Origin of the sequence: Candidatus Amarolinea dominans, assembly GCF_016704685.1 — a bacterium.
Lineage (GTDB): Bacteria > Chloroflexota > Anaerolineae > SSC4 > Amarolineaceae > Amarolinea > Amarolinea dominans.
The window spans coordinates 1-57,368 of the sequence record NZ_JADIZS010000028.1 but is presented as its reverse complement, the minus strand read 5'-3'; the positions used below and the strand labels follow the sequence as shown (position 1 = coordinate 57,368).

General features: G+C 62.6%; 52 protein-coding genes and 3 pseudogenes (1 of these 55 running past the window's edge). 36 read left to right on the top strand and 19 right to left on the bottom strand.

The window, feature by feature from the left end; translation table 11 throughout:
- The 8 genes and pseudogenes from IPF85_RS18395 to IPF85_RS18360 all read left to right on the top strand — a co-directional run.
- Positions 1-57, top strand: partial view of a hypothetical protein gene (locus IPF85_RS18395; RefSeq protein ID WP_343409513.1) — the end only. The gene continues 306 nt to the left of window position 1, outside the view; only the last 57 of its 363 coding nucleotides appear in the window; its start codon lies off the left edge, out of view; it ends in the stop codon at positions 55-57.
- A 223-nt stretch (positions 58-280) separates the two neighbouring features.
- A pseudogene (locus tag IPF85_RS18390) lies at positions 281-766 on the top strand (site-specific DNA-methyltransferase); the annotation flags it as partial.
- Between the two features lie 693 nt (positions 767-1,459).
- Positions 1,460-2,347, top strand: a complete 888-nt coding sequence (locus tag IPF85_RS18385) for a hypothetical protein (RefSeq protein ID WP_343409512.1) — start codon at positions 1,460-1,462, stop codon at positions 2,345-2,347.
- Between the two features lie 164 nt (positions 2,348-2,511).
- A complete protein-coding gene (locus IPF85_RS18380; RefSeq protein ID WP_343409511.1) occupies positions 2,512-3,579 on the top strand; it encodes a hypothetical protein in 1,068 nt (355 codons plus the stop codon).
- A gap of 53 nt (positions 3,580-3,632) precedes the next feature.
- Positions 3,633-4,580 (top strand): hypothetical protein, encoded by a 948-nt coding sequence (locus IPF85_RS18375; protein ID WP_343409510.1) that lies wholly within the window; start codon positions 3,633-3,635, stop codon positions 4,578-4,580.
- Between the two features lie 327 nt (positions 4,581-4,907).
- Positions 4,908-5,111: a type II toxin-antitoxin system Phd/YefM family antitoxin gene (locus tag IPF85_RS18370; RefSeq protein WP_343409509.1), complete on the top strand. Its 204-nt coding sequence runs from the start codon at positions 4,908-4,910 to the stop codon at positions 5,109-5,111.
- On the top strand, positions 5,068-5,865 hold the full coding sequence (locus tag IPF85_RS18365) for a hypothetical protein (RefSeq protein WP_343409508.1): 798 nt from the start codon (positions 5,068-5,070) through the stop codon (positions 5,863-5,865). Before IPF85_RS18370 ends, IPF85_RS18365 begins: the two co-directional genes overlap by 44 nt.
- Before the next feature lie 8 nt (positions 5,866-5,873).
- Positions 5,874-6,122, top strand: a pseudogene (locus tag IPF85_RS18360) (helix-turn-helix transcriptional regulator); the annotation flags it as partial.
- Here the strand turns inward: IPF85_RS18360 and IPF85_RS18355 are convergent.
- The 7 genes from IPF85_RS18355 to IPF85_RS18325 all read right to left on the bottom strand — a co-directional run bounded on the left by IPF85_RS18355 (position 6,072) and on the right by IPF85_RS18325 (position 10,885).
- Positions 6,072-6,476: an ACP S-malonyltransferase gene (locus tag IPF85_RS18355; RefSeq protein ID WP_343409507.1), complete on the bottom strand. Its 405-nt coding sequence runs from the start codon at positions 6,474-6,476 to the stop codon at positions 6,072-6,074. The pseudogene IPF85_RS18360 and the gene IPF85_RS18355 overlap by 51 nt on opposite strands.
- The gene (locus IPF85_RS18350) at positions 6,451-6,870 is read right to left on the bottom strand and encodes a hypothetical protein (RefSeq protein WP_343409506.1); all 420 of its coding nucleotides are present in this window, start codon (positions 6,868-6,870) and stop codon (positions 6,451-6,453) included. Before IPF85_RS18350 ends, IPF85_RS18355 begins: the two co-directional genes overlap by 26 nt.
- A 287-nt stretch (positions 6,871-7,157) precedes the next feature.
- On the bottom strand, positions 7,158-7,655 hold the full coding sequence (locus tag IPF85_RS18345; RefSeq protein WP_343409505.1) for a GNAT family N-acetyltransferase: 498 nt from the start codon (positions 7,653-7,655) through the stop codon (positions 7,158-7,160).
- Between the two features lie 104 nt (positions 7,656-7,759).
- Positions 7,760-8,029, bottom strand: a complete 270-nt coding sequence (locus tag IPF85_RS18340; protein WP_343409517.1) for a DUF2277 domain-containing protein — start codon at positions 8,027-8,029, stop codon at positions 7,760-7,762.
- A gap of 21 nt (positions 8,030-8,050) precedes the next feature.
- The gene (locus tag IPF85_RS18335; RefSeq protein WP_343409504.1) at positions 8,051-8,629 is read right to left on the bottom strand and encodes a hypothetical protein; all 579 of its coding nucleotides are present in this window, start codon (positions 8,627-8,629) and stop codon (positions 8,051-8,053) included.
- A 109-nt stretch (positions 8,630-8,738) separates the two neighbouring features.
- Complete coding sequence (locus tag IPF85_RS18330; RefSeq protein WP_343409503.1) at positions 8,739-10,472, bottom strand: long-chain fatty acid--CoA ligase; 1,734 nt, start codon at positions 10,470-10,472, stop codon at positions 8,739-8,741.
- Positions 10,469-10,885 carry a DUF1801 domain-containing protein gene (locus IPF85_RS18325; protein ID WP_343409502.1) on the bottom strand — a complete coding sequence of 139 codons (417 nt, stop codon included), beginning with the start codon at positions 10,883-10,885 and terminating at the stop codon, positions 10,469-10,471. Before IPF85_RS18325 ends, IPF85_RS18330 begins: the two co-directional genes overlap by 4 nt.
- A 467-nt stretch (positions 10,886-11,352) precedes the next feature.
- On the opposite strand from IPF85_RS18325, the gene IPF85_RS18320 reads away from it, so the two are divergent.
- From IPF85_RS18320 to IPF85_RS18305, 4 genes are all read left to right on the top strand, one after another.
- On the top strand, positions 11,353-13,959 hold the full coding sequence (locus IPF85_RS18320) for a hypothetical protein (protein ID WP_343409501.1): 2,607 nt from the start codon (positions 11,353-11,355) through the stop codon (positions 13,957-13,959).
- A gap of 142 nt (positions 13,960-14,101) precedes the next feature.
- Positions 14,102-14,722 (top strand): IPT/TIG domain-containing protein, encoded by a 621-nt coding sequence (locus IPF85_RS18315; protein WP_343409500.1) that lies wholly within the window; start codon positions 14,102-14,104, stop codon positions 14,720-14,722.
- 60 nt (positions 14,723-14,782) lie between these two features.
- Positions 14,783-18,154 (top strand): carboxypeptidase regulatory-like domain-containing protein, encoded by a 3,372-nt coding sequence (locus IPF85_RS18310; RefSeq protein ID WP_343409499.1) that lies wholly within the window; start codon positions 14,783-14,785, stop codon positions 18,152-18,154.
- Positions 18,155-18,307: 153 nt separating this feature from the next.
- On the top strand, positions 18,308-18,481 hold the full coding sequence (locus IPF85_RS18305; RefSeq protein WP_343409498.1) for a hypothetical protein: 174 nt from the start codon (positions 18,308-18,310) through the stop codon (positions 18,479-18,481).
- A gap of 117 nt (positions 18,482-18,598) precedes the next feature.
- Here the strand turns inward: IPF85_RS18305 and IPF85_RS18300 are convergent, their stop codons facing one another.
- Complete coding sequence (locus tag IPF85_RS18300; protein WP_343409497.1) at positions 18,599-19,399, bottom strand: VOC family protein; 801 nt, start codon at positions 19,397-19,399, stop codon at positions 18,599-18,601.
- Positions 19,400-19,812: 413 nt separating this feature from the next.
- On the opposite strand from IPF85_RS18300, the gene pulA reads away from it, so the two are divergent.
- From pulA to IPF85_RS18285, 3 genes are all read left to right on the top strand, one after another.
- Positions 19,813-24,177 carry a pullulanase-type alpha-1,6-glucosidase gene (gene pulA, locus IPF85_RS18295; RefSeq protein WP_343409496.1) on the top strand — a complete coding sequence of 1,455 codons (4,365 nt, stop codon included), beginning with the start codon at positions 19,813-19,815 and terminating at the stop codon, positions 24,175-24,177.
- A gap of 123 nt (positions 24,178-24,300) precedes the next feature.
- Positions 24,301-25,194, top strand: a complete 894-nt coding sequence (locus IPF85_RS18290) for a fused MFS/spermidine synthase (protein WP_343409495.1) — start codon at positions 24,301-24,303, stop codon at positions 25,192-25,194.
- Positions 25,139-25,864, top strand: a complete 726-nt coding sequence (locus IPF85_RS18285; RefSeq protein WP_343409494.1) for a fused MFS/spermidine synthase — start codon at positions 25,139-25,141, stop codon at positions 25,862-25,864. The genes IPF85_RS18290 and IPF85_RS18285 overlap by 56 nt, the downstream gene beginning before the upstream one ends.
- A gap of 57 nt (positions 25,865-25,921) precedes the next feature.
- Here the strand turns inward: IPF85_RS18285 and IPF85_RS18280 are convergent, their stop codons facing one another.
- On the bottom strand, positions 25,922-26,614 hold the full coding sequence (locus tag IPF85_RS18280; protein ID WP_343409493.1) for an N-acetylmuramoyl-L-alanine amidase: 693 nt from the start codon (positions 26,612-26,614) through the stop codon (positions 25,922-25,924).
- A gap of 174 nt (positions 26,615-26,788) precedes the next feature.
- On the opposite strand from IPF85_RS18280, the gene IPF85_RS18275 reads away from it, so the two are divergent.
- Both IPF85_RS18275 and rimO read left to right on the top strand, forming a co-directional pair.
- The gene (locus tag IPF85_RS18275) at positions 26,789-27,898 is read left to right on the top strand and encodes a RodZ domain-containing protein (RefSeq protein ID WP_343409492.1); all 1,110 of its coding nucleotides are present in this window, start codon (positions 26,789-26,791) and stop codon (positions 27,896-27,898) included.
- Complete coding sequence (gene rimO / locus IPF85_RS18270) at positions 27,892-29,241, top strand: 30S ribosomal protein S12 methylthiotransferase RimO (protein ID WP_343409491.1); 1,350 nt, start codon at positions 27,892-27,894, stop codon at positions 29,239-29,241. The genes IPF85_RS18275 and rimO overlap by 7 nt, the downstream gene beginning before the upstream one ends.
- A gap of 12 nt (positions 29,242-29,253) precedes the next feature.
- On the opposite strand, the gene IPF85_RS18265 is transcribed toward rimO, so the two are convergent.
- Positions 29,254-29,721, bottom strand: coding sequence for a hypothetical protein (locus IPF85_RS18265; RefSeq protein ID WP_343409490.1), 468 nt, complete (start codon positions 29,719-29,721; stop codon positions 29,254-29,256).
- A gap of 1 nt (position 29,722) precedes the next feature.
- Positions 29,723-30,106, bottom strand: a complete 384-nt coding sequence (locus tag IPF85_RS18260) for a DUF1232 domain-containing protein (RefSeq protein ID WP_343409489.1) — start codon at positions 30,104-30,106, stop codon at positions 29,723-29,725.
- A gap of 170 nt (positions 30,107-30,276) precedes the next feature.
- Between IPF85_RS18260 and IPF85_RS18255 the strand changes: the two genes are divergently transcribed.
- From IPF85_RS18255 to IPF85_RS18230, 6 genes are all read left to right on the top strand, one after another.
- Positions 30,277-31,515: a hypothetical protein gene (locus IPF85_RS18255; RefSeq protein ID WP_343409488.1), complete on the top strand. Its 1,239-nt coding sequence runs from the start codon at positions 30,277-30,279 to the stop codon at positions 31,513-31,515.
- On the top strand, positions 31,512-31,832 hold the full coding sequence (locus IPF85_RS18250) for a helicase-associated domain-containing protein (RefSeq protein WP_343409487.1): 321 nt from the start codon (positions 31,512-31,514) through the stop codon (positions 31,830-31,832). The genes IPF85_RS18255 and IPF85_RS18250 overlap by 4 nt, the downstream gene beginning before the upstream one ends.
- Positions 31,833-31,942: 110 nt before the next feature.
- A complete protein-coding gene (locus IPF85_RS18245) occupies positions 31,943-32,644 on the top strand; it encodes a hypothetical protein (protein ID WP_343409486.1) in 702 nt (233 codons plus the stop codon).
- On the top strand, positions 32,554-32,976 hold the full coding sequence (locus IPF85_RS18240; RefSeq protein ID WP_343409516.1) for a CPBP family intramembrane glutamic endopeptidase: 423 nt from the start codon (positions 32,554-32,556) through the stop codon (positions 32,974-32,976). The genes IPF85_RS18245 and IPF85_RS18240 overlap by 91 nt, the downstream gene beginning before the upstream one ends.
- The gene (locus tag IPF85_RS18235; protein WP_343409485.1) at positions 32,936-34,150 is read left to right on the top strand and encodes a ribonuclease H-like domain-containing protein; all 1,215 of its coding nucleotides are present in this window, start codon (positions 32,936-32,938) and stop codon (positions 34,148-34,150) included. The genes IPF85_RS18240 and IPF85_RS18235 overlap by 41 nt, the downstream gene beginning before the upstream one ends.
- Positions 34,150-34,281: a hypothetical protein gene (locus IPF85_RS18230; protein WP_343409484.1), complete on the top strand. Its 132-nt coding sequence runs from the start codon at positions 34,150-34,152 to the stop codon at positions 34,279-34,281. The genes IPF85_RS18235 and IPF85_RS18230 overlap by 1 nt, the downstream gene beginning before the upstream one ends.
- Before the next feature lie 102 nt (positions 34,282-34,383).
- Here the strand turns inward: IPF85_RS18230 and IPF85_RS18225 are convergent, their stop codons facing one another.
- Positions 34,384-34,719, bottom strand: a complete 336-nt coding sequence (locus IPF85_RS18225) for a hypothetical protein (protein WP_343409515.1) — start codon at positions 34,717-34,719, stop codon at positions 34,384-34,386.
- 682 nt (positions 34,720-35,401) lie between these two features.
- Here IPF85_RS18225 and fabF point away from each other — a divergent pair.
- From fabF to IPF85_RS18205, 4 genes are all read left to right on the top strand, one after another.
- Complete coding sequence (fabF, locus tag IPF85_RS18220; protein WP_343409483.1) at positions 35,402-36,679, top strand: beta-ketoacyl-ACP synthase II; 1,278 nt, start codon at positions 35,402-35,404, stop codon at positions 36,677-36,679.
- A 30-nt stretch (positions 36,680-36,709) separates the two neighbouring features.
- Positions 36,710-37,921, top strand: a complete 1,212-nt coding sequence (locus IPF85_RS18215; protein ID WP_343409482.1) for a beta-ketoacyl-ACP synthase III — start codon at positions 36,710-36,712, stop codon at positions 37,919-37,921.
- A 4-nt stretch (positions 37,922-37,925) separates the two neighbouring features.
- Entirely contained in the window at positions 37,926-38,294 is a 369-nt protein-coding gene (locus IPF85_RS18210) for a metallopeptidase family protein (RefSeq protein WP_343409481.1), read from the top strand.
- A 92-nt stretch (positions 38,295-38,386) separates the two neighbouring features.
- Complete coding sequence (locus IPF85_RS18205) at positions 38,387-39,433, top strand: Uma2 family endonuclease (protein WP_343409480.1); 1,047 nt, start codon at positions 38,387-38,389, stop codon at positions 39,431-39,433.
- Between the two features lie 179 nt (positions 39,434-39,612).
- Here IPF85_RS18205 and IPF85_RS18200 read toward each other — a convergent pair whose 3' ends face one another.
- Positions 39,613-39,834 (bottom strand): hypothetical protein, encoded by a 222-nt coding sequence (locus tag IPF85_RS18200; RefSeq protein WP_343409479.1) that lies wholly within the window; start codon positions 39,832-39,834, stop codon positions 39,613-39,615.
- A gap of 358 nt (positions 39,835-40,192) precedes the next feature.
- Here IPF85_RS18200 and htpG point away from each other — a divergent pair, with 358 nt between their 5' ends.
- From htpG to IPF85_RS18175, 5 genes are all read left to right on the top strand, one after another.
- Entirely contained in the window at positions 40,193-42,088 is a 1,896-nt protein-coding gene (htpG, locus tag IPF85_RS18195) for a molecular chaperone HtpG (protein WP_343409478.1), read from the top strand.
- 43 nt (positions 42,089-42,131) lie between these two features.
- Entirely contained in the window at positions 42,132-42,899 is a 768-nt protein-coding gene (locus IPF85_RS18190; protein WP_343409477.1) for a sulfite exporter TauE/SafE family protein, read from the top strand.
- Positions 42,900-42,913: 14 nt separating this feature from the next.
- Entirely contained in the window at positions 42,914-43,786 is an 873-nt protein-coding gene (locus IPF85_RS18185) for an ABC transporter ATP-binding protein (RefSeq protein ID WP_343409476.1), read from the top strand.
- Positions 43,783-44,496: a hypothetical protein gene (locus IPF85_RS18180; protein WP_343409475.1), complete on the top strand. Its 714-nt coding sequence runs from the start codon at positions 43,783-43,785 to the stop codon at positions 44,494-44,496. The genes IPF85_RS18185 and IPF85_RS18180 overlap by 4 nt, the downstream gene beginning before the upstream one ends.
- 202 nt (positions 44,497-44,698) lie before the next feature.
- Positions 44,699-45,142: an NUDIX domain-containing protein gene (locus IPF85_RS18175; protein ID WP_343409474.1), complete on the top strand. Its 444-nt coding sequence runs from the start codon at positions 44,699-44,701 to the stop codon at positions 45,140-45,142.
- 60 nt (positions 45,143-45,202) lie between these two features.
- Here IPF85_RS18175 and IPF85_RS18170 read toward each other — a convergent pair whose 3' ends face one another.
- From IPF85_RS18170 to IPF85_RS18145, 6 genes are all read right to left on the bottom strand, one after another.
- Entirely contained in the window at positions 45,203-47,500 is a 2,298-nt protein-coding gene (locus IPF85_RS18170) for a heparinase II/III family protein (protein WP_343409473.1), read from the bottom strand.
- Positions 47,497-48,729: a DNRLRE domain-containing protein gene (locus IPF85_RS18165; RefSeq protein ID WP_343409472.1), complete on the bottom strand. Its 1,233-nt coding sequence runs from the start codon at positions 48,727-48,729 to the stop codon at positions 47,497-47,499. Before IPF85_RS18165 ends, IPF85_RS18170 begins: the two co-directional genes overlap by 4 nt.
- Before the next feature lie 175 nt (positions 48,730-48,904).
- Positions 48,905-49,306, bottom strand: coding sequence for a hypothetical protein (locus IPF85_RS18160; RefSeq protein WP_343409471.1), 402 nt, complete (start codon positions 49,304-49,306; stop codon positions 48,905-48,907).
- A 116-nt stretch (positions 49,307-49,422) separates the two neighbouring features.
- Positions 49,423-49,758 (bottom strand): XisI protein, encoded by a 336-nt coding sequence (locus IPF85_RS18155; protein WP_343409470.1) that lies wholly within the window; start codon positions 49,756-49,758, stop codon positions 49,423-49,425.
- 175 nt (positions 49,759-49,933) lie between these two features.
- Positions 49,934-50,590, bottom strand: coding sequence for a ribulose-phosphate 3-epimerase (rpe, locus tag IPF85_RS18150; protein WP_343409469.1), 657 nt, complete (start codon positions 50,588-50,590; stop codon positions 49,934-49,936).
- 318 nt (positions 50,591-50,908) lie between these two features.
- A complete protein-coding gene (locus IPF85_RS18145) occupies positions 50,909-51,832 on the bottom strand; it encodes a class I fructose-bisphosphate aldolase (RefSeq protein WP_343409468.1) in 924 nt (307 codons plus the stop codon).
- A 512-nt stretch (positions 51,833-52,344) separates the two neighbouring features.
- On the opposite strand from IPF85_RS18145, the gene IPF85_RS18140 reads away from it, so the two are divergent.
- The 4 genes and pseudogenes from IPF85_RS18140 to IPF85_RS18125 form a co-directional block, all read left to right on the top strand.
- On the top strand, positions 52,345-54,690 hold the full coding sequence (locus tag IPF85_RS18140) for an NACHT domain-containing protein (RefSeq protein ID WP_343409467.1): 2,346 nt from the start codon (positions 52,345-52,347) through the stop codon (positions 54,688-54,690).
- On the top strand, positions 54,662-55,594 hold the full coding sequence (locus tag IPF85_RS18135; RefSeq protein ID WP_343409466.1) for an SUMF1/EgtB/PvdO family nonheme iron enzyme: 933 nt from the start codon (positions 54,662-54,664) through the stop codon (positions 55,592-55,594). The genes IPF85_RS18140 and IPF85_RS18135 overlap by 29 nt, the downstream gene beginning before the upstream one ends.
- 214 nt (positions 55,595-55,808) lie before the next feature.
- A complete protein-coding gene (gene avd / locus IPF85_RS18130; RefSeq protein WP_343409465.1) occupies positions 55,809-56,159 on the top strand; it encodes a diversity-generating retroelement protein Avd in 351 nt (116 codons plus the stop codon).
- Positions 56,160-56,739: 580 nt separating this feature from the next.
- A pseudogene (locus IPF85_RS18125) lies at positions 56,740-57,368 on the top strand (RNA-dependent DNA polymerase); the annotation flags it as partial.

The following is a 57,368-nucleotide window of genomic DNA, read 5'->3' as shown; positions in this document are numbered from 1 at the left end:
TGTGCGGAAGTGCTGCAGCTGCCGCGGGAGACAGGGCGGCCGCCAGCGGACTGGTGAACGAAACCCGCACCCGCTTCCCCCGGCACCGCGCCTTCCTGACCGAGCTGACCACTGCAGTTCAAGCCATGGAGCGCAGTCTGCGGTGAAGGAGGCGCGCGGGCGCACAGTTTGCCTCTGCCTGTGCCGTGTGCTAAACTTTTCGCGCAACAGTTGGTTTGGTAACGCAAAGACCAGGAGCCTGCCGGCTTCCCACCACCCCCAGAGACGGAACAACAAACCCATGCCCACCCTCAACTGGATCGGCAAGGACGCGGTGGTCAATCACCACCTGCAAGTCCCCCTTCCATCTGCTGGCTGACGTGCCTGAGCGTGGCCTGCGGCGCACGAGCCGCGGCAACCTCATCATGGAGGGCGACAACCTGGTCGCGCTCAAGGCGCTGCTGCCCTATTACGCCGGCCAGGTGAAGTGCATCTACATCGACCCACCGTACAACACCGGCAACGAAGGCTGGGTGTACAACGACAACGTCAACAGCCCGTTGATCCGCGATTGGCTGGGCAAGGTGGTGGGCAAGGAAGGCGAACCCTCGACCGGCACGACCGCTGGCTGTGCATGATGTATCCCCGGCTCGCGCTGCTGCGCAGTTCCTCCGGGAGGATGGGGCGATCTTCATCAGTATTGACGACAACGGAGTCCAGGCGCTCCGATACGTGATGGATGAATTTTTGGGCGCAGAATTTCATCGCACCGGTTATCTGGCAAAGATCTATTGCCCAAAAACTCGCTCCGACCCTTCTCCAGGACCATGACTATATCGTCGTTATGCGAGGAAGGCTGGAAGTGTGGCGTCCCAATCTGCTGCCGAAACCCTCGAGTGCGACGATTCCGCTACGAGAAGCCTGACGTCGACCCGCGAGGGCCTGTGGAAGAACCAGCGATCAGCTGCGCGAAATTGCTACGATGTCGGAACCTATCCCATCACTTGCCCATCGGGACTGGGTCATTCCCGGGCCTCCGGCCAGACGATGGAGGGATGTCAAAGGAGAAATTTCGAGGCTGATAGCGGAGATATCAAAGTGGAGCGGGGGCAGAGAGGTGAGAATCAACGACGCCGCGCCCAAACGGTTTGGATGAGCGTCAAACAAGGCGTCGTGCCCAGACCCTGACCGCACCCGAGGTCGGCACACTCAGGAAGCGGAGCAGGACAAGCTGAGGCCAGATCATGGAAGTTCGCTGACTCGGAATCGGTGTTCATCACCCCAGAAACCCGCAGTTGATCGGACGCATCTTGCAGATCGCAACCAATCCTGGCGATCTCGTGGCCAGCTCGTTCGCTGGCTCAGGCACCACTGGACACGCTTGAAACTCAACGCCGAACTCCCGGACAGGGCCACGCCGATTTATCCTCGTGGAGATGGAGCCAAAGATCTCCCGAGATCACGGCCAGGAGCGTGAAGCGTGTGGTCGAGGGGCTACACCAATGCCAAGGGCGAGGCGGTTGCAGGGCTGGGCGGCGGCTTCCGCTACTGCCGCCTCGGCGAGCCGCTGTTCGACGCGGACGGCCAGATCCGCGAGACCGTGACCTTCGCCGAGCTGGCCCGGCATGTTTATTTCACCGAGACCGGCGAGCCGCTCCCGCGTGGACGCGTGCTCGAACACGCCGTTGGTGGGCGCCTGCCGCGGGGTGGCGTCTACCTGCTCTACAACGGCATCCTCGGCGACAAGCCACGAACTGGCGGCAACGTCCTGACACGCGGCATCTTGGCGAGGCTGCCGAACTACGATGGCCAGAAGGTGATCTACTGCGCCGGCTGCCGGCTCGGCCACGACCGCCAAAACGCCGGAGCGCATCGGCATCCGCCAGACCCCCTACGAGATCAAAGTCGCATGATCCCACTCAAAGACTACCAAGATCGCGTGCTCGGACTCCCTGCGGACCTTCTTCCGCCAGTGCGCAGACAGGGCCGGCCCGATGCCTATTCGCCCCATCCAGCTGCGGAGCAGGACGGCGAGCCCGTACCCTATCTCCCGGTTTCGGCGGCGGGCCTGGCAGCGGGCATGCCCTGCGTCTGCCTGCGCGTGCCGACGGGCGGCGGCAAGACGCTGCTGGCCTGCCATGCCGCAGGCCTGGCCATGACCGACCTGCTGCGCGCCGAGCGGGCGGTGGTGCTCTGGCTGGTGCCCAGCAACACCATCCTGGACCAAACGGTGGACGCCCTGCGCGACCCGCGGCACCCCTATCGCCGCGCCTGGGACTGGCATGCGCCGGCGCCGGTGGAGGTGATGCGCATCGAGGAGGCGCTGCGCCTTTCGCCCGCGCCCCGGTGGACGGCCAGACCGTGGTGATCGTGGCCACCATTCAGGCCTTCCGCGCGGAGGACACCACCGGCCGCAAGGTCTATGACCAGCAGCAGCCCGTTTCAGCGAACACCTCCTGAACCTGCCCGCCGACACGCCTGGCGCGACTCTGCTGCAGGTGCGGATGGCAAGCCGAAGCCCAGCTGGTCAACATGCTGCGCCTGCGCCGGCCCATCGTGATCGTGGACGAAGCGCACAATGCACGCACGGACCTCTCGTTCGCCACGCTAGGCGCGGTGAAGCCCTCCTGCATCGTCGAGTTCACCGCCACTCCCGCGCGGGCCAGGCATCCGTCTAATGTGCTCCATCACGTCTCCGCGGCCGAGCTCAAGGCCGCGGACATGATCAAGCTGCCGCTGCGCGTCATCACCCGGCATCCCAGCCAGGCTGACCAACTGCTGGGCGAAGCGATCACCCTGCGTGCGGATCTGGAAAAGCTGGCCCGCGCCGAAGCGCAGCAGACCGGCGAATACCTGCGCCCCATCCTGCTACTGCAAGCCGAGCGCGTCGACGCGTGCGCGCCGCTGCGCGACCGGCTGGTGCGCGAGCACCCCAGCATCAGCGCGGACCAGGTGAAGATTTCCGTCGGCCGGCTCGACGAGCTGAAGGACGTGAAGGACATCGCGTCGCCGTCCTGCCCGGTGCGCTTTATCATCACGGTCGAAAAACTGCGCGAGGGATGGGACTGCCCGTTTGCCTACGTGTTGTGCAGCCTCAAAGCGACGCGCTCCGCCACGGCCATCGAGCAGATCGTCGGCCGCATCCTGCGCCTCCCGAACGCCCAGGCGAAGCGGCATCCCGATCTCAACTGCGCGTACGCGTTCTCCGTGTCCGAGTCGCTGCCTGAAGTGTTGAATGAGCTGCGCGAGGCGTTGGAAAACAACGGCTTCACCCGCGCCGAGGCAGACCGCATCGTCATCCCCGCAGCCCAGGGCATCCTGCCCTTCGGCCTGCAGCCGCAGACCGCGCACTTCGACCCCGTCCGGGAGATTGACGCCGCAGTGGCCCAGGTGCAGGTCGTCGCGCTGGGCGGTAAGGTTCAGATTGACGTTGCGCAGGGCGAGATCACCGTCCTGGCGCCGCTCGACAGCGACGAAACCGAGCTGCTCACCAGTTGCGTCAAGACCCCCGCGGCGAAGGCGCGTGGTGGATCGTCAACCTGGTGCGAGGCCGAGATGGCCTTGGGCGGCAGCGGCAAGCCCCGCGCCTTCTCGCCTTGAGCGCGGGCTTGATTTCCTCGTGCCGCGGCTGTGCGTGCAGGGAGAACGGCGAGATGTTCGAGTTCGAGAGCACCTTCCTGCTCGAACATCCGTGGAAGCTGAGCACCAAGGATGCCACGCTGGCCGACGACTACCATCCGCGGCACCGGCCAATAGGCAAGGCGGGCGTGCTCGACATCGGCGCCAGGGGTGAAGTGGTTGCCTCACCGCTGCAAGAGAAATACGCGGCCGATTTCATCGCCACGCTGCACCAACAGGTGCTCGACCTCGGCGGCGCCGGCGATTGGTCGTTGGAGAGCCTGGTGGCCTGGCTCGACCGCCATCTTGAGCACTACGATATTCCCCTGGGCGAATCGGCCGCGTACCTGCGCAAGGTGGTGCGCGGCCTTATGGCCCGCTACGAAATCACCGATGTCAGCACCCTCGCCCTGGACCGCTTCCGGCTGCGTGAGGAAGTGGAGAAGCGGATTGACGAGCATCGCCAGGCCGAGCGCCGGGCCGCGTTTCAGGCCTTTCTCCTGCCGCAGTCGGTGCTGGCGGTCAGCGATGAGGTCGCGATCAACTTCAGGACCATGGGTTATGAACCAAGCTGGCTCTACGAGGGCGCCTTTCAGTTTCCCAAGCACTACTTCGGCCCCAAGCCGGGCGAATTGCGCGAGCTAACCCCGAGCGGCAAGCTCACCGAGGAGTTCCGCTGCGCACAATTCATCGAGGATTTACCAGAAGTGACGTTTTGGGTGCGCAACCTCGCGCTCAAGGCGACATCCTTCCGGCTGCAAACCGCGACCGACTGGTTTTACCCCGATTTCATCTGCCAGCTCAAGGATGGACGTCTCCTTATCGTGGAATACAAAGGCAAGGATCGCTACACATCCGCCGACGCCGAAGAAAAGCGGGCCATCGGCGCGGTGTGGGAATCTCGCAGCCACGGTCGCTGCCTGTTCGTCATGCCCACGGCCGGCGATTTCTCGACCATCGTCCACAAGATCGCGCATGGGTGAATAGAAAAATTACCGTTTTTCAGGGTAATCTTGCAGATTACCATTCAGAGTGGTAATCTTTGAGCCAGGCTACTACTTCTTCACCCCCGCAGATATTCTGCAGGTAGGTGCAACCACCTGAGTAGAGCTGATTCCGCTGACGATTGGCTTTTCCATGCTGCGCTATCGGCTGATGAACTGGGCGGCGCATGCCGCATCGAGCGCCGGGCTGAGGGCGGCACCCGCGTCAGCGCACGGCTGCCGGTCACAGGGTTCACGGCGACGAATTGACAAAGTCTACGGAATCACGTACTCTTGCGGCAATTGTCATCATCGGAGGACCACTGCATGACCACCGTCACCGTGACAGAAGCGCGTGCTCAACTCTTTCGACTGCTAGATCGAGTGGCTGAATCACACGAATCGGTGCTTATTACTGGCAAGCGCGCCAACGCCATACTCGTCTCCGAGGAGGACTGGCGTGCCATCCAGGAAACTTCGAGGCTTTATGGCGGATTTGAGCCAACATCAACAGGGCTGGGCGGAGATTGAAGTCCTGGAAACTCAGTTGCTGCGCCAACTGACGATCGAACAGGGCATTCAACAGTTTCTGGCGTTGCAGCGCGAGTTTGAGCCGCAGTTACAAGCGACCGAGGAGACCTTCCGTCAGCCGCGCATCCAGGCCATGATTCAGTTACAGGCCAGACTGACAGCCCTCACTGGCAACCACCATATTGGAGCTAGCATGGAAAACCTCATTCGCTCAGTCGCCGATCTGCAACAGCGTCTGGAAGAGGCAGGTGTGCCCTCGGTCGTGATCGGTGGGCTGGCTGTGAGCGCCTGGGGTGAACCGCGTTTGACGCGCGATGCTGACCTCAAGGTGTTAGCTCGGCGCGATGAACGAGGCCGCATTCTGGAGTTGGTGTCAGACTTCACACCGTTGCACGCCGATCCCGACGAGGCCTTTCGGCGCCACGGCATCGCTTTCTTCCAAGATCCTGCGGGCACGCGCGTTGACGTGATGCTCGCTGAGACGACGTTCGACGAAACGGCCATCGGCCGCGCCCGCGTGATGGAATTGAAGCCTGGCCTGGTCGTGCGCGTGTGCAGCCCGGAGGACCTGATCGTCTACAAGATGGTGTCTCTGCGCACCAAAGATCGTGTGGATGTTGAGGGGATCATCAAGCGGCAAGGCAACCGCCTGGACGATCGTTATGTGGAAAACTGGCTGCACCTGTTCGAGCAAGCACTCGACGACAGCACGCTGGTCGCCGAGTACCGACGGCTGCGTCACCAATTGACCTGAATGAAGAGATCGCCCGCCACCTGGTGCTCAGCCCCGAAACCGTGCGCAACCATGCGAGCAACATCTTCAGCAAGCTGCAGGTGACCGACCGTGCCCAGGCCATTGTGCATGCGTGCGTGCGTGCGTGCGCGCGAGGCGGGAATCGGCGGGCTGCACCGTCTGGAGCGCTGACAAGCCCTGTCGCTCGACAGTCAATGTGTGCCGATTCAGCCTGGGAGATACAAGCGATGCACCCCTCGATAATTTTCGAGGTCTAGCACAACTTCAGCTAGTCTGAGAGCACAATCCTCGCAATATGCCGGATCTGCGAGAACGCGACGTAGATTGCTGATGGTCACGACTGGAAGACTGTTCGACGTGGTCAAGCGCCGTATCGTGCTTTCAAGCGACTGTTCACCATCGCTGGTGTTGCGGTTTCCGGTAAGCAAAAGAAAGCCGCAGTCCTGACAGTACTGCCACACTGTGGCATCTGCGGCGCTGACGGATAGGCCAGCATCAACAAACAAGCGCAATTCCATGGGAATCAGCTTGAGATAGCCACGAGTGTCCAGAGTTCGGAAGATCGCTCGCGCCTGGCCTTCGCAATTATGATCGCTCAGGACGATCTGCATGGGTATCTGCCTGGTACTTGTCTTCAGTACGTTCTCGCAGCGCGAGCAGGGCCTCTCGCTGGGGCGTCATGGGCAGGGCGGCAATACGCAGTGCGATCTCTGCCGCTTGGCGACGATAGAACGCTTCTCGGTCGGCCAACTGTCGCTTGACCTCCGCCAACTGCGGCTCTAACGCGGCTCGATGCTCCGCAATGTAGTCGAGTGCTGTTTCAACCTGCAAGGGCGAGAGGTTGAATGTCAGATCAATTTCATAGACAGAATCACCGGCATCGTAGGCATCCATCACATCAAACACACTGACACGACTTTCGCTGATGAGTGGCCCCAAGTCTGTCTCGATAATCGTATAGCGCGCCCCATTCTGCTGCGTAGCGTTCGCCGTAATCGTCATCATGCTTCTCTCCAAACCAAAGCCACTACTTGACTCGCAGGCAGTATACCTTATGCCACGGGGTCTGACAAGATAACGTCATCGCTCTGCGGCTTGGCGCCACCGATATCATCCCGCCATAGGATGCTCCTCACCACCGGCAGTTTCCGTAGGTGGCCGATCAGCGCAACGTCATTGCCCGCCGTCAGGAGTGCCTGCCTTTCACATTGGGCGCAGAATTCCGGACATCAGTGCAAGGTTGCGGCCAGCCCGGCCCTGAAGCCGTTCTCCACAGGCTCAGCATGTGCTGCTCAAGGCGCCAGGTGCTTGACCATGTTGACGTTGGTGATGGTGTATCCTAGCTTGAGGTAGAGTGCTTGCGCAGCGGAGTTATGTCCAAATACGTGCAGTCCAATGCGATCCATGCCCAACGCCTGCGCCTCGTGCTCCACGGCCAGCATGGCCTGCATGCCATAGCCCCGGCGCTGGAAGGCGTCGAAGATGCGCAGATCATAGATGAACGCGCTTGGCCGCCCAAAGTGCGGTATCACGGCCAGCCAGATCACACCCACGGCCCGCGCGCTGGCCGCATCCCGAATCGTGAACAGGTGTTGGTCGGGCGTGACAACACCCTGCGGCAACAGATCAGCGAAATCGCGCTGTGCATGTGACAAAGCCTCCGCCTCCGACCAATTGCCGGCGGCGATTTTGTCCGCCGCATACTCGGCAATCGCCGGCTGTAAATAGGCTTCAAACTCTGCGGGGGTCATCCGGTCCAAGACCACGTGACCTGCAGGTGCCGCTTTCATGGCTTATCATTCCTCCCTGGCAAATCATACAGCCGCTGTTGTCCCAATCAGAAGCAAGCAAGCCATTTCATGGTTTCGGGCCTCTCACGAATGGCAAGTACCCTTTACCTGGGAAACCTCTGCGTGGCGCGTGCGCGTGCCCTGGCAGCATCCTCCGCCCGGTTCTTCGGTGGCGCGTTCGTCTCGAGCGCGGCCAGAAGATTTCTGGAAACTGCTGCAATCTCTTCGACGGCGGCAAGGAATGCAGCTTCGTTGGTTTTCGATGGCTTGGCGAAGCCGCTCACTTTTCTCACAAATTGTACGGCGGCCGCACGAATCTCTGCGTCCGTCACAGGCGGTTCGAAGTTGAAGAGGGTCTTGATATTTCTACACACAAGCGTTACCTCATTCAGCATTCATGGACAGCTCGTGCCCCAAAGCGCCGCCACGATCTCGATGTCGGCAATCGTAACGAAGCCGTCTCCGTCGAGATCATAGTCCGCGGGAGCAGGCTGACCCCACAGGCTGGCGATCGCGCTTAAATCAGCAACGTCCACCACGCCGTTGTGATTGAAGTCAGGGCAGATACCGCCGGAGGTGATGATCGTGGCGATATTCGAATAGGAGGAATAACCGTCGAAGTTCCGCCCCCGATTCGCCTGGACAACAGCGCTGCCATTGCCATCAACGGCGATCCACACCCCGCTGAGTGCGTCTACGGCGTCATACGGGGTTTGCCACAGCAGGGTTCCGGCGCCATCGAATTTCTTGATGATCAGGTTCCTGGAGGTTGCGGTGTCGCCCACAACATACACGTTATCGCTCTGATCCGTGTCCATCATGCTTGAAGCGTAATTGAAGTCCGACGCGCGCCAGTCTTCGATCAGAGCCTGCGTCGGCTGGGCAGAAACAGGACCGAGTCCTGAAAAAGAGGCTATCAGGGCCATGATCATAGCCATGTATAGCACGTGTTTGGAAAAGCTGAGTTTGGACATGATATTCACTCCTACTAAACACCCACAAATCCCTTCGCCGGTCAATGGCTCTGCACCAGGCGTCCGACCATCGGCGCGACTTCATTGATATAGAGCTCGACCATTTCCATTAGTGAAGCGCCACCTTGCGCTTTTCCTCTTCCACCAAGATGCGCCTCAGCGTTTTGCCGACCTGGGACTTCGGCAACTCCGTGCGGAATTCGACCAGGGAAGGCACCTTGTAGGGGGCCAGGCGCTCTTTGCAGAAGTCGCGAATATCTTCGGCGGTGGCGCTCTGGCCTTCCTTGAGCACGACGAAGGCCTTGACCGTTTCCCCCCGTTTGGCGTCAGGTACGCCCACGACCGCAGCTTCCAGCACCTTCGGGTGCATGAACAGGATTTCTTCTACTTCGCGGGGCACGATGTTGTAGCCGCTGGCGATGATCAGGTCCTTCTTGCGGTCCACGATAAAGAAGTAGCCATCGGCGTCCATCGTGGCAATGTCGCCGGTGTGGAGCCAGCCGGCAGCGTCGATGGCAATTCGGGTTTCCGCCGGGTTGTTGTAGTACCCCTTCATGACCTGGGGCCCGCGTACCACCAGCTCACCCGCTTGCTCGACATCCAGAAACCTGGTCTCGCCGTGCTCGTCAGGCTCCAGGGCGATGAGGGCCAGTTCAGTGCTGGGAAACGGCATGCCGACCGAGCCGGTTTTGGTCTGGCCAAAGACGGGATTGCCGGCAGTGAGCGGCGAAGACTCGGACATGCCGTAGCCTTCCACCAGCTTGCCGCCCGTCACGGCCTCGAACTTCTGCGCCACTTCGGCCGGCAGCGAAGCGCCGCCGCTCAGACAGACCCGGATGCTGTGCAGGTCAAAATCGGCCACTTTGGGATGGTTGATGATGGCAATATACATGGCCGGCACACCCGGGTAGACAGTGATTTTCTCCCGCGCGATGATCTCCAAGAGATGCAGCGTATGGCGAGGGTCGGGCGCCAGCACCAGTTCGCCCCCCAGATTCAGGCATGTCAGCATGCCCACGGTCATGCCATAGACATGGAAGGCCGGCAGGGCCAAGAGGAACTTCTCGTCTCCCGGCTTCAGCGAGGGCACCCAGGCGTTGATCTGGGCGATGTTTGCCACCAGGTTGCGATGGGTCAGCTCGGCGGCCTTGGGCAGGCCCGAGGTGCCGCCTGTGAACTGGAAAACCGCCGTGTCGCTGGCCGGGTCAACGGGCACGCTGGGCGCTGTGGCCGGGACCGTGGCGAGGAGGTCCTGCATGAAATAGGTGCCCGCGCGGGGGGTCACGGCTTTCATCATGCCGCTCGCGCGCACCTGTTTGGCCACCGTGTTGCGGAAGAGCCGGCCGATCGTTTCGGGGATGTCGGTCAGGATGATGGTCTTGATGGCGGTGGTGGGCTGGATTTCGAGCACACGATCGTAGAGGCCGCTGAGCGTAACAATGGTTTCGGCCCCCGCGCTGCGCAGCAGCGGCGCCAACTCGTGCGCCGGATACGTGGGGTTGGTGTTGACGACGATTGCGCCGGCCTTCAGTGAACCAAAATAGGCGACCACCATCTGCGGGATGTTGGGCAGCATGAGGGAGACGCGACTGCCTTTGCTCACGCCCAGTTTAACCAAAGCCGCAGCAAAACGATCGCTCAGCCGGTTGAGCTCAGTGTAGCTCAGCGTGGCCTGCACTTTCAGTCCCAGGGGCAAATAGCGCAGCACCATGCGCACCGCAGTGTGGTCGGGAAACCTCACCGTTGAGTCCACAAGCAATTGGTGTACGGTGGTATCCGGGACAGCAACGCTGTGTGCAACGCCTGGCTCGTAGTGTGCAAACCAGCGAAAATCCATGGTCATGGCGATCGGCCTCCGAGCATCCGTAGCACGTAGTCGCGCCCTATTTTCGAGGCATTGCCGGTGTTCTGTTCGACCCTAAATTCGACGATCCGGTGAATCAGGTCCTTGGGCAATGGCTGGCCAAGGGGGAACTGCACCGAGCCCTTCCCGCTCTTGTAGGGCTTGAGGTCTTTCTTGAACGCCTCGAGCCCGCTCGGCGCCGGATAAAGCCCTACATGCCTCTCGTAGCCTGCGAAGTGTACAAGGTGTTTCCCGTTCAGGTCGAACGTGGGGATCGCGTAGCTGATCGTCTCTGTCGCGTCGGGCGCTGATGCCTTGATGAGCGCTCGTAACTCCTCCAGCACCTTCTGAGTCTCGGGGGGGAATCCCGCTATATACTCGTCAATGGAGTTGGCCGTTGACCTATTCGCCATCTTGTGCTATTTCACTCCTGTCGCGAACTGAAGCATCATTCTGTCACTTTTTTCAGTCTACACGCGGCCCTGTGAATTGTCAACTTGCCAACCGCCGGGGTGCATCTCAGGCTGGCGGTGAACCAGAGGCATTCACGTCACGGCAACAAGGTCGAAGTATGCCTGCGCGTTGACCGTTGGCCGCTGTGTCATCGAAAAAGCTCAAAGCCATCGCAACCTGAGCCAGATCATACTCAGCCGGCTTGTGCAGTGCTATCCTTCCTGCAATTCTCGGCCGCCAGGCGAGCCTGCTCGTCGGTGACAAAGATCGAACGCCTCAGCCCCCCGCCAGTTTCACGACACATCAAACCAAGTTCTTGCACCGTTTGCCTGTTGCACAAAATCAGGGAGGTAATATGCGTCACCCCAACGTGCTTTGCCGTGGCAGCCTGCTTGCAGGTTGCTGGCTGCCACCGATTCACCACGCCATGCGTGCCAGAGTTCTGGCGCCCCTACTCCTCATGCTCCTCATGTCGTTAGCGGGCGCAGCGTCGGCCGCTTCACGCGCCACGCCAACCCGCACCGCACCTGACCCACTGGGGAATCGCGCCCCTGGCATGTCCTGGCAGCAGCCAGACCCTGACTCGCCCGCGCACACAAGCGTGACCGCGGACGCGCCGGTCGAACCGGACAGCCTGGGGACGTGGACGCGCATCGCCTTTTCTTCCTATCGCGATGGGAACTGGGAAATCTACCTTACATACGGTGATGGCTGGCAGCCGACACGCTTGACCAATCACCCAGCCAACGACGTTGAGCCAATCCTGAATCGGGGCGCTACGAAGATCTTCTTCGTCTCCGATCGCAGCGGCCGTGATGAGATATTCGTGCTGAATCGAGACGGGAGCGGCTTGCGCCAGTTGACAACCGGCGCGGGCGCCAAACGCAGCCCCGATCTGTCGGTCACGGGACAAATGCTGGTTTATGTCGTCGCATCGGCCACGCAAACCGATATTTTCGTCAGCAATGCCGATGGCAGCCAGGCCAGGGCATTGACACAAGACGCTGCCGCGGACGAGAGTCCGACCTGGACGCCTGATGGCAAGATCGCCTGGATTCGCACAGAAGGCGGTCAGGCGCGGGTCTGGATCATGAATGCCGATGGCAGTCAACGTCAGCCGCTCACCGCCGTGCTGCCAGGACTACTGGACATCGTCTGGCTCTCGAGCGATAATCTCTTCGCAGTCACCTACAACATAGACAGCGATCCTGCGCTGGAAGTGGCGTACTTCTACCGCGATCGGGGCTATTGGTACGACTATCTAGACGCCGAGAATCCCCTGGTAGATTACCGGGTCAGCGGTCGGGCGCCCAATGAGGAATCTCTCCTGGTTGACCGGGTGGAATACGTCATGCAGGGCAACCAACGCGTACTCAATCACATCTACATCCAAGAGATGAGCACATTCACCTCATTGCGTTTGATCGCCTCTGGCATGGACAGGCAGGGGCATTGGCAAACGACCGATACCGAGCCGCCGGTGGTACACACCATATCGCGTTCAGGGTATACCCGCGCTGGTGGATCTTTCGTTCCGTTGGCCGGCTTCGATACAGGAGGAGCCGGTATCCGCTCTTACGATCTGCAGTATCGCCTGGGCGCTAACAGCGTTTGGACCAATCTACTCTCGAACGGGCCTGTACCATGGGCTGAATTCATCTTTGTCTCCCCGCAAACGGTTTTCTTTCGCGGCCGCGCACGCGACAACGCATTCAACGTGCAGGAATGGACAACGAATCCCAACGGGGATACCCACACAACGGCCTATCAGTGGGAAGTGATGGGAAATGTACTCGACACGCGCAGCATTCCAATTGCGAATCCCGTTCTGAATCTAACGCCGCCGGCTCTGGGCGTGGACGTGGGCAACAACCCAGGCGCATACACCGCTTACATTTCGACAACCCAGGTCTACACGATCTGGGCAACCCAGAGCGGATACCAACCGGCGGCGCCTACGCCTCGGTTGATCAGTCATGACACCCAGCTCGATTTCTACCTGGCCCCAGCCGACAATCTGATTCGCAACGGAGACTTCGAACTGGACGCGCCGGCCTTGCGCGATTGGATTGTTCGGGGTGCGGTTTCTGCCCAGGCGCAGCGAGACGCCGTGACGACCGGTTCCTGGGGCGCGCGTGTGGGGCAGAGGTGGACAGTGCCAGACGCGGAACGCATCAGTCGCACGGCTGGTTATGCCTACGATCCTACGTTGGCGTTTGGCCCGGCCGGGACGCTGCACCTGGCATGGGCCGATCAATGGGACTTGAATAGCGGCAACCGGCGCATCGCCTACACCACCTGTGCATTCGATCAACCCTGCCAAAGCCCCCAGGCCCTGTGGCCCGGTTTCGCGCCACGTTTGACCATAGGTTCAGACGCCGTTGTCCACCTGCTATGGCAGACGGTAGACGCGCAGAACGAACAGGTATGGCGCCTCTTCTATGCTCAACGGGCAGCCGGCGGCGCCTGGACTCCGGCGCGTGAATTAGCCAGCGCTGACATCTATCTGAGCAGCGCCTTGACCGTTGACAGACAGGGAGCTCCACATGTCGTGTGGGGTGGCAGCGCCGGGTTACGTTATCAGCGGCGCCAAGCCAACGGTGCCTGGACTGCGCCCGAATCGCTTGGAACCGGACGCGCGATGCCATCCCTGACCGTCCTCGCGGATAATACGGTCCTCGTCGCCAGCGCTTACACTGCCTTCAACTTCTGGGAGCGCAGCCCGGCCGGAGTGTGGAGTCAACGGACCCTCGACTTCCCCTATCAACCAAATCGGCCAGACATGCTGGTGGATCCACAGGGCAACACGCATGTCGTATGGTGCGATCAGTATCGAAGCGCGAAGTATACCGTGAGAAACCCGCAAGGCGCGCTCACAACGCCCATTTGGATGGGCGCCTCGTGCGAATCGGCGCGTTTGTTACGGACTCGCGACGGGCGCTTGGTCGCTTTCGCAGGGGAATCCGGCTACCTGAACGCGATCTACCAACTTGCGTCGGGCGCCTGGTCATCTCCCTATTCCTGGAACCGATGACCTGGGACGGCAGAATGTTGGAAAGCGCCAACCTGGCTAACTCGGATCGCCTCGCCGTCGTGGCGCCGGCCTATGATCCCCAGGCCAGGCGCGGCCCAACATCTTCCTCACCCGCTTCATCCTGCAGCCCGAACAAACCGATGTGAGCAGTATCAGTCAAGTCGTCGCTCTGCCGCCCGCCATGCATCGCCCCACCCTCAGTCTGCGCTATCGAATCGAAGGTCCGTATAACAACAACGAGGATCTGGCCAACCTGGTCCTGCAACTACCAGATCGCACGGTCGAGCTCCAGCGCATGACCCCAGATCCAGACCCGCGGTTTCGTTTCGCCTGGTTCGACCTGAGTCAATATGCTGGACAGACCGTGACCGTCACACTCGCCGTATCGAGCACAGCCGACGGGCGCTTCACCACGGCGTTTGCGGACGAGGTGGCGCTTGGCTCCTGGCTCACGCCATTGGCGCGCTCAGTCGAGCCATCCGTGCTGCCCATGTACCAGGAAACACCGGTCATCATTCACGGCGCCAACTTCATCCAGACGCCCACCGTGAACGTCGGCAACATCAGGGTTTCCAACGTGCAGTGGCTCGACGCCAACACACTGCGCATGATCGTTCCGGCGCGCATCGGGCCAGGCAGCTATACGATCAGCGTGTTCAACCCCGGTGGGCAGGAGGGGCAATTGCCCAATGCGCTCACCATTCCCGGCGTGAGCTACCTGCCGCTGCTGTTTGGCAGTCGCGACTATCGCGGCCTGCCCTGATCTGCCATCGGGGTGAAATCTGCCCGACAATCAACCGACATGAATTTAGAGGAGAGAACCATGCGAATCACACGTTATTCTCAGGTGTGCGTCATCGCCCTGATGGGGATCATCCTGTTGCTTGATCGCCCCTTCGACGCAAACGCCGTGCCGCCCGAACCACCGATTGCGGCGCTAAAGGAAGCGTGGTGGTCACAGCACCTGACCGACCTGCAGCCGCCTCTGGTCCTGACCAACGAAGTGCTAATGCCTGCACCGAGCGCTGCCGAGACACCCAGCAGCTACACTGGCTGGACGCGCCTGGCCTTCGTTTCATACCGCAATGCCAATTGGGAGGTATACACCGCACGCGGGGATGGCAGCCAGGCGACTCGCGTCACCAATCATACCGCGACTGAGTTGGAGCCGCGCTTGAACCGCGGCGGTACGCGCATCGCTTTTGCCTCGAATCGCACCGGAGCCTACGAAATCTATGTGGCCAACGCAGATGGCAGCGATGTGCGCCAACTGACGAGCGGCAGCGGCCACAAACGCCAACCCGACTGGTCGCCTGACGGACGCCGCCTGGTGTTTGCTCAAGAGCATGGCGACAACTGGGACATCCGTATCATCAATGCCGATGGCACAGGCGCCCAGTGGGTCGCCAGCCATCCTGACGATGATCTCTACCCATCCTGGTCCCGCTCCGGTGAACTTGTTTGGGTGCGTTACCTGGGTTTCGATGGAACCCTGTGGGCGGCGAACAGCGATGGCAGTCAAGCTCACGCCATCAGTTCACCCTTCCGCTTCCTGCAAAATCCAGTATGGTCGCCCAATCATAACTACATTGGGTTCGATTTCGATGCCGATGGCGACTATTGGAGTGAGATCGGAGTATATGATGTTCAACACTACCACCTGGCTTACGTCAAAGACACAGGTTTGAGCTTCGTAGACCTGTGGATGGGCGATTGGGCGCCCGATGGATTGACGTTGTTGGCATCGAAGATCGAATATGTCGTAGAGGGAAACCAACTGCTGATCCAGCGTGCTTCTGTGATGCACATGCGGTCAGATGGTAGCGCACCGCTGCTGCCCATGATCTCAGGGGGTATTGACATGGAGGGAGATTGGACAACGACTGACACGATGGCGCCAGTCACCCAGGTCAACCCGCTGCCGCGCTTTGTTCGCAATGAGGTCATTGTCACCTGGTCAGGCGCTGATGTGGGAGGCGCCGGCATTAGCAGTTACGACATTGATTTTCGCAATAAAGCCACGGGACCTTGGAATCTTTGGCTAACGACTCCGGAGACCAGCGCCACACTCTGGCGAGAACCGGGCGCCACCGTGGCGTTACGCAGTCGGGCGCGCGATCGCGCGTACAACGAGGAGGCATGGCCGACCAATCCGGATGGGGACGCGCTGACGACTTTCTATCGTTGGAGTGTACAAGGCCATGTGCGTGACAACCGTAACGTCGTTGTGCCTCACGCCAGCGTCACGGCGCCAACAGCGCTCAACAGCGCCCAGAGCGATGCGATGGGCCTCTATGCGATGTATGTTGCTGCCGGCGGCGACTACACGATGACAGCCAGCCACGCGGGTTACGCGCCGATTGTCCCAACGAGCATCGCCCTGCGCGCAGATCGGGGCTTCGATGCTTACGTAGGCCCGCCAACGAATCTGCTGCGCAATGGCGACTTCGAGCTGGGCGGGCCGGCGCCTGCAAACTGGCTGGTAGAGGGAAATATCCCGCCGACAGTACGTGCGGATGCGGCTGCGACCGGGCGTTGGGGCGCGCTGGTAGGGCAGCAGTGGTCCACACAACCGTTTACGCAGATGACATCTCCGCCAGGCTACAACTATGCTCCCACACTGAGCGCCGATACGGGCGGGACGCTGCACCTGGCCTGGCAACAACGCCTGTCCCAGAACCAGTTTGATAACTGGATTGTTTACGTGACCTGCCGGATGGAGCAACCCTGCTCGATCGAAGAGCGTCTGTTCCCCGGGTCTATGCCGCAGATGGCAATTGGCAGCGACAATCGCATGCACCTGGCTTGGGCCGTCCCGGAGCCTGAACCCACTAGCTACACCCTGATGTATGCCAACCGGCCGTTGACCGGAACCTGGTCTACGCCGCAAACAATCGGCGCTCTCGGCGGGTCCTACGACCCCTCTCTGGCCCTCGTGCTTGACAGCCTCAACCGCCCTCACGTCTTGTGGGCCGATGTGAGCGGCGTGTATTATCGCAAGCGACTCCCCAGCGGCGAATGGGATTTTCCCGAATTAGTGACATCTTCTCGTCGCCCGTCATCCCTCGCCATCACCCCGAACCGCGAGGTTCATGTCCTGTCTAGCGGGCAAGAAGAGCTCTCGTATTTCCGCCGCCAAACGAACGGTGCCTGGCAGCAGGAAGCCGTCCCCGGATCATCTTCCGGGATGCAGCTCGCAACACTTGCCGACCCCGCAGGCCGCCTGCATGTTCTCAGCAACAGCCCAAGCACAGACGGCGTGCATTACAGGACGCGGGAACCGGGCGGGACATGGACGACACCCGTGCGGATTAGCAGCACTCACGGCTATCAGATGAGCCTTGCACAACGAGCCAACGGTGATCTGGTCGCTTTCTGGTATAGCGGCGAAGGCCTTTGGATAGCCTACAGGGCCAACGGTTTGTGGAGCGTTCCGCATCCATTGCCTGGTTACAACTGGGAACCCAATCAGCTCTCGCTGTGGGCGCATCCGACGAACGATTGGATCGCGCTGGCCGTCCCCGCCATGCGTGAAGACAATTATCCCTACTGGTATCACCTCCACCTGAACCGCTTTCTCCTGCAACCGGAGCAGGCTGGGGTGAGCAGGCTGAGCCAGTCGTTCACCATTCCGGTCAGCCAGAACGCGCCAACCCTGTCATTTCGCTATCGCTACCAACCCGAAGGCAGTGCAACTCTCGATCCGGCCACCCTGCACATCAGCACGGCTGGACAGACGCACCTGCTGCAAACTTTCGTACCCGTGACGACGACACAACAGGCCTGGTTCGACATGAGTCGCTGGGCCGGACAGACAGTGACGGTGACATTCAACGTGTCGGCGACCGCCGATGCGCGCTACGGCGGCCTGCTGCTGGACGATGTCGCCGTCGGTCCGTGGCTAACGCCCCAGGTGCTCTCCGTCGAACCGGCCACGGTACCACCGCGCGTCAGCATGGATATCACCGTACATGGCGACAACTTCGTCTTGGTCCCGACGGTGCGCGTGGGCAACGTCACATTGACCAACGTGCGCCGCTCCGGTCGCCAGGTCTTGCTGGCATCCCTGCCCGATACCCTGTCTCCTGGCGTCTACGATGTTCAGGTCATCCATCCCGGCGGGCAAGAAGCCGTTCTCCAAGCGGGCCTAACCGTAGGCGGCCGCATCTTTCTACCGGCGGTGATGGCAAATTGACGGAATTCTCCACATGTGGAAGAATTCGAATAAACCTGCGTTACCATTACCTGCGTTACCATTGCGCCCGCACCAATCGTCGCTGCGCGACACCCGGCGCGGCAAGACAGAACGACCGAGAGGCGTAGGTGATGAGAAGGAGACACGATCTTCATGCACCTGCAAATTCTGCTCCACACCGGCGAGGCGGGACTCCCCGAACTGCTGAGCATGATCTTCTTGCTGATCGCCGCGCTGTTCGTGCTCGTCGTTGCCCTGCGCAGCCCGCGGCTGCCGCGCTACCAGCGTCGCGCCCGCTCGAAGGGCGATCAACATCAGCCCAAATGATCCCACTTCGAGCAAGGAATTCTCACACAAAGACGCCGGGACACGAAGAAAAACTGTTGCCTTCGCGTCCTGGCGTCTCTGCGCCCTTGCGTTCAGAAATTCAGCGCACGACCGTCGTCACGCACCGGGCGGCGGATCCACAAAGGCCGGGTCAATCTGCATGGCGGTAAAAACGGCGCCCTGCGGGTCTTGCAGCACCGCAAAGTGCCCCATGTCTCCGGCCGACGTGGACGGCACCAACACACGGCCGCCGAGCGCCTGCGCCGTCGCCGTGATGGCGTCCAGGTCTGTCACCATGAAGTAGATCGCCCAGTTCGGCGGCACATCGCCCCAGTTCTCGTCTATTTGCATCATGCCGGCGTGGCTCCGCCCGTTCTGGACGAAAACCGTGTAGCCATTGGCGTCGGTTTCGCCGCTCCAGCCAAACACGTGCTGGTAAAAGGACTGCGCCTGCGCGGCGTTGCGTGTTTGCAGCTCGGTCCACACCAGGGTATTCGGTATATTCACCAACTGTGCGCCGATGTGCTGGCGCGGCTGCCAGACGCCAAACATCGCGCCGGTTGGATCCTGCGCCATCATCAGGCGGCCTTCGGACATGACATCCATCGGCGGCATCATCACTATGCCGCCGGCCTCGGCGATCCTGGCCGCGACGCCATTCGCGTCATCGCTCTTCACATACGCGCTCCAGAACGACGGCACGCCCTGCGCCTGCAGATCCGGACTCAACGGGCCAAGTCCGGCCACCGTCTTACCCTCTATCATCAGCATCGTGTACACCGGCCCCATGTCGGTCGGCCGGTCCTCAATTTCCCAGCCAAACAACCCCGCATAGAACGCCTTCGCGCCTTCCGGGTCCGTGGACGACAGGTCAACCCAACAGAAAATCCCGTCAGGATACTCCTTCACGACATACATAGGTTTGCTCCTTTGCTCTCACGCGACGTAGATCATACATCAACCAACAGGGTAGACAATTATAGCACAAATAGAACATTTGGTCTAATTCACCCTTTGCGATTTGCGGTTGCCGATTTGCGATTGCCGATTTGCTCTCTGATCTCTGCACTTTGCACTTTGTCCTTTGCACTTTGTCCTTTTCCACTTTACAGACTGCCCAAATGCGGGTACAATTCCGTTATCGTAATCACACATGACAGCGCAAACGACCCGCCTGTCATCACCTGAACCCCCGCGCCGTGCGTGCAATGGCAAACACAAGGAGGTGCATTCGATCTGATTCTTCACCCCATCGCGCTGCTCCCCGCTGTCGAACAAATTCCAACATCAGTTTACCCTTGGTTGTCGCAACTCAGAGGAGATCACTCATTATGCCATCCCATTCTCGTGCCCATACCCTGGGGCGCTTGCTCTTGATGGTCATGCTGGCCGTGCAACTGCTGGCCGGCGCGCTACCGGCCGGCGCCGATCATACCCCCCCACCCACCGTTGTCAATATCCCCGGCTCATTGCAGCAAGAACTGGGCTGTCCGGGCGATTGGCAGCCCGACTGCGCCGCCACCTATTTGGCCTACGACGCGGCCGATGATGTCTGGCAAGGCACCTACACGGTGCCGGCCGGCAGCTATGAGTACAAAGCCGCGCTCAACGACGGTTGGGGCGAGAACTACGGCCTCAACGCCGTCCCCGGCGGCCCCAACATCCCGCTCAACCTGGCCGCTGACACCAGCGTCAAGTTCTACTACGATCACAAGAGCCACTGGATCACCGACAACCAGGGCTGGACCATCGCCACCGTGCCGGGCAATTTCCAGAGCGAACTCGGCTGCCCTGGCGATTGGTCACCGGACTGCCTCCGCAGTTGGCTGCAGGACACCGACGGCGACGGCATCTACACCTTCACCACCACCGCCATCCCCGCCGGCTCGTACGAAGGCAAGGCAGCCCTCGACGAGAGCTGGTCGGTGAACTACGGCGCAGCCTGCCAGCAGGGCGGGGCCAACATCCCCTTCACCGTCGCCAGCGATGGCGCCGAAGTCTACTTCCAGTACAACGCCGCCACCCACTGCCTGGACATCAACACCGTGGGCGCACCGCGCGGCGACCTGTCAACCGCCAAAGCCCTGTGGGTCAGCGGCGACACCATCGCCTGGAATGCATCCGGCGGCAGCGCCAACAGCTATGAGCTGTTTTACGCGGCCAATGGCGGCATGACCCTGGCGCCCACCGGTATCGAGGGCGGCGACGCGATTGCCTTGACCTACGATCCGGCCGGCCTCAGCCCGGAGATTCAGGCCAAATTCCCGCACGTGGCCGGCTATGACGCGCTCAAGATCAGCCCCAGCGACCTGCCGATGGTCAAGGGCCTGCTCACCGGTCAGATCGCCATGCAGGCCAGGAACGCCGACGGCAACCTGGCGGACGCCACCTCCCTGCAAATCCAGGGCGTCCTCGACGACCTCTACACCTACGGTGGCGCGCTCGGCGTCACCTTCGATGGCGGCGCACCCACCCTGGCCGTCTGGGCGCCCACCGCCAAGAACGTGACCCTGCACGTCTATGATGACTCGACCACCACGACCGACGCCACCTTCCCCATGACTCTCGACACGAGCACCGGCGTCTGGGGCATCACCGGCGACGCTGGCTGGATGGGCAAGTTCTACCTGTTCGAGGTTGAAGTCTACGTGCGCGGCACGGGCCAGGTTGAGCACAACATGGTGACCGACCCGTACTCCTTCAGCCTGAGCATGAACAGCATGCGCAGCCAGATCGTTGACTTGAATGATCCCGCGCTCATGCCCGCCGATTGGGACAGCTTCGAGAAACCGGCGCTCTCCTCGTTCGAGGATATCTCGATCTACGAGCTGCACGTGCGCGACTTCAGCATGAATGACGCCACCGTGCCGGCCGAACATCGCGGCAAATACCTGGCCTTCACCGACAGCGCCAGCAACGGCATGACGCACCTGAGCAGCCTGGCCGCGGCCGGCTTGACGCACCTGCACCTGCTGCCGGTGTTCGACATCGCCAGCGTCAACGAGGATGCCAGCCAACGCCAGGAGCCGGACTGGGCGCAGCTCGCGTCCTACCCGCGCGATTCCGATCAGCAGCAGGCGATCATCGGCCCGCTGCGCGACCTGGATGGCTTCAACTGGGGCTATGATCCGTATCACTACACCACCCCGGAAGGCTCCTACGCCAGCGATCCGGATGGCACGGCCCGCATTCTGGAATTCCGCCAGATGGTGCAGGCGCTGAACGAGGCCGGCCTGCGCGTGGTCATGGATGTGGTCTATAACCACACCAACGCCAGCGGCCAGAACGATCGCTCCGTCCTCGACAAAATCGTGCCTGGCTACTACCATCGCCTGAGCGTGCTGGGCAGCGTCGAAACCAGCACCTGCTGCCAGAACACCGCCAGCGAATTCAACATGATGGAAAAACTCATGGTGGACTCACTGGTGACCTGGGCCACGCAGTACAAGGTGGATGGCTTCCGCTTCGACCTGATGGGCCACCACATGAAGCGCAACATGGAAACGGTGCGCGACACCCTCTGGGCGCTCACCCCTGACCAGAACGGCGTGGATGGCGCCAGCATCTACCTCTACGGTGAAGGCTGGAACTTCGGCGAAGTCGCCAACAACGCCCGCGGCGTCAACGCCACCCAGATCAACATGGCCGGCACCGGCATCGGCAGCTTCAACGATCGCCTGCGCGATGGCGCTCGTGGCGGCGGCCCCTTCAGCCCCCTGCAACAGCAGGGCTTCATCAGCGGCCTCTACTACGATCCCAACGACGCCGACCAGGGCACGACCGACCCGCGCGCCAAGCTGTTGCACTACATGGACTGGGTTCGCATCGGCCTGGCGGGCAACCTCGCCGCGTTCACCTTCATTGACAAGGATGGCAACCTGGTGCGCGGCGACCAGATTGACTACAACGGCTCGCCGGCCGGCTACAACGCCGACCCGCAGGAGAATATTGTCTACGTGTCGGCCCATGACAACGAAACCCTGTTCGATGCCATTCAAGCCAAGGCCGCCATCTCCAACAGCATCGAGTCACGCGTCCGTATGCAGATGATGGGCCTCAGCCTCACCAGCCTGGCGCAGGGCGTCCACTTCTTCCATGCTGGCGATGATCTGCTGCGCTCGAAATCGCTCGACCGCAACAGCTACAACTCCGGCGACTGGTTCAACCGCCTGGACTTCTCCTACCGCGACAACAACTGGGCCGTTGGTTTGCCGCCCGCCGGGGACAATCAGAGCACCTGGGCCATCATCGGGCCGCTCTTCCGCAACCAGGATCTGCGCGCCCATGGCCGTGACATTGTGGCGACCGCGGATCATTTCCAGGAAATGATGACCATCCGCAACAGCTCGGCTTTGTTCGACCTGGCGACCGCGGATGATGTGATGTCACGCGTCACCTTCTTCAACACCGGGCCGGACCAGACGCCCGGCCTGATCGTGATGTTCATCGCCGATCGTGTGGGTGGCGCCAATCTTGATCCGTATCATGACAGCGTCGGCGTCTTCTTCAACGCCAGCGATGAGGCTCAAGCCTACCAGATGCCGACCAGCAGCGAGTATCACCTGCATGAAGTGCAGGCCAACTCGGCCGATCCGATCGTGCGCACGGCGACGTTCGACCGGAGCACAGGCACCTTCTACGTGCCGGCGCGTACCACCGCCGTCTTCACCGCGTACGATCCGCCGGCCATCGAGGCCAGCATCGAGGTGACTCCCACCACCGCGCTGGTCGGCAGCACCGTGGATGTGCAAGTACGCAACCGCAACATCGGCGGCCCCGGCCAGGGCCTGCTCCACCTCGTGCCCCTGAACACGAACCTGGTGCGCTACCAGGACGGCAGCGTCTACGGCGGCGCCATCCCGGTTACACTGCCAATGGGCGAGGCCCTGCGCATCTACCAGACCCGGGGCTTCCAGGCACTGCTGAGCCAGATGCCAGCCACGGGTGATGTGGTAGCCATCGCCTGGCTGGGTAACCAGGACATGGGCCAGGAAGTCCGCTTCGGCTTCAAGGTCACAGTGCAAACCGCGGCCGCCGGCCAGTCTGTTACCTTCGACGATACGGTGATGTACCAGAACCAGGTCCTGGCCACCGCCACCGCCAGCGTCACCGTCCCGCCGCTCAACGCCTATGAAGAGATTCTGCAGGATGGGCTTAACGGCTACGACGGCACCGGGGATGTCTTCCTGGACGCCTGGTCGCCTGACACCAACTACGCGGGCAGCAAGTGGATGATCATCCGCCAGCCCAACACCCGATCGGTGCTGGTGCGCTTCAACTTGGCGCACATCTCCCCCTACGCCCTGGTGGGTCAGGCGCAGATCGGCTACTACGTCACCTACGCGGCCGGCAATCCGGTCACGGTGGACGCCTACCAGGTCTACAGACCGTGGGTTTCACACAAGGCCACCTGGAATCGCGTCAACCGTGATGACCTGTGGCAGACGCCGGGCGCCAACGGCGTGGACGATCGCGCTCAAACCGCCACCGACAGCGTGACGTCCAGCAGCGCCGGGCATTGGATCTGGTTCAACGTCACCGACCTGGCCCAGGGCTGGGTCGCCAGCCCGGAGGCGAACAACGGCGTCCTGCTCAAGGGCGTGGGCACGGCCAATGCCGAACTGATCGTGGCCGGCTCGAAGAGCCTGAACCCCACCTTCCGCCCGCAGATTCGTTTGATCTACCAGGCGCCCTGACACCTGAGAGCACTCTGAGGCTGGGCGAACGCCCCGCGGCAGCATGCACACGATGCGCTGTCGAGGCGTTCGCTCAGTCAGACGATTCTCTGCGCCAATGTCAGCGTTGTCTGAGAACTCACCTTGTCCATTTCATCTGTCCGTTTCCTCAACCTGCTGGTCTTCACGGCCGGCCTGGTAACGCTAGGGGTCGAGCTGGCCGGTTCACGCCTGCTCGACCCCTGGTTTGGTAATTCCCTCATCGTTTGGGCCAACCTGATCGGGCTGATTCTGCTCTACCTCGCGGCCGGCGCCTGGCTGGGCGGCCGCGTGGCGGACCGCTCGCCGCACGCCGAAACCCTCTTCCGCCTGACGGCCTGGGGCGCAGGCGCGGTCGGCCTGATCCCGGTGCTCAGCCGCCCGCTGTTAGCCCTGGCCGCTGATGCCTTCGACGCCTACGACGCTGCCCTGCTCATCGGTTCGTTCCTGGCCGTGCTGGCCCTCTTTGCGATCCCGGTCATCCTGCTGGGCTGCGTCACCCCCTTCGCGCTGCGCCTCGTGCTGACCGATGTGCAGCACAGCGGGCAGACGGCCGGCCGCCTGTCGGCGTTGGCGACGCTGGGCAGCATCAGCGGGACGTTTGGCACGGTGCTCCTGCTCATTCCCAACGTCGGCACGCGCCGCACCTTCTTCCTGCTCAGCCTGCTGCTGCTGGGCCTGGCGCTCGGCGGCCTGTGGCACGCACGACGACGCCCGCCCTGGTCATACATCATCCTCTGGCTGCTGATCCTAACGCTGGCGCTGCAAAACCCGGGCGCCGTCAAGTCACAGACCGATCTTAGCGGCGGAGGAAGGGTAGAATTTGAAACGGAGTCGGCCTACAACTACATCCAGGTGTTGCAGCGACAGGGTGAGGTGCTCCTGAAGCTCAACGAGGGGCAGGGAATTCATTCGGTCTACCGGCCTGGCGGCGGCCTGGCCGATGGTATCTGGGATTACTTCTTGCTGGCCCCGTTTTTTCAGCCCGACGCCGCATGACCCGGCTGATGTGCAGCGCATGGCGCTGATTGGCCTGGCCGGCGGCACCATCTCCAGCCTCTACAGTCAGGTCTACGGGCCGCTGCCCATTGATGGCGTGGAGCTTGACCCGGCCGTCATCGCGGTGGGGCGCCGTTGGTTTGGCATGAACCAGCCCAATCTCAACGCGGTGGCCCAGGATGGTCGCTATTTTCTGGCCCACACCGCCGCACGCTACGATGTCATTGCGGTTGATGCCTACCGTCCACCGTACATCCCCTTTCATCTGACCACCGTGGAGTTTTTCAGCAGTGTGCGTGAGCATCTGACCCCCAACGGCGTGGTTGCCATCAACGTGGCGCGCACCGACGACGACTATCGCCTGGTGGACGCGCTGACGGCCACGCTGCACGCGCTTTTTCCCAGCGTCCTCATCATTGATGAGCCGACCAACGGCGCGACCCTGGGCAACAGCCTGGTCATCGCCAGTCAACAGCCGGTCACGCTGGCCGATTGGGAGACCAACACCGCTCGGCTCACCCATCCCCTTCTCGTGACCGTGGCCCAGCGCGCCCGCGGGCATGTACGCCTCGCGCCGGCCACAGCAGCGGGCAAGCCGTGGCGCGATGACCTGGCGCCGGTCGAACAGACGATGCATGGCCTGATCCTGCGCTTTCTGCTGGCAGAGTAGGCGCGTGAAACCGAAATGGGTCTTGCTTCGTTGTGGTCAGGGATTGTTGCGTCTGAGTCAGCGGTCGGCGTCGAGGAAACAAAGCACGCTTTCGCTGACGCCCCAAGCCAGGCGCTCCTGCTGCGTGGTCAACAATTGGCGGTCGCCGCCCAGAAAACCAAGCTCCAGGATCACCGCAGGCGTGGCCGCGGCGATGCGATTGAAGGCGTAGTATTGCGTCATGTTGTGGCTGATCGAATTGAGGTGTTGCGGCAGGCCGCTCTTTTGACCGTACTCGCGATAGACACAGCGCAGGAACTTGTCTTCCAGCAGCGGCTGCGCACTCTGTTCCGAGCGGGCCGCCTTGTAACCGCTCAGCGCGACGCACGAATCGGCGTGGATCGAGATGAAGGCGTCGGCCTGATAGCCATCCAGGCGGGCATCCTTTTCGGCCAGAACATCTACGCTGGCGCCGGCCTGGGTCAGGCGCTCGGCCACCAGGCGGGCCACGGCCTGGGTGATCTGGGTCTCCTGCAAGCCATCGTCGCACACCGCTCCCGAATCGTAGTTCATGTGCCCGGCGATGATGCCCACCGTCTTGCCCGCAACCGCGCGCAACGGGCGCTGGCGCGGGACGCGGTTGGGATCATCCCAGGGCCAGGCAAAACCGGCGGCGCTGCTGCGCCAGGAGAGCCAGCCGGCCACCAGCAGGATGACCAACGTGAGCAAGAAGGCGGTGCGCTCAAGGCGCTTGACAGTAGATCGGCGCATAGATGATTCAGGTTTAGCGGGTATGATAATGGCACGGCCCCATTTCGGCAAGCGCAGCGAGCGGTGATTGCAGGCAGGGCATTTGACAAACCCAAAGGGGCCGGGTATAGTCAGCGCGTGCAGCTATACTGCAAGCGATGAACGAGACGCGAGATAGCGGAGGATCAAACAGGCATGGTTGAACTGGGCCAATGGTTGCGTGAAACCCGTGAGACCAAGGGGCTGAGTCTGGCCCAGGTCGAGGGCGCCACACGTATCCGCCAAAAATACCTGGCTGCCCTGGAATCAGGGGAGCCAGAAGAACTGCCCGGCGATGTGCCCACGCGCGGGTTCCTCCGTAACTACGCCACCTTCCTCGGCCTGGATGCCGATGAGGCGGTACGCCGCCTGGGCAAACCCCGAGCCGAAGTCATGCAGATCGCCAAAGTGGCCGAACAGGCCATGGGGCCACGTGCGGTTGACTATCGGCCCATAGAAGTTGAACTACACCATGAATCGCCGTTCACCGCGCGCTGGTTGGCCATTGGCCTCCTGATCGGCATTGCGCTGGTGGCCCTGGTGCTGGGCGTCTGGGCGTGGCGTACCAATCCCCAACTGCTCTCCGGCCTTCTGGCGCCGCTCAGCACGGCGACACCCACGAGTACCGCCACCGCACCGGCCAATACGACCGCCCCAACGGCCACGCCCGACATCTACCGCATCACAGCCACGCCAACGGCAGGCATCTTCCTGCTGCCCACTCCCACCCCCACGGCAACGCCCATCTCCACGGCGGCCCCAACGCCCACCATGACCCCCCCCACGACGGAAATGGAGGTGGTGGTGCGAGCCGTGCAGCGCGCCTGGGTGCGCGTGCTGGCCGATGAACAGGTAGTCCTGGAGAAGGTGCTGGAGGCCGGCAGCGAGCAGCGCTGGCAGATACAATACAGCTTCGTCCTGCGCACAGGCAACGCAGGCGGTGTCGAGGTCACCATCAACGGTGAGGCGCAGGGCGCCCTGGGCAGCCTCGGCGGGATCGAAGAATGTACCTGGACCCTGGCGGATGGATTAGTGTCGCGGCGGTGTGGCAATGATGGCGACAGTACCGTGACCTCCAGCGTGACAGTAACCGCTACATCCATGACGCCTTCGCCGACCAGCGTCACCGGCGCCTCAACGCCGGCTGCCACCGCAACGCCCGGTCGCACGCCCACGCCTGGGCAATCCTCCAGGCTGATGCCGCAGGGGAACCCTGCCCACCCCTGCGCACCCCTGCCCAACGAGATAATGAGTACGCTGTGCTGACCTATTATTTACTGACCCTCGGCTGCCCCAAAAACCAGGTTGACAGCGAAGGCATGGCCATGCTGATGCTCCAGCGCGGCTATGGATCCACGGCGAATCCGGACCAGGCTGATGTGCTCATCGTCAACACGTGCGGTTTTCTGGAGGCGGCCAAAGAAGAATCCATTGCCGTCTTGCGCGACCTGGGCAAGCACAAACGCCACAATCAGGTGTTGATCGCGGCCGGCTGCCTGGCGCAGCGCAATGGCGCCGAGATCGTGCGCCGCGTGCCGCGCGTGGATGGCCTGCTGGGCACCCGGCGCTGGCTGGAAATTGTGCAGATGGTGGAAACGCTGCGCGGCGGACGCAATCGCCGCGGCCAGGGGCGCTACGAGTTGGTAGGTGATCCTGAAATCCCGCAGCCTGACGCCACCCCACGGCCCGGCGTGGTGGCGGGCAGCGCCTACCTGAAGATCTCCGATGGCTGCAACGCCCCGTGCGCCTTCTGTTCCATCCCTTCCTTCAAGGGCGGTCTGCGCAGTCGCCCCTTTGCCGGCATCGTCGCGGAAGCAGAGGCGCTGGCCGCGGCCGGCGCGCGTGAGCTGATCGTGATTGCTCAGGATTCCACCGACTACGGCCGCGACCGCGGGGAAGCCAATTCCCTGCCCGCCCTGCTCAACGCCATCTGCAATCGGGCCGCGGGCCTGCGCTGGCTGCGCCTGATGTACGCCTATCCGGGGCATGTCAGCGATGAGTTAATCGAGATGATGGCGAGCCAACGCACCATCGTGCCCTACCTGGACATGCCGTTACAGCATGGGCACCCGGACACCCTGGCGCGCATGAAGCGGCCCAGCAGCAGTCAGTGGGTGACGAAGACAGTGGGCAAGCTGCGCAGCGCCCTGCCTGACCTGGCCCTGCGTTCGACCTTCATCGTCGGTTTTCCTGGCGAAACCGAGGCCGAGTTCCAGGGCCTGCTCGACTTCGTTCACGAGGTGCAGTTCGACAAGCTGGGGGTCTTTACTTTCAGCCCCGAACCGGGCACCCCGGCCTTCGATATGCCCAACCAGGTGCCGGCCGCACTCAAAGAGGAACGCCGCCAACGCCTGATGGCCGCGCAGCAGCCCATCTCCCTGGCCCGCAACCAAGCCCAGGTGGGACGGGTGCTCGACGTACTCATCGAAGGCTTCGACAATGGGTATAGCGTGGGTCGCAGCTATCGCGACGCACCTGAGGTGGATGGACTGGTGCTTGTACCAGGCGCCCGGCCGCACCCGGTTGGAGAAATGCTGCCGGTGCGAATCAACAGCGCCCTGGAGTATGATTTGGTGGGCGAGGCGCTCGGTGAGTTAGTGCTCCGGTAGTGACGAAACCGCTCAATCGCCCAACAGCCTGGCCAGGAACCCCTTCGATCGGCTATCGGCCGCGGATCGCGGCGCGGTCAGCGTGCGCAACTGGGCCTGCAGACGCTGCACCTGCTCCAGCAGCGTGTTGACCGCCGCCTCGGCCGCCTGCATACGCGCCTCGACGCCCTCACGCCGCGCTTCGTCACGCCGTCGCAGTTCTGTCAAGTCACGCTCCAGTGACAACATGCGGTCGCGCAGACGCTGATTCTCCGCCTTCAGGTTGAAGTTGTCCTGCACCACCACGCCGATCAGGTCGCGATTGGCCTGTTGGCCGTTCAAGATCGCGCGCTGGGCGTCGGCAAGGCTGCGCAGGCTGGCAGCCACAACCATGACCGCTGCTTCTGGCCCCGCGGTCATGACGGCGACATCCTCGGCATCAGCCTCAGTCGCGGTCAGCAATTCGGTTGACAGGTCGGCGTCTGCAAGCGATTCACTCATGCTACTTGTCCATCACCCGGTAGGTGCCATCCACCACGCGGCCCTTCGTCTCCGCGCCGCTGCCCGGCGTACTGGCGGCGTCGCCAGGGCCGGCGCTGCTGGCTGGTGGTGTCTGGCCCCGATGGAATGCCACCACCTCCGGCGGCGCCAGCATGACAAACAGGCGCATGGCGATCAACACAATGGCCAGGTCATCCAACTGCCCGAGGACCGGCACCAGATCAGGGATCAGGTCAATGGGGAAGATGGTATAGGCCAGGGCCATCAGCGGCAAGAGTAATTTCGTGGAAGCAGGCACGCGCCGATCCAGGAGCAGCTTCCACACCAGGTTGAGTTGTCTGAGCAGGTCGGCCAGCAGGCCTCTGCGATCGTTGGTCTGATTCATGTGATTCCTCACAACATGATCTATCTGTTATAATACCCCTCTGCGTCGCCCTATTGTAATGCCAAGTGCGGCAAATGCCAAGCGGCCTGGCATACAAAACGCGGCGATCTTCAGCAAAAACGCCGGGCGGGCGATTTTCTGCGGGGTTGACCGATGCGCATGGCGTCCGAATGATGCTTACTCTGACCCAAACCTTAACCGATTACCCGGTGTCGCTCCTGCGTGCCATCGCCGATGCACGCGGGCTTCAATCGTTAGTACACGCCGCCACACCGGCCGCGTTGGCCGTGGAGTTGAGCGCGGCGTTGGCCGATCCTGGCTCGATTGTGGATGCGGTGGAGCGGCTGCCGGAGACGGCGCAGACGCTGCTGGCGGCGCTCGTGCAGGCCGGCGGCGCGATGACTGCGCCGTCGTTTGCCCGCCTGGCCGGCGAGGTGCGTCAGGGCGGACCGGCCTGGCTGGCGCGTGAACAGCCCTGGCTGGCGCCCATCAACGCGGCTGAAGTGCTCTGGTATCAGGGGCTGATCGGCCGTGCGTTTGCCACGGTCGGCGGCGAAACCGGCGACTTCATCTTTGTGCCGGTTGATGTCCTGGCCTGGCTCCCCAGCGCCAGCGTGACGACCGGCGCGTCGCTGCAATTGCCGCTGGCGCCGGCGCCTGGCACGGTGCATCTCAGCAGCTACCGCCTTGCCCTGGATGCCGGTACGCTGCTGGCCTTCGTGCAAAACAATGAGGTGATGCAGGACCCGACCGGGCGCTGGCGCGCCAGTGATCTGGCGGCGCTCAATCAACAACTGCTGGCGCCGCTGCCCGAAGCTTCACTGAAAGGGGCGACGGGGGCAGCCGGGGCGGCGGATGGCGGCGATCGCCTGAGCTTACTGCTCACCCTGGGACAAGCCCTGGGCTGGTGGCGAACGCACGGCGGCCGGCTGCGCCTGCTGGCGACGCCGGCGCGCAGTTGGCTGCAAGCGCCGGCGCCGGATCAAGCCCATGCCCTCTGGCAGGCCTGGCTTGCCTCCACCGAGTGGGACGACCTGCGCCGCGTGCCCGACCTGCGCTGTGAGGGCAGCGGCTGGCGCAATGATGCAGTGGCGACGCGACGCCGCCTGCTGGTCCACCTGGCTACCATCCGCCCTGGGGTCTGGCACCGCCGCGAGGATCTGGTAGCCGCCATACGGCGGCATGATCCCGACTTTCAGCGCAGCGATGGCATCTACACCACCTGGTACATCCGGCGCAGTCACGAATCCACCTACCTGCTGGGCTTCGAGCACTGGAACGAGGTCGAAGGCGCGCTGCTGCGCTTCCTGATCGCCGGTCCGCTGCACTGGCTCGGCGCGCCGACATCGGCGCATCAGGACACGGCGAAACGGCCGGCGAGCACGGCCCACTGGACACCCTGCGCGTGACGAGTCAGGGCGCGGCCTGGCTGGCCGGTCAACCGCACCGGGTCAATGCACCGCCGCCCGCTCCCATTCGCGTGGAGGCCGATTTCAACGTATATGTGCCCCACAGCGCGGCCGCGTTCGATCGCTTTCGGGTGGCGCGCTGCACGCAGTGGGAGGCCAGCCAGCCCGATTTCCGCTATCGCATCACGCAGACCGCGCTGCGCCGCGCGGCCGCGGCCGGCGTAACGGCCAACCGCGTGCTGGCTTTTCTGCGTTATGTCACACAAGGGCAACTTCCAAGCAACGTGGCGCGGGCACTGGAGAAACTCGAAAGCTAAAATAAAGGTAACTATTCAGGTACCTTGCGCCGACTACAGCCGAAGAATTCGGGCCCCGCCGAACCATTTTTCGAACCGGCTGGATTACAAGTAAAGGACGGTTCGATCCGATGGTCTTCTTGCAGTTCGTTCCTTTCATCGCGCTGCTGATCGCGGCCAACCTGGCCGAGCGCAGCGCCGGCTGGCGCATCCTCACCTACCTGTTGGTGACGCTGCTCAATATCGTCATGATTCTCTTCAGCTTTATCTGCTTACTCATGCCGGCCCATGCTGGCAACGCAGGCGGACAATCCCCTCGAACGATCTGCCCTTCCAGCCTCACTGGACTGCGCTGGGGCTTTGGCTGTTGGCAACCGGCCTGCTCGCCTTCCTGCCCTGTCATTCCTGCGCTGCGCCGCGGCCTGGCCGCGCTGTTGCCGCTCGACCCGCGTCCAGTGGTTCATGCCACCGCCTGGTTTTCGCTTTATCTGCTCGGCTCCGTGCCCATTCAGTTAGCCATGCTGGGCGGCAGCTTGGATTCGCTCTCGGATATGGGCAGCCTGCTCGACATCTCCGCGCTGTGGCAGCAGGGCGCGGCTTTCATCATCATGGGGCTGTTCGGCGTGGGCCTCTGGCTGCGCCGCAGCACCGATGAAGTCACCGAATCGCCTCGGACTGCACATGCCCAGCGCGCGCCAGTGGGGCCTGGTCGTCGGTCTGGCCGTCCTCTTCGTCTTGCTCGATCAAGGGTGGCCTGGGCCTGGGGCAAACTTCGATCCCTGGTCAGTTTCGAGCGCATCGGCAAGGTGTCGGAACGCTCTTTGGCGGCCTGATCACGCCGCTGGGTGCGCTCACCATCGGGCTGTCGGCCGGCCTGGGTGAAGAGTTGATCTTCCGCGGCGCGCTGCAGCCGCGCTTTGGCCTGATCCTCACCTCGTTCCTGTTCGCGGTCATCCATGTGCAGTACGGCCTTAGCCCCGCCGTCGTGCAGGTTTTCGTGCTGGGCCTGGTCCTGGGCATCATCCGTCAACGCGGCAACCTGACCATGTCCATCGCCTGCATACGCTCTACAACGCCACCCCCTCGTGGTGTTGGCCTTGGTCATCCCCAGCAGTTGACGGCTCATGAACGCAGACCTGCAGGCACAACTCGATCGGATCGCTGACCGGCTGGGAATCAGCCGGGGGATGACCCCAGGCGCAACAGCGCCGCGCCCCCCTGTCCGGCCAATGGCGGCCTCGACCGGCCGCAGCATCGAGATACTGATCCCCGGTCAGGAGATCGAGACGCCGCACGGGCCATGCTTCGTGCGCGAGGTGGTCTATCCTGGCTCAACGCTGCGCAGCCGCTACGCGCTGGCTGCCTGCCTCGGTCAGCCGCTGGACACGCTGGCCGCCCTCTATCCCGAAGCCAACCTGGATAACTTCGACTTCGCCCGCGCCGCGTTCCTGGACACGGAGACGAGCGGGCTGGGCGGCGGCGCCGGCACCTACGCGTTCATGATCGGCGTCGGCGTCTTCGAACCGTCCTCCGGCCCGCCGGTTAGCCAGGAGGAAGCGAGCGCCCCGGCGCCCCCCGCGTTCAAGGTGCGCCAGTTCTTCATGCGCAGCGAGCGCGAAGAACGCGCCGTCTTACACGCGCTGGCCGGCGTGCTGGATGCAGCCACGAGCCTCGTTTCCTTCAACGGTCGCGCCTTTGACTTGCCGCTGCTGACCAATCGCTTCATCATGCACCGTCAGACCCCGCGCCTGACCACCGCGCCGCATCTCGATCTGCTGCACCCGGCGCGACGCGTCTGGCGCCAGCGCCTGCCCTCCTGCGCGCTCAGCAGCCTGGAAACGCAGATCCTGGGGCTGCGCCGCGATCAGGCCGACGTGCCGGGCTGGTTGATCCCCTCCCTCTACTTCCAGTATCTGCAGACGGGCGATGCCCAGGACCTGGTGGGCGTCTTCTACCACAACCTGGAAGACATCCTCTCCATGGTCACGCTGGCCTCCACGCTGACCCGCCTGCTGGCCGATCCGTGGGCCGGCGAGGACGATCCACGCGCTCGACATGGCGGCCCCGGGGGACACCTACGACCAGGCCAGGGCGGCCTGCGGAGGCCGAGCGCGCCTACCGCGCCGCGCTCTCGCGTCCGCGGCCGGACGACGTGCGACTGCACACCTCCAGCCGGTTGGGGCAACTGCTCAAGCGGTTGCAGCGTCTGTCCGAAGCTGCGGAAACCTGGCAGGACTGGATCACGCACGTCACGCGCAGCGCAAACGTCAAGGATCTGGAGCCCTACGTGGAGCTGGCGAAGTACCACGAGTGGCACGCCAACGATTGCACGGCGCTGATGTGGACGCGTTGGGGTGAGCATGAAGTCGAAGCCTGGCCGCGCTCACCCGCGCGGCGGGAAGCACTGGCCGGCTTGCAGCATCGGCGTGAGCGCTTGCAACGCAAGCTGCAGGGCAAAGAAGGAGCGTAGAAGCGAGACTGATAGAAATACAAGGTCGTGCCGCCCACCGTGCGCCCAGCTTTCTCTGCCACGAATTTCACTAATTTGCACGAATTCCAGGGGCTTTTCGTGTCAATTCGTGTCATTCGTGGCATTCGTGGCAAGAATCCGCCCGGCTTTCTCTGCCACGAATTTCACTAATTTGCACGAATCAAGCTTCTGTCTTCGTTTCGATTCGTGCAATTCGTGGCCGAAAATCGGGCCGATGGTCTCCTTGACCCGGTTGCCGTCCGCGTCGTACACATAGCTGGCCGTGACGCCCCCGCCGCTGATGCCGATCAGCCGGTTCTCTGCATCGTAGGTCAGCGTGACATCTTGACTGCCATCGAGGCGCCGTGTTGTACCACTTCTGCCATCTTTGAGTTTCACTCCAGAAATTGTCTCAAGCAAACTCGGAAACCAAACCATGGACACTTGGCATCTGGTATCTCCGCACCGCGACATGCGCAACGGTGATCAGTGGCCTCCAGACTGGTCGCCCATGAACTACTTCTTATAGAGCGCACGCCAGCATTTCCTTCTCCAACCCAATCGGTCGTTGGAAACGTTGGGTAACTCGATGGTACATCGTAACACCATTCGAATGTGTTACCATGCATATCACACAAAGTTCGTTGTACTGTGTCTTGCCAACGTAATAGACGCCGCCGTTGCTCTGTACCGTGTCGAGTAACCCCTGCGTCGTGTACGCATAGTGTACCTGCTCGCCAATCTGACTCGCACTGCCGCCGGGGTATTTCATCCACAGCGGTCGATCGGCGGAATCGTAACTCTCGTGCCGATAGTTTTGCACACCACAGAGCAAGAATCCTGTACATCCTGTTCATCCTGTCCAAATCGGCCTGCAGGGTGAGCAGTTACAAAATTCGTGACATTTGCAGCAAAATTCCACCAGCGTGCTCAACGCGACTCTCGCCACGAAAGTTCCGTCAATTTTGCGCGACTCACCGGCGCGTCGTTTGCGGCTTGATAGTGTTATAATGAGACGAAGCGTAAAATATCAGTGAGCGCCGCCCAGCGTTGGGCCTGACTGCAGCACGCGGTCATTTCCCACGCCGCGGCGTTTCTTATGCACAGCGGGAGGTTGCCAGTGAACAGACGTGTCGTAGTCACCGGGATGGGAACGATTTCACCGGTTGGCTTGAATGTTCCCACGGCCTGGGAAGCCCTCAAGGCGGGCAAGAGCGGCGTGGGACGGATTACCGCGTTCGACCCATCCCCGTTCAAGACGCAAATTGCGGCCGAGGTCAAAGGTTTTGACCCTACCAAGTTCATGGATACCAAAGAAGCGCGGCGCCTCGATACCTACATTCATTATGCCTGGGCGGCGACCGTCGAGGCCCTGGCCGATTCCGGGCTTGACCTGGCGCACGAGGATCGCGAACGTGTCGGCGTCATCGTGGGGTCGGCCGTGGGCGGCATCGGGACACTGCTCAGCCAGTACGATATCCTGCAGCAGCGGGGGCCGCGCCGCATCAGCCCCTTTTTCATTCCCGCCATGCTGGTGGACAGCGCCGGCGGTCAGATTGCCATTCAACTGGGCATCCGCGGGCCGAACATGGCCGTAGTCAGCGCGTGCGCCACCGGCACCAGCGCCGTGGGCGAGGCGGCCGAAGTGGTAGGGCGCGGCGATGCCGAGATCATGATTGCCGGCGGGGCCGAGGCGGCCGTTGTGCCGCTCACCCTGGGCGGCTTCGATGTGATGGGCGCCATGTCCACGCGCAACGACAACCCCGAAGGCGCGTGCCGTCCGTTCGACGCCAACCGCGATGGTTTCCTGATGGGTGAAGGCTCCGCCATCCTGATCGTGGAGGCGCTCGACCATGCCCTGGCCCGCGGCGCCCGCATCTACGGCGAAATCCTGGGCTATGGCGGCAGCGCTGACGCCTATCACATGGCCGCGCCGGCTGAAAATGGCGAAGGCGCGGTCGTTGCCATGAAGTTGGCGATCCGCAAGGCCGGCATCAAGGTTGAGGAGATTGACTACATCAACGCGCATGGCACGGGCACCCGATTGAACGACAAGGGTGAAACCACGGCCATCAAAGCCGTCCTGGGCGATCATGCCTACCGGGTAGCCATCAGCTCGACCAAGTCCATGACCGCGCACTTGCTGGGCGGGGCGGGAGCCTTCGAGGTCATGGTCTGCCTCAAGGCGTTGACGGAAGGCATCATCCCGCCAACCATCAACTACGAAACGCCTGACCCTGCCTGTGATTTGGACTACACCCCGAACGTCGCGCGGCGCTTGCCCATCCATGTGGCGCTGTCAAACTCATTTGGCTTTGGCGGACACAATGCAAGTATCGTCGTGCGTCGCTGGTCGCAGCCAGAAAATGCCGCTGTGACAGGGACGACGGTTGCCTGAGAGGCAAGACCACAAGGAGAATGGATCGCCATGGCCCGCTATGCACAAATCGTCGGTTGGGGTTGCTATGTACCTGAGCGTGTGCTCACCAATCGTGACCTGGAAGGCATCATTGACACCTCCGATGATTGGATATTCAGCCGAACTGGCATCCGCGAGCGCCGCATTGCCACCAACCCGCGGGAGACGACGGCCACGATGGCTACCAAGGCCGCGGCCGCGGCCCTGCGCGTGGCCGGTGTGTCAGCCAACGAGGTGGATTTGATTATCTGCTCCACCTCCTCGCCCGAGCATCAATTTCCGGCCACGGCCTGCCTGGTGCAGGATGCCCTGGGCGCGGAGCACGCGGGCGCATTCGATCTGAGCGCGGCCTGCTCCGGTTTTGTCTACGCCCTGACGCTGGCGCGCAGCATGATCGCCACCGGGGCTGCGCAAAACGTGTTGGTGATCGGCTCCGAAACCCTCTCACGCATCGTGGATTGGAGCGATCGCACCACATGCGTGCTGTTCGGCGATGGCGCCGGTGCGGTGCTCCTAAGCGCCAGCGAGGAGCCTGGCGGCATCCTGGCCAGCGTGCTCGGTTCGGACGGCTCCGGCGGGGAGCTGCTCTCACTGCCGGCGGGCGGCAGCCGCATGCCCACCACGCTGGAGACCGTCACCGGCCGTCAGCATTATGTCAAAATGGACGGCGCCGCGGTCTTCCGCTTTGCCACCCGCATCATGGCCACGGCCACGCGCGAGGTGGTGCAGAAGGCCGGCCTGACCCTGGATGATATTGACCTGATCATTCCGCACCAAGCCAACGCGCGCATCATCGAATCGTCGGTGCATCGCCAACTCAAGATTCCGCGCGAGAAGATCTTCGTCAACCTGGAACGCTACGGTAACACCTCCACCGCCTCAATTCCGCTGGCGCTGTGCGAGGCCATCGAGTTGGGTCGCATCAAGAAAGGTGACCACCTCGTTTTCGTCAGCTTTGGCGCCGGGTTGACCTGGGCCGCGACGGCGATCAAGTGGGGCGCACCGGTGCCTGTTTCCCAGCCCAAGTGGTGGAAGGAGGCGCAGCGGCAGGGCGCGTACGGAGCGGCGCGCGCGCGTTCCACGGTGCGCCGTCTGCTGCGCAAGTATGACAGCCTGGCGGAAGATATCCGCGTGTCGGAGATCGAGCTGCCGGAACGGTTCCGCGTGCTGGGCCTGGGCAAGCGCGGGGTCAAGAAGCACGAGCAAAACGGTAACGAGTAGGCCCATGCTGAATCCTGAAGAATTCGAGGCCCTGGTGGTGGAAGCGGTCGCGGGCATGCCAGATCAGATTCTGGGCTATCTGCGCAATGTCGCAATCACGGTCGAGGTATGGCCGACGCCGGCGCACCTGGCTCGCAGCCGCGTGGGGCCAGGCTACACGCTGTTTGGTCTGTACGAGGGCATTCCGCTGATCCGCCGCGACTCCGGTTACAACCTGGTGCCGCCTGACCGCATCACCATCTTTCAGGGGCCGATCGAGCAGTTTTTTCGCACGCCCGAAGCGATCCGCGAACAGGTGCGCAAGACCGTCCTGCATGAAATCGCCCATCACTTCGGCTTCGACGAGCGGGAGATTCGCGATCTCGGCTATTGACACCGGGCGATGGCCGTGGTAAACTTTTCTCGCTTGCAGATGCCCTCGCTAGAATTACGTCTTATCCGTTATCATATCGTGATGGAGTTCATATGACCACGATGACCAAGCCGCGCGATCCTCCCCCACGCCCTGCTCCGCGCAGGGCGCCGACGGCAGCGCCCGCTGCGCCTGACGACAGCCGCTTCATCGTCCACCCGCTCCCCAGCGCCTACCCGAAGCACGGGCCGCCCACGCCAGAGGACCTGGCCGAACTTGCGGCCTGGGAACGCGAGGGTGGCATTGGGGTACTCCCGCGCCTGTTATGGCCCAAGATTGACCATATCATCACCGAGGACGACGAACCCGTGGACAACATCTTCTCCGAAAAGCAGCAGCGACTGTTGACCGAATCGCTCTACACCTCGTGGGCCGGGCCGGGGGAGGGTCGTCCTTTCCTGGCGGCGGCCAATGTGGGCCTTTTTATTACCGTAGAGTTCTCTCCGCTGGTGCCCGATGTCATGCTGGCCGTGGATGTACGCACCCATGCTTTCGATCTGTGGGCCAAGGAGCACCGCTCCTTTTTCATGTGGCACCATGGAAAAGCGCCTGAGATTGTGATCGAGGTGGTTTCGAATCGAGAAGGCGCTGAAAACACGCGCAAGCGCGTCCGCTACGCGGAGTTGGGCGTTTCCTACTACGTCATTTTCGACCCGCTCGATCAATTGGGCGAGGGTATTTTGCACGTTTTTCAACTACAGGGCCGCACGTACGTGGAACTTCCTTCACGCTGGTTTGCCGAGGCGCAGATCGGCCTGACGCTGTGGCAGGGCGACTACGAAGGGGTCACCGCCACCTGGCTGCGGTGGCGTGACGCACAAGGCAACTTGATTCCCACCGGCGCCGAACGCGCCAGAGCCGAACATCAGCGAGCCGAAGCCGAACGCCAGCGGGCTGAGACCGAACGCCAGCGGGCCGAGACCGCACGTCAGCGGGCCGAGGCTGAACGCCAGCGGGCCGAGGCTGAACGCCAGCGGGCCGAGGCTGAACGCCAGCGAGCTGAGACGGCTGAGCAGCAGGCCGCGTTGGCGCGCGACCGCAGCGAGCGGCTGCTGGCTCAACTGCGGGCGCTTGGCATCGAGCCAACGAACGGCGATTAGGTGTGCGGGGTCGTATCTCAACGCAGGGACGCCAGGGCGCAGGGGCGCAAAGAACCCCGCTGCGTCCTGGCGTCTCTGCGTCCTTGCGTTGAGAAATTCGACGCCAGGGCGCAGGGGCGCAAAGAACCCCGTTGCGTCCTGGCGTCTCTGCGTCCTTGCGTTGAGAACTTCAACGCACCTCAATCGTCGCTCTTACTGCCAATGAGGGTGATGTTGCAGCCAATCTGGTAGCTCGCCTCCGGATTGTCTGGATTCACGATCTTGCCACTGGCGTAAAAGCCCACGCTGCCCGTCTTGAACTCCTTGGCAGCCCCCACCAGCTCGCCCCATTTTTCGCCGTTTGGCCCAGTGATCGTCAACATGATGACTTTGGGCGCCTTGTCGTCGCGTTTACTTGCCATGTGATTCCTCCCTTTCGGTCACGATGAATGAAATGCCTGGCTCCTGACTTTTCTGCGCGGGTCGCACAGCCAGACCAGGATCGTATGATACCACCAGGGGCGCATGGCACGCAAGGCCGGTCATTCCAAATCAGCAAATCCAAATGGCCCCGGAATCGAGGCTTTAGCCGGTGCAGTTTGCGGCTTTGCTGGCCAAGAAACCGGCTGAAGCCTCCAATCCAGGTCCGATAAACGCCTGCATTTGGAATTCCTGGCTGCATGTGGTCGCTGTTTGTCTTTCGCCCAGATTTGACTAAAATAGCACGCCGGACGCCGCTCGATCGGCGCCCTGATTTTTCATGACGCGGAGAAGATAACCATGCCCGATCAGACCCAGCAATCCTATGAGTTTCGTGCGGAGATTCAGCAACTGCTGCATATCCTGGTTCATTCGCTCTACACCGAGCGGGAGATTTTCCTGCGTGAGTTGATCTCCAACGCGTCGGATGCCCTGAGCCGCGTGCAGTTCGAGATGCTCACCAATCAGAGCGTGCTTGACTTAGACGCGGCGTTGGCCGTACATATCACCTTCGATGCTGATGCCAAGACCCTGACGGTCAGCGACAGCGGCATCGGCATGACGCAGGCCGAGATGATCGAGAACCTGGGCACCATTGCCCATTCGGGCGCGGCCGCGTTTCTCAAGCAAGTGGCGCAAGAAAAGCGGCCGCTGACCGACATGATTGGCCGTTTTGGCGTTGGCTTCTACGCGGCGTTCATGGTGGCCGATCGCATCCAGGTTGTCTCGCGCTCCTACCGGCCTGACGCCGAGGCCGCCCAATGGAGCAGCACCGGCGACAATCAGTACAGCGTTGGCTCCGCCGAGCGGCCGGCGCGCGGCACCGATGTCATCCTGCACCTCAAGGAAGACGCCGCCGAATTCGTGACCGCCTGGCGCCTGGAACAGATCATCAAGAAGCACTCTGATTTCGTGGCGTTTCCCATCTATGTGCAGGACAAGGTGGCCAATCAGCGCACGGCTCTCTGGCGCCGCGCCCCGCGTGAGGTGACCGACGAGGAGTACGACACCTTCTACGAGCAGTTGACCCTCGACTTCGAGAAGCCGCTGCGGCACCTGCACTATGTGGCCGATGCGCCGGTGGATATTCACGCGGTGCTTTTCGTCCCGCGTACGCGTGAGAAGGGGATGATGAGCCTGCGCAAGGACTTTGGCCTGAAGCTCTATTCCAGCCATGTCCTGATCCAGGAGTACAACAAGGACCTGCTGCCCAACCATTTCCGCTTCATCGAAGGGGTGCTCGATTCCGAAGACATCCCGCTCAACGTGTCACGCGAGACGGTGCAGGCTAACCGCCTGCTGGTGCAGATTCAGAAGGCGCTGACCGGCCGCCTGGTCAAAGAACTGGGCGCCCTGGCGAGCGAGAAACCGGACGATTACCGCGCCTTCTGGCAGGAATTCGGCGGTTTCATCAAAGAGGGTGTCGCCACCGACATGGCCGGCATGGAGAGCCTGCTGCCCCTGCTGCGCTTTCGTTCCACGCAAGCGCCGGCCGGGGACGAATGGGTGTCGCTGGCCGGCTACGTCCAGCGCATGCAACCCGAGCAGAAGGAAATTTACTACATCCTGGGCGAGGACCTGACCTCGGTGCAGCGCAGCCCGCACCTCGATCCGCTCAAACAGCGCCATATCGAAGTGCTGACGCTGGTGGAGACGGTTGACAGCTTCATGATGGTGGCCCTGCGCGAGTTCGACGGCAAGCCGCTCAAGAACGTGGATAACGCCGATCTCGATCTGCCGCCGCTGCCGGAGCAGACAGATGAGCCGGCCGACGATGCCATGCCCGATGCCGACTTCGACCGGCTGCTGGCCCGCTTTACGGAGATTCTGGGCGATCGCGTGCAGGGCGTGCGGGCGTCGAAGGCGCTGAGCAGCAGCCCCTGCCGCCTGGTGTCGCCCGAAGGCGCCATGAACCAGGAGATGCAGCGCGTCTACAAGCTGCTCGATCAGCCGTTTACCGCGCCCAAGAAGGTGCTGGAGCTGAACCGCAGCCATGCCCTGGTGCAAGACCTGGCCTTCCTGGTGACGGCCGACCGCCAGGCTGACCTGGTGCGCCTGGAGATCGAGCAGTTGTACGAGAGCGCCCTGCTGCAAGAGGGCATCCATCCGAACCCGGCGGCGTTGGTCGCGGGGATTCAGGAACTGCTGGGCCATGCTGCGCACGCCGCGCGGCAGGTCGAAGGCAGGGCAGGCTGATGCCTGGCCGCGATCCGCGCAGCAAAGGAAACGGGCAGCCCGCATGGATGCTTTCAGCCTGAGCCATTGGATCATCCTGTTCCTGGCCGCGGCCGGGGCCGGCGCGGTCAATGCCATTGCCGGCGGGGGGACGCTGATTTCGTTCCCCACATTGACCGCGCTCGGCCTGCCGGCCGTAACGGCCAATGTCACCAACACCGTGGCCCTGACGCCCGGCTACCTGGGCGCAACGCTGGCGCAGGCGCGTGATCTGGCCGGGCAAGCGCGGCGCGTCTGGCTGCTCGTGCCGGTTGGCGCGCTGGGCGGGCTGCTCGGCGGCCTCCTGCTGCTGTGGACCAGCGAACGGCTCTTTCGCAACCTGGCGCCCTATCTGATCCTGCTGGCTTCGGGGCTGCTGGCCGCGCAACCCCGTGTGCGCGCCTGGGTGGCCGGCCGCCGGCGAGATGCCGCGGCGCCGCGCCATCCCGCCTGGGTGGCCGCGCCGATCTTCGCCGCGGCCATCTATGGCGGCTATTTCGGCGCCGGGCTGAGCGTGATCATCCTGGCCGTGCTGGGCGTCACCCTGGACGATGATCTGACGCGGCTCAACGCGCTCAAGCAGGCCATTGCCTTTGCCGTCAATGTGGCCGCGGCCCTCTTTTTCGTCTTCTCCGGCCGCGTGGTCTGGCCGGTTGCGCTGGTCATGGCCGCCGGCGCCATCGCCGGCGGGGTCATCGGCGGCCGCGTGGCTGGACAGATCGCGCCGGCTCTCCTGCGCCGGCTGGTAGTGACAATCGGCCTCAGCGTGGGGCTGTATTACCTGGTGGTGTGAATGGAGGAGTTCTCTTGCTGCTTGTCAATAATCTGATCAAATCGTATAACAATACGCCGGCCCTGCGTGGCGTCAGCCTGGAGGTGCCAACCGGCGCCGTGTTTGGGCTGCTCGGCCCCAACGGCGCGGGCAAGTCCACCCTGCTCAAGCTGGTCATGGGCTTTATCGCAGCCAACAGCGGGCAGATTCAGTGCCAGGCGCCGCCCCAGCACATCGGCTACCTGCCAGAGCGTCCTGCTTTTCCAGAAACGGCCCGCGTGGATGACTATCTGCGCACCGCCGCCAGCCTGGCCGGGATACACGGTCGCCGGCAGAAGGACACGGTGGCCGGCGTCTTGCATACCGTGGGCCTCAGCGACATGGCTGGCCGGCGTATCCGCACCTGTTCCAAAGGGATGCGTCAACGCCTGGCGGTCGCGCAGGCGCTCATCGGCGATCCCGCCTTGCTCCTGCTCGACGAGCCGGCGGCCGGGCTGGATCCGACCGGCCAGATACAGATGCGCAACCTGATCCTGGCGTTGCAGCAGGCCGGCCGCACCGTGGTGCTCAGCACGCACCAGTTGAATGAAGTGACGCAGATTTGCAGTCACGTCGCCATCCTCAGCGCCGGCCGCGTGACGCGCATCGGCACCCTCAACAGCGTGCTGCTGGCCGAGCCGCACGTGCAGATCAAGGTGGATACGCTGACACCGGAGCTTGCGGTTGGCCTGCGCGACCTGGCGCCCGGCATTGCCGTAGAAGACAACCGCATCACCCTGGTGGGCGCAGCCATCGAGCAGAAAGCCGCTATCTTGCGCCAGCTCCTCGATGCCGGTCTGGATGTGCAGGGGTTGGTGCAGCAGCAGGCCAACCTGGAAGAAATCTATCTGGAGGCGATCCGTTCGTGAGACGCATCTTCACCCTGGCCTGGTTCATCGCCAAAGACTTTTTCCGCTCCTGGCAGAGCTTCGTCCCCCTAACTCTGGCGCTCACCTTTTACGGGCTTGCCTTTCAGTATGGCGCGACGCCCGCCTATTTTGCCGCGGTGACGCCGGTCGCCATGATCGTCATCACGATCGTGACGGTGCTGCTGCTGGCTGGCCGCTGCAACCGGGCGGCGTCCTATCCGTTCATTGCCCGCCTGCGCGCGCGCGCTGAAATGCTGCTGGCCGTGGTGCTGACGGCCCTGGCGCTGACCCTTGTCCTCACCATCCTGGTTACGGGCATGGCCCTCTGGCAGGACAAGTTCACCACGCCGCTGACGGGCCGCGAGTGGGTGCTGCTGGCCTTGATCTGGCCCTGTCTTTTCCTCTGCGCCGGCTTCTTCGGGCTGCTGCTGACCAACCTGACCAGCCGCGGCAGCTCGCACATCATGGTCTACGCGCTCATTGCCGCGTTGGCCGCGGTCTATGACTATCAGTTCGAGCTGACGCAGGCCGGGCAGAATTTTCTACTTGCGGTCTGGCGGCGCATCCTCGACCCGTTCTCGATCACCCTGACCCCGTTCAGCAGCGCAAACCTGCTGCAAGGCGCTCTTTTAGTGCTGGGCTACGCTTTCCTCTGCTTCATCGTCGCGGATTGGCTCTTCGCGCGCAAGGACCTGGTGTGGAGCGAATGAAACAGCGATTGAAACAGCGATTGAAATCGCGCCTGATGGGCCTGGCGGCCGGGCGTCGGCCTGCGTGGGCGCGATGCCGGTCGCCGCAGGCCGACCTGGCGGCTGAACGCCCTTGCGGCCCGAATTCATTCGGCGGCTATAGGCGCCAGGCGCCTGAGCAGTTGCGGCCCTGGTCGAAACCCGCTCAGCGAGGAAAAGACCTATGATCGGCCGGATTCGCGCCCTGGCGCTGGCCTATATTCGCCTTCACGACGAGGTGTTGGTCATGCAAGTGCCGGATATGCCGGCAGATGCCGGGCTTTGCTGCCGCTTGATTGGCGGCGGCATTGAGTTCGGCGAGCCGAGCGAGACAGCCTTGTGCCGTGAGCTGGCCGAGGAACTTGGGGTGACGGTAACGCAGGCGCACTACCTGGGCACGGTGGAGAACATCTTCACACACCAGGGGCGCCCAGGCCATGAGCTGTGCCAAATCTACACGGTGGAGATCGAGCAGATTGCCGCCCTGCGGGCGCGTGGAGACGCGTTCGAGGTGACGGAGGAGAATCTGACGAACTACACAGCCCTCTGGCGCCCCTGGGACGATTTCACTTCCGGTCGCGCCACGCTGTACCCGGACAACGTATTACGCCTCTTGCCCGGGGTCTGAAGCGGGGCGTCGTCGCAGCGGCTGCCGCTGGTCCCGGCTGCCTGGGCAGTTACGACGGCGTCAGGAGCAGTTGTCGCCCCAGTAAGCGGCCGCCAGCATCACATCCACCACATCCTGCTCTCCATCCTGATTCAGATCGTAGCGCGGCGTGGCCGGCTGGCCCCAGGCCTGACCCGCCCACTGCACATCGTAGATCGTGACCTGACCGTCTCCATCGAAATCGCCCGTCAGTTGACACACCGCGCCGTTGGCGTTGATGGTAAACTGGAGCACGCCCTGGTCATCGGCCCGGTACGCGCCGTTGACCGCTGGCGTGAGCTGCACCGTCACCACACCGGCAGCGAAGGTTGTCCCCAGGTTGAAGGCCGCGCCCGGCGTCAGATCCAGCAACACGTTCAGGGTGCGCGCGGTCGGCGTGAAGCTGTACGCCAATGGGCCGGCCGGCGGTGCGCCATCGTTGGCCGACGAGAAGAGCAGCAGCCGGTTCAGCGCGGCGTCGGCCACATGCGCGCCGCTCAAGCCGCTGCCGCTGACCAGGCTGGTGGTCGGCATGACCGCGGTGGCCGCGGCCGCCGGATGCAGCACCGTCAGGAAAACGTGATTCAGCGCACTATCGGCCGGTTCCAGGGCCAGCCGCCACTCGCCGTAGGGCACATCCTCGAAGTCATTGATGGGGCGCGGCTGCGGCTCGCTGCTGTCCCAGTGCCAGTCGTAGTTGGCATCGTTGACCCAAAACGCCTTGACGCCGCGCTCGCCGATCTTGCGCACATTGCGCGCCGGCGGCAGCAGGAATTTCATGAACAGCTTGCCGTCGCCGTTGACCGCGGTCGCCAGGTCTGCGCCGCTGTAGAGCGTCTCGCCGGGCGAAATCGTGGCCGCGCTGCCGTTGACGGTTGGATTGCCCAGGGTGTGGAAGAGCAACTGCGTCCTGGCGCCGCTGAAGGCTGCCTGCGTCACGCCCACGCGATCCAGGATGACCACGTAATCGTTGGCCGTTGGCCCGGCCGTCGCCAGCGGCCGCAGATAGGCCAGTTCGCGCTGGAAGCGGCTGACTTTCGCCACGTTGCCGCTCAGGCCGGCGTCCATCGTCTGGTTGTAGGTCGGGTTGTTATACGCTTTGGTGGCGTCGCCCAGGGCATAGGTGAAGGCGGGCGCCGCGCTGAAGCGCACGAGATCGCCGGTGTCGTAATGCACCGCATGTTGATCGAAATAGGTGATGTCGGTGGGCGAACGGCTGGCCGGCGACATGGTGCGTTGACCGCCATCGTTGGACGTGGCATCGGGCCGCGCCGACGAAAAATCTTCCGTGGGGTTGTAAACCACGAGAGTGTTATGCGCCACCGTGCGCACGTAGTAGTTGATGTCGTGGTTGCTCAGGCCATCGCCGCTGTAGACGCCGCTGTCGAGCGCCAGGTCGCTGCGCTTGAAGAGGGTGAAGCTGTTTTGATCATAGTGCTGATGGTAGGTAAAATGATCGCCGATCTGAAATGTCAGGTAGGTGGCGGCGGTGTTGGTATCGGCCGCGCCATCCGGCCAGCCGCTGCGCATGAAGATCGTGCCTGTGCCGGGCGCCAGGTGAGTCAGCGGTGTCGGGGTCGTCGCCGCCTGCCCTGGGTTGTACCACAAGAATTCCTCATGGTAGAGAAAGCTCTGTGAGTTGTCCGTGGGCGCCGCGCTCACATAGGCCTGTAGCTGCTGCGCCAGGGCATCCTGCGGAAAGCGTTCGATCAGGATCAGGCTCATGATGCGCTCGTAATTGGCAATGCTGCCGCGGTTGCGCTCCGTGTCTCCGGTGGAGAGATAGGGGTGGTAGTATTGCCCCCATTGATCCGCCAGGCCCGGCCAGCGGTGCAGCAGCAGGTAGCCCAGGCGTTCTCGATACCAGGCGCTGCTCAAGAACAGATCTTCCCCGCTGACGCTGCGCCAGGCCGCCAGAGCCTTGGCGCGCGGCCAGTTGGCAATCCAGTCGTAGATCATGCCCTCCGGCCAGGCGCCGCCCTCCGCGATGCGGTCGAGCAGGGGCAGATCGCTGTCGCGGTAACGATGGTAGCGGAACTCGTCGAGCCATTCCTGGGCGCGTGGGTTATCGCCGTAGGTTGCCAGGCCCATCAGGGCAAAGGAATAGGCGAAGCGCGGCCAGTAATTGCCCCAGCCCGGCGAGTCGTTGCTGTGCAGCGCGTCGCCCCAGGCGTTGAAATAGGCGATGAACGCGCTGCGCTGACTGGCGCTGAGGCGTCCGTAGCACCAATCGTAGACCAGGGCCACATCGCCGGCCTCGGTGGAGTAGGTAGACGGGCTGGCGATGAGCGCCTGCGCCTGACCAATGGCCTGATTGCAGAGACTGGCCGAGTCGGTCAACAGCCCCACCAACGCGCGTGCATTTCGCCGGAGGGATCACTGGCCTCGGCCTGCAGCTGCGTCCAGCGCGGGTTGGAGGGGATGGCGCGTGCTTGCAGGATCGCCAGTTTGGCCGGATCGAGGTAGATGCGGGGATGCCCGGCCGGAATCGCCAGCAGGCGCAGATGAACCGCGTCCGCGGCGCTGGCGCCGACATCGTTGGTCACGGTCAGCTCGATGTCCCACTCGCCGGGGACATCCGGCGTAAAGGACTGGATGGCGGCCGTGCCGATCAGCGCGCCGTTCAAGGCCGAGCCATACGCGGCCTGGGCCACGCGCCATTGAAAAGTCAGCGTGGCGTTGTTGCCCCCGGGGCGGTCACGGCTGGCCGAGCCGTCGAGGGTGACGGCGCCGCCGTTCCAACTGAGGTTGACCTGGTCCGGCCCGGCCACAGTCCAGGGCGTGTCGGGATTGTAGGTGACGGTCAGGATCGGGCGGTGAGCGGCGTCCGCGGCCTGGCTGCTGACGAAGGTGCGCCAGTCGCAATTGCCATCCTGATAGCCGCTGGCGTCGCGCAGCACCAGGCCATCGTTCGGCTGTTCATTGCGCACCCAGGCGCGCACCAGGCTGGTGACCGGCCAGGTGTACCAGCCCTGGTTGATGATGTCCGCGGCGGCGGATGGCGCGGCCAGGTAATCGCTGCCGGCCGCCATGCCGCGGGCGTTCCACGGCACATCGGCGCCCTGTCCGGGGAAATAGTCGAAGGCGTTGTCGCCGGTGGCGCCGTGTTTGCCAGCCGCATTGATGGGCGATTCCACCTGGTTGCCTTCGTCCCAAGCGCGCAGCACCTGGAAAAGCTCCGCGCGGCGCACCCACGGCGCGGTGACATTGCAGCCGGCCGGGGTGGTGTTGACCAGGGCCAGCGTGGCGCTCAGAATGGCGCTGTTGGGCGTGATGCTGGTCAGATCGAAGGCCAGGAGCGGGTTATCGCCATCGTTACGTGACAGGGTCAAGCCATCGTTTTGGCCGTAGTTGACCGTGTGCTGCGGCGGCGTGTCCCAGTCCAGCGAACTGACCCAGGTGTCGCGCACGCCGCTGTAGCCGGCCAGACCCTGCTGGAAGGCGGCGGTGATGATGGTATGTGGGGCTGCTTGCGCTGAGGCGGGCTGACTGGCCGGCGCGGCCGCGGCGGTCAGCAGGACGAGGGTCACGAGGGACAGGAGGGGCGTGAGGCGAGTTGCAGCAGTCATCGTATTACCTCCGTTGCGTATTGGCGTCTGGCAATGCGTAACTGCTGGGTCTGCCTGGAATTCAGACAGGATTCACAGGATTGACAGGATATTCGAACTCTCGTGCCGACAGTTTTGCACGCCACAGAGCAAGACTCCTGTTCATCCTGGTCAAATCAACTTGCAGGGTGAGCAGTTACACTCTCGTGCCGATAGTTTTGCACACCACAGAGCAAGAATCCTGTACATCCTGTTCATCCTGTCCAAATCGGCCTGCAGGGTGAGCAGTTACCCCGTCAGACGTAAACCGCATCGGTTTCGTCCGTCCGTGACGAAATTCCTCTGCAGCTTCGTGAGCCAGCGCACTCAATTTGTCGCGCGAATCGGCAAACTGCTGATTCCATCGCTCTTCGTCCGCACGGATATCGGCGTGTGTCGCGCCAAAGATGTCGGTCTCAGGTATCGGTACGAGTGGTTGATATTCCAAAAACAGGTCGAAATCGTATACGCTGTTCAAACGTTCCAATGGTAGTGTGGCGAGCAGATTCACCACTTCCTGATAGGTGACTGGCGGTTGTGTCATAGCAAATTTCGACATAAGTAACGTTTCGCCTCTCTCGTAATCATCAGACCATTCTTGATAATGAGCACCGCGTTGATCTCACTTTTACAGGTCAGCAGCTAAGTCCTCCAGAATCAGGAGGAAATCTCGGTTCACGCGACAGCAAACTCGGTGTACTGACGCTTGAAGGGGGAGTGAAAGCCGAGGACGATCTGATCTTTTGGAATGCCCAATTCCATTAACTCGCCAGCAACGCCATTCTCGGTCCAATCTTCTTCGATCCAAATTTTCCCATCACGGATACGCAGATGAAACACGACGGAATGGACTCGCCGATTACCATCCCAACCAATCGCCAGCAGAAGATAACTGTTGTTTGCTGCATCGCAAATAGCTAGCCGTTCAATTTCGCCATGGCTGTATCCAATCTGTGTGTGTTGATACAATAGTTGCTTGATCATGCGCCGGTAGTCAGCTTGTCTATCCATGCGACAATTCCTTCATTCTTTGATCAGGGCGTTTCTGACACGGTTAGTCTGGTGGCTAGTCATGAGTGACCGTTGCTCGAACGCGGACGTGCGATCAGATAATCATCAATCCGCAGTTCATCATTGATGGCGCATGTGTCTGGATCCCAGATGACCATCTTCCGATCAGGGCTAATTACGACAGATCCTTCAATTGCTTTATGTTTTCTCTGATGGCGCGTGTCTGATTGAAGACGGCCGAGCCGGCCACGGCCAGGTTGGCGCCGGCCTGCGCGGCCAGGGCGATGGTCTGCGGGCCGATGCCGCCGTCCACCTCGAGGTCGCAGGGCAAACCGCGCTCGTTGATCAGGCGCCGCAGGCCGGCCAGCTTGGGCAGGGTGGCGGGGATGAAGGCTTGCCCGCCAAAGCCGGGGTTGACGGTCATCACCAGCACCAGGTCGAGCAGCTCCCACACGCCGTCGAGCAGGAGCGCGGGCGTCGCGGGGTTGAGCGCCACGCCGGCCTGTTTGCCCAGGCCCTTGATCTGCTGCAAGAGCCGGTGCAGATGCGGAGCGGCTTCCAGATGCACGATGATGACATCCGCGCCGGCCTGGGCAAAATCGGCCACGTAGCGCTCCGGCTGCGTAATCATCAGATGGGCTTCGATGGGGATGGTGCAGGAACGGCGCACCGCTTCGACGATGAGCGGCCCCATCGTGATGTTGGGGACGAAATGGCCGTCCATCACATCCACCTGGATGCGCGCGCAGCCCGCGGCCTCGGCTTCACGCACCTGCTCGCCCAGGCGAGTGAAGTCGGCGGAAAGGATCGAAGGAACGATGCCAATGGACATGGTAGTACCGGTGCGCCCTCAGAGACAGCGAGCAAGGGATTCTCACACAAGACACGGAGCACGCAGAGAACAAGAATATCTCCATGCCCTCCGTGCCTCCGTGGTGAAATCTATCAGACTTGAACCACGGGGACACGGAGAACGTAACTGCTGGGTCTGCCTGGAATTCAGACAGGATTCACAGGATATTCGAACTCTCGTGCCGATAGTTTTGCACACCACAGAGCAAGAATCCTGTACATCCTGTTCATCCTGTCCAAATCGGCCTGCAGGGTGAGCAGTTACCGGAGAACACAGAGTATCAGAAACTCTCCGTGTTCAGGCGATCTCGCCCGCGTACATTTTCACAATCGTGCCCAGGAACTTCAGTGCATCTTCGGGTGCGCGCTGGAACGCATTACGGCCCATGATCGAGCCGAAGCCGCCGCCGTCGCGAATGGCGCGCACTTCATCGAAGACCTGCTCGTCGCCAGACTTGGCGCCGCCGGAGAAGATGACGATGCGCCGGCCATCGAACGAACTCTGCACGATGTGGCGCACGCGCTCGGTCAGGGTGGCACGCGCAATCCCGTACTTCTCATAGACCTTTTTGGCCTCGGCCTGCTCCAGATAGTCGCTGGGCAGCTTGACCTTGACGATGTGTGCGCCCAACTGGCAGGCAATCTGCGCGGCGTAGGCATCTACGTCGAGTGCGGTCTCACCCTGCTTGCTGAGGTCGCCGCCGCGCGGGTATGACCAGACAACGACCGCCAGACCCACACTCTTGGCCTCGGCCGCCAGCTCACGCAACTGCTCGTACGCTGTGTTGCGGTAGACGGAGCCGGGGTAAATAGTGAATCCGATGGCCACGCAGCCCAGGCGCAGCGCGTCATCCACACCAGCGGTGACGGCCGAAATCGGTTCGCTATCGCCGTGCAGCACATCATGGTTGTTGACCTTGAGGATCATTGGGATGTCGCCGGCATACTCGGCCGCGCCGGCTTCCAGGAAGCCCAACGGGGCGGCGTACGCGTTGAGGCCCGCGTCCACGGCTAACTGGAAGTGATAGAACGGGTTGTAGCCGGGCGGGTTGGGCGCAAAGCTGCGCGCCGGCCCATGCTCGAAACCCTGGTCAACCGGCAGGATGACCATCTTGCCGGTGCCGCCAAGACGGCCATGGTTGAGAATGCGCGCCAGGTTCGTCTTGACGCCGGGATTGTCACTGGAATACCAACTGAGGATTTCACGTACTCGGTCTTTCATGAGGAAAATTCGCCTCCCTGCAAGTTCTGCAAATTTGGAAAGATAAGGGCCGCACCCTGCGGCCAAGAAACGTGTGGCACGGCTCGACTAGCGGCCATGCCTATGTGATTACACACAGTATACCACCATTGATAACTTGGCGCCAAACGAACAGCAATTCCAAAATTTGACCGATTTTTTGAACCTCGAAGAACGCAAAGAGCGCAAAGCATGCAGACAGCAAACAGTTCAACCGCCGATTAGGAACCGCTTTGTGGTGCAAAGAGCCTTGAGATGTGATATTCCCGGCGCAATTGACGGAGAGGCCGAAACCGGCTAGAATCCCGTATACAATTACGTTTGGTAACTGCTTACCTTGGCCCCAACTGGCAGGTTGACAGGCGGCGGTCTTCTCCCCCGCGGGGGGCGGGCCCCCCGCCCCCCCCACCCCAATTTCCTGTCATCCCGTCTCTATCCCTGGCAGCCTGGCAGTTACGACGTTTGCGCACAACCAGAAATCGGGGAGCCCCATCATGAACCTTCAGGCATGGCAAGCCGCCACGCGGCAGAATCTGGGAACGTTGTCCGGGCGTCTGCGCCGGCTGGCGCCCGGTACGCTCTATGGATTCCTCGCGGCCACCACGCTGTTGCCGGTGGTGACCGCAGCCAACCAGGGTGATTTTGCGGCCCTGGTTGCGCTGGGAAGCGTGATCGGTGGCATTGGAGGGGATCTGGTCGCGAATCAGATCCAGGCCTGGAAGGACCGCAGCGAGGCCGAGCTGGCCGCAGAACTGCAGCAGGCCGCCGCCGCTGACCCGGCCTGGCGCCAGGAGTTGGATACGGTCCTGGAGAAGCTGGATGCGATCCAGACCGTGCAGGCAGCGCTCGGCCCGGCCGACCGCACCTGGTTTGGTGAGACGATTCGGCAGGAGCTGACCAGCCTGGGGAACCTAGATCGTTTCCAGGCAACGCTGGTCGCCTCCTCAGGCGCCATCGTCCAGGGCGAGAACAATATCGGCGCGGGCGCCGGAGGCGTGGCTGCACGCGAAATCCATGCCCCCATCACGATTATCAATCAGACCGGACCCGCGCAGGTTGCCCCTGACCCGGCCAACCTGCGCCTGGCCTACCTCAACCATCTCTACGAACAAGCGAACATCCTCTCCCTGGCCGGCATTGACCCCAAGGCGGCCAGCGATGCCGAAGCTCGCCTCAACCTCGCGTCGGTCTATACCGCCCTCCTGACGCGGACTCAGGAGGACGACGCCCTGCGCAGCCAGGCGCGCAAGCCCGACGAGCGCCCCAAACCGCTGTCTGCCCTGGCCCAGCTCAATCGTTACGACCGCCTGGTCCTGCTAGGCGATCCTGGCAGCGGTAAGAGCACGTTCGTCAGTTTCGTGGCTCTGTGCCTGGCCGGTGAAGCCTTGCACAAGACCCAAGCCAACCTGGCTCTGCTGATTGCGCCGTTACCGGACGATGAAGAAGAAGCCAGGCGCCCGGAATCGGAAGAGAAGAAGCCATCGCCCCAGCCCTGGAAGCACGGTGCACTCCTGCCCGTGCGTGTGGTGCTGCGTGACTTTGCCGCGCGTGGCTTGCCTAAGCCGGGGCGCCAGGCCACAGCCACCCATCTCTGGGAATTCATCGTCGCCGAGTTGAACGACTGCGCCCTGCCGGACTTTGCGCCGCGCTTGCGGCAGGAATGGATGGACAAGGGCGGCTTGCTCTTGCTCGATGGCCTGGATGAAGTGCCAGAAGCCAATCAACGCCGTACCTTGATCAAAGCGGCAGTTGAAGACTTTGCGAGCACGTTTCCCCGTTGTCGCATCCTCGTGACCAGCCGCACCTATGCCTACCAGCAGCAGGATTGGCAGTTGAATGGGTTTCAGGCGACGGTCTTGGCGCCTTTCTCGCCCGGCCAGGTTGGGCGCTTCGTCGAGCGGTGGTATGCGCATATCGGTGAGTTGCGCCACTGGAACGCCGGTGATGCCCAGGGTCGCGCGGAAGTACTGAAGCGTGCCATCGCTGGCAGCGACCGGCTGCGTGCGCTGGCTGAACGACCCCTTCTGCTGACGTTGATGGCCAGCCTGCACGCCTGGCGCGGCGGAAGTCTGCCGGAAAAGCGCGAAGAACTCTATGCCGACGCCGTTGACCTGCTGCTCGACTGGTGGGAGAGCCAGCGAGTGGTGCGCAATCCCCAGGGCCAGGTGGTCGTGATCCAGCCCAGCCTGGTCGAGTGGCTGCGCATTGATCGCCAGAAGATGCGGGCTTTCCTGAACGAACTCGCGTTCCAGGCGCATGCGACCCAGGCGGCCCTGGTGGGTACGGCAGACATCGCCGAAAAGGACCTGGTAGCCGGCCTCCTCACGCTCGCCGACAACGAGGTCAAACCCAAGCTTCTCCTGACGCATCTCAGCCAGCGCGCCGGCCTCCTCCTGCCGCGCGGGGGGGGGGTCTACACCTTTCCACACCGGCACGTTCCAGGGGTACCTGGCAGCCTGTTATCTCACCGATCACGACTACCCCGAACTGGTGGCCGACCTGGCGCGCGGCGACGCCAACCGCTGGCGCGAGGTGGCCCTCTTGGCCGCGGCCAAGGCCGCGCGCGGGACCGCCGTTGCGATCTGGTCCTTGGTGGATGCGCTTTGCTATCGTGCTCCGGACGACCCGGCTTATGCCGCGGCGGATGCGTGGGGCGCACACCTGGCGGGCCAGGCGCTGCTGGAGACGGCCAACCTGGCGTCGGTCAGCGAGCGCAATCAGCCCAAGCTGGCGCGCGTGCAGAATGGCCTGGTGCACGCGCTGCGCAGCAGTTCGCTGCCAGCCCTCGAACGTGCAGGCGCCGGACGTTCTTTGGCCAAACTGGGGGACCCCCGGCCTGACGTGCTGACGGTGGACGGCATGGCGTTCTGCTACGTGCCCGCGGGGCCGTTTACGATGGGGGAGGGCAAGGAGTTGCACCTCTGCGACCTGGATTACGGCTATTGGATGGGGCGCTACCCGGTGACGAATGCGCAGTACGCGGCGTTCGTGGCCGCGGGTGGGTACAAAGAGGCCGGTTACTGGCCGGAAGCGGCCGCGGCCGGCTATTGGCGCCAGGGCGAATTCAAGGGGCGCATTGACAGCACCTGGCGGCGAGGGCCATTTGCTGTCGGCGAGCCGCACAATCTGTCGAACCATCCGGTCGTGGGGGTCAGTTGGTATGAAGCGCTGGCCTTCGTGCGCTGGCTGAGTGGACACGCGCGGCAATGGCTGCCGGCGGGATGGGCGGTGCGGCTGCCGAGCGAGGCGGAGTGGGAGAAGGCGGCGCGGGGCGGCGAGGAGATACCGGTGTCAGCGGTGATACGACCGTTAGGTGCAGGCCTGGCCGCGGCGCCGGGAGGTGCGGCAGGCGAACCGGGAGTCACAGCGTACGTACCCGTGGGGGGAAGAGATCACGCCAGAGAAGGCCAACTACGACGACACCGGAATTGGCGCGACCAGCGCGGTAGGCTGTTTTCCGTTGGGTGCGAGTCCGTACGGTGTGGAAGAGTTGAGCGGCAACGTGTGGGAGTGGACGCGCAGCTTGTGGGCGAGGGTTATCCTTACCCGAGCGATGCGCAGGCTAGGGCGCGGTGCGAGAACTTGGCGGCGGGGCCAGATGAGATGCGTGTCATCGGGGTTCTGCGTATTATGGTAATAGAACAGGCGTTCGGTGTGCTTATCGCTACAGGCTCGACCCGGACTACCTCGTCAGGTACTACGGGTTTCGTGTGGTGGTGTCCCCATTATGACTCTGAACGCTGACCCCTCTGACCTCTGTAACTCTGAAAATCTGAAAAACATGGTGGGCAGGTCAGCATCGGTTTGTTTTCTTGCCGCCAGCCCAGCCAACGAGGCGACCGGCCAACCAATCCAAAACCGCCGGTAGGCGGCGAAATTTTTTTGCACCCCATTCCCGGCCGCCAGGGCGCCAGCTAGACGCCCTCACGATTCTGACCTATAATAAAAGAGGATGCGCATGAGCTTCCAGCCAACACCGATCTTTACCCGCACCTATGATTTTCTGACCTGGTTGCTGCCGGCCACCAACCATTTCCCCCGTGCCTACCGTCACAGCTTCACCCAGCGCCTGCTCGATGCCGCGTTCGATCTGCGCGAGCGCCTGGAAGAGGCGAACGTGCGCCTGCGCAGCGCCCGTTTGGAACGGCTGGCCCGCGCCGATGAAGCCCTCGCCAAGGTGCGCGTCTACCTGCGCCTGGCCGTGCAGTGGGGCTGGCTCAGCGGCGGACAGTACGCGCATGTGGCGGCCATGGTAGCTGAGATCGGCAGACTGTTGGGGGGATGGCTGAAGATCACCCCGTCCGACTAACCCGAAAATAGCTCTGTGGCGCAATCCGCCGGATTGCAGCGCCCCGCGCCACGGAGGCAAGCCAGCGACTTGCGCTACATTTTCATCCACGGTTGTGCGCTCCGCGCATGGATAACTAACCCGAAAATAGCTCTGTAGCGCAATCCGCCGGATTGCAGCGCCCCGCGCCACGGAGGCAAGCCGGCGGCTTGCGCCACATTTTCATCCACGGTTGTGCCCTCGCGCCAAGCGACCAGGGGCCAAACACTGGCAATTCGCAGCCCTGGGGCTGTGGTTGTAGGGCAGGCCACAGACAGCGTTCGGTGTGCTTATCGCAACAGGAACAACCCGAACAACCTCGACAGGAACAACGGGTTTCGTGTGGTGGTGTCCACATTTTTCCACGGCCGGAAATGCCCGGCGGGGACGTGCAGCCTTCGGGGGACCACGTCACTTCGGGGCCGAGGCGAAAAATGGCCGAGTCTGCTCCTGGCCGCGCCTGGTTTGCACCAGGCCGGGCACATACCAACGGCCCCGCGCCCTCGGTTCGTCCCTGGCGCGGGGCCACCCGTCCTCGTGAGCGCATGGGCTGAGGCACGCAATGTTCGCTGAGATGTACGCGTGGGACAATCTTCTCCTGGCCTACCGCCGCGCCGCCAAAGGCAAGCGCGGTCATCCCAACGTCGCCGCCTTCGAGCATGACCTGGAAGGCAATCTCTATCAGTTGCAGGCCGAGCTGCGCGCCATGACGTACCTGCCCGGCGCGTACGTCAACTTCACCATTCATGAACCCAAGCAGCGCCTGATTTCGGCCGCGCCCTTCCGCGACCGGGTCGTCCACCACGCCCTCTGCAACCTCATCGAGCCGATCTACGAACGCAGCTTCGTGGTCAATTCCTACGCCAACCGGGTTGGCAAAGGCACGCACCGCGCCCTCGACCGCGTGCAAGCCCTGGCACGGCGCTATCCGTATGTCTGGCAGTGCGATGTGCGCCAATTTTTCCCCAGTATTGACCACACCCTGCTGCGTGACATGCTGGCGTCGAAGGTCGCCGACCCGCAGGTGCGCTGGCTGATGGACCGTATCCTCGCCGGCGGCGCCGGCGTGCTGGCTGACGCCTACGATATGGAATACTTCTTCGGCGATGACCTGTTTGCCCCGTTGCGTCCGCGCGGGTTGCCCGTCGGCAACCTCACCAGCCAGTTTTGGGCCAACGTCTATCTCAACGG

Excerpts from the sequence above, each read along its gene's own strand:
- IPF85_RS18285 (WP_343409494.1), top strand. The coding sequence starts at position 25,139 with ATGGTATCTGGGATTACTTCTTGCTGGCCCCGTTTTTTCAGCCCGACG.
- IPF85_RS18375 (WP_343409510.1), top strand. The coding sequence starts at position 3,633 with ATGTTCGAGTTCGAGAGCACCTTCCTGCTCGAACATCCGTGGAAGCTG.
- IPF85_RS18165 (WP_343409472.1), bottom strand. The coding sequence starts at position 48,729 with ATGACTGCTGCAACTCGCCTCACGCCCCTCCTGTCCCTCGTGACCCTC.
- IPF85_RS18300 (WP_343409497.1), bottom strand. The coding sequence starts at position 19,399 with ATGTATGTCGTGAAGGAGTATCCTGACGGGATTTTCTGTTGGGTTGAC.
- IPF85_RS18335 (WP_343409504.1), bottom strand. The coding sequence starts at position 8,629 with ATGTCCAAACTCAGCTTTTCCAAACACGTGCTATACATGGCTATGATC.
- IPF85_RS18260 (WP_343409489.1), bottom strand. The coding sequence starts at position 30,106 with ATGAATCAGACCAACGATCGCAGAGGCCTGCTGGCCGACCTGCTCAGA.
- IPF85_RS18230 (WP_343409484.1), top strand. The coding sequence starts at position 34,150 with ATGTGGACGCGTTGGGGTGAGCATGAAGTCGAAGCCTGGCCGCGCTCA.
- IPF85_RS18160 (WP_343409471.1), bottom strand. The coding sequence starts at position 49,306 with ATGTCGAAATTTGCTATGACACAACCGCCAGTCACCTATCAGGAAGTG.
- IPF85_RS18380 (WP_343409511.1), top strand. The coding sequence starts at position 2,512 with ATGCTGCGCCTGCGCCGGCCCATCGTGATCGTGGACGAAGCGCACAAT.
- IPF85_RS18280 (WP_343409493.1), bottom strand. The coding sequence starts at position 26,614 with ATGCGCCGATCTACTGTCAAGCGCCTTGAGCGCACCGCCTTCTTGCTC.
- IPF85_RS18350 (WP_343409506.1), bottom strand. The coding sequence starts at position 6,870 with ATGATGACGATTACGGCGAACGCTACGCAGCAGAATGGGGCGCGCTAT.
- IPF85_RS18140 (WP_343409467.1), top strand. The coding sequence starts at position 52,345 with ATGAACCTTCAGGCATGGCAAGCCGCCACGCGGCAGAATCTGGGAACG.
- IPF85_RS18215 (WP_343409482.1), top strand. The coding sequence starts at position 36,710 with ATGGCCCGCTATGCACAAATCGTCGGTTGGGGTTGCTATGTACCTGAG.
- IPF85_RS18305 (WP_343409498.1), top strand. The coding sequence starts at position 18,308 with ATGCACCTGCAAATTCTGCTCCACACCGGCGAGGCGGGACTCCCCGAA.
- IPF85_RS18190 (WP_343409477.1), top strand. The coding sequence starts at position 42,132 with ATGGATGCTTTCAGCCTGAGCCATTGGATCATCCTGTTCCTGGCCGCG.
- rpe (WP_343409469.1), bottom strand. The coding sequence starts at position 50,590 with ATGTCCATTGGCATCGTTCCTTCGATCCTTTCCGCCGACTTCACTCGC.
- IPF85_RS18155 (WP_343409470.1), bottom strand. The coding sequence starts at position 49,758 with ATGGATAGACAAGCTGACTACCGGCGCATGATCAAGCAACTATTGTAT.
- IPF85_RS18245 (WP_343409486.1), top strand. The coding sequence starts at position 31,943 with ATGGTCTTCTTGCAGTTCGTTCCTTTCATCGCGCTGCTGATCGCGGCC.
- IPF85_RS18265 (WP_343409490.1), bottom strand. The coding sequence starts at position 29,721 with ATGAGTGAATCGCTTGCAGACGCCGACCTGTCAACCGAATTGCTGACC.
- IPF85_RS18145 (WP_343409468.1), bottom strand. The coding sequence starts at position 51,832 with ATGAAAGACCGAGTACGTGAAATCCTCAGTTGGTATTCCAGTGACAAT.
- IPF85_RS18365 (WP_343409508.1), top strand. The coding sequence starts at position 5,068 with ATGGCGGATTTGAGCCAACATCAACAGGGCTGGGCGGAGATTGAAGTC.
- IPF85_RS18200 (WP_343409479.1), bottom strand. The coding sequence starts at position 39,834 with ATGGCAAGTAAACGCGACGACAAGGCGCCCAAAGTCATCATGTTGACG.
- IPF85_RS18175 (WP_343409474.1), top strand. The coding sequence starts at position 44,699 with ATGATCGGCCGGATTCGCGCCCTGGCGCTGGCCTATATTCGCCTTCAC.
- IPF85_RS18345 (WP_343409505.1), bottom strand. The coding sequence starts at position 7,655 with ATGAAAGCGGCACCTGCAGGTCACGTGGTCTTGGACCGGATGACCCCC.
- pulA (WP_343409496.1), top strand. The coding sequence starts at position 19,813 with ATGCCATCCCATTCTCGTGCCCATACCCTGGGGCGCTTGCTCTTGATG.
- IPF85_RS18325 (WP_343409502.1), bottom strand. The coding sequence starts at position 10,885 with ATGGCGAATAGGTCAACGGCCAACTCCATTGACGAGTATATAGCGGGA.
- IPF85_RS18370 (WP_343409509.1), top strand. The coding sequence starts at position 4,908 with ATGACCACCGTCACCGTGACAGAAGCGCGTGCTCAACTCTTTCGACTG.
- IPF85_RS18225 (WP_343409515.1), bottom strand. The coding sequence starts at position 34,719 with ATGGTTTGGTTTCCGAGTTTGCTTGAGACAATTTCTGGAGTGAAACTC.
- IPF85_RS18355 (WP_343409507.1), bottom strand. The coding sequence starts at position 6,476 with ATGCAGATCGTCCTGAGCGATCATAATTGCGAAGGCCAGGCGCGAGCG.
- IPF85_RS18205 (WP_343409480.1), top strand. The coding sequence starts at position 38,387 with ATGACCACGATGACCAAGCCGCGCGATCCTCCCCCACGCCCTGCTCCG.
- IPF85_RS18310 (WP_343409499.1), top strand. The coding sequence starts at position 14,783 with ATGCGAATCACACGTTATTCTCAGGTGTGCGTCATCGCCCTGATGGGG.
- avd (WP_343409465.1), top strand. The coding sequence starts at position 55,809 with ATGAGCTTCCAGCCAACACCGATCTTTACCCGCACCTATGATTTTCTG.
- IPF85_RS18255 (WP_343409488.1), top strand. The coding sequence starts at position 30,277 with ATGATGCTTACTCTGACCCAAACCTTAACCGATTACCCGGTGTCGCTC.
- IPF85_RS18275 (WP_343409492.1), top strand. The coding sequence starts at position 26,789 with ATGGTTGAACTGGGCCAATGGTTGCGTGAAACCCGTGAGACCAAGGGG.
- IPF85_RS18210 (WP_343409481.1), top strand. The coding sequence starts at position 37,926 with ATGCTGAATCCTGAAGAATTCGAGGCCCTGGTGGTGGAAGCGGTCGCG.
- IPF85_RS18320 (WP_343409501.1), top strand. The coding sequence starts at position 11,353 with ATGCGTGCCAGAGTTCTGGCGCCCCTACTCCTCATGCTCCTCATGTCG.
- IPF85_RS18235 (WP_343409485.1), top strand. The coding sequence starts at position 32,936 with ATGAACGCAGACCTGCAGGCACAACTCGATCGGATCGCTGACCGGCTG.
- htpG (WP_343409478.1), top strand. The coding sequence starts at position 40,193 with ATGCCCGATCAGACCCAGCAATCCTATGAGTTTCGTGCGGAGATTCAG.
- IPF85_RS18330 (WP_343409503.1), bottom strand. The coding sequence starts at position 10,472 with ATGACCATGGATTTTCGCTGGTTTGCACACTACGAGCCAGGCGTTGCA.